This is a genomic window from Phenylobacterium sp. P4_E10 (assembly GCF_056401675.1).
The window spans coordinates 110701-163894 of record NZ_JBFUIW010000010.1 but is presented as its reverse complement, the minus strand read 5'-3'; the positions used below and the strand labels follow the sequence as shown (position 1 = coordinate 163894).

Here is a 53194-nt window from a genome sequence, read left to right as displayed (position 1 = left end):
ACTTTCCTTGGCGAGGTCGGCGTCCACCAGGTTACCGACACCAGCGTCCAGGGTGTCCTGGAGCTTCATGACGTTGGTCAGGTGGGTGTCGAGCGCCTTGGCGCCCGTACCGATCTTCGACAGCGACGAAGACACGCTCTGGATCGCGGTTTCCAGGTCGGACACGTCACCGGCCGAGACCGTACCGGTGAGGGCGGTCAGGGTGCCGGCGATGGCCGTATTGGTCAGCGACAGGTCGACGTGGTCGATGTCGATGGTGGCGGTGGCGTCGGCGTTGGCGATCGACTTCACGTCGGAGCTGTTGACCGAGACGCCGGAGATCAGGTTCACGCCATCGAAGTTGGCGTTGTTGGCGATGGTGGCGATCTGATTGCGCAGCGCGGTGTATTCGTCGCTGAGCGCCTGCTTCGAAGCGGTGGTCAGACCAGCTTCGGTCGCCGCCAGCACCTTTTCCTTCATCTGCACGAGAATGTCGGAAATGGCGGTGCCGGCCGACATCGCCACGTCAGCCACGGATTGACCGCGCTGCAGCGACGAGACGACGGAGTTGAGCGAGCTCGATTCAGCGCGTTGGTTCTGGGCGATGGCCCAGATGGCGCCGTTGTCCTTGGCCGACGAAATCTTCAGACCGGTGTTGATGCGGTTCTGAACGGTGCCGAGGTCTTTGTTGGTGGAGTTCAGGTTTTGCAGCGCGACCATCGCGCCTTGGTTCGTGTTGACGGAATTCATCGCCATAGCACTTAGGTCCTTTTCTCGGAGACCGACGTCATTTTGACTGCCGGAGGCGTTTTGCCTGAGGGTGTCCCCAGCAATCGGCGGGCCAGCTTTTGTGGTTAAAGCTTAACCATTGATCCATTTGAATAATTTCGGGAGACCGTTGTTTTCCAACGGATTCCGACGACTCCGGCCGGAGTCCATAAGGTAAATTCTGCCGAGCTCGGCGGGCAAAACTTGCTGGGCTGGGTGGGCAGGAAGTGCCGGTCGGCAGGCTTGGCGCCTGGGTCCGAGCATTCAGCTTTTCTAAGGGCGGAAAAAGCTCAAACCGTTGGCTATGCGGGATTGTTGCGACCATGCTCCCGCCGAATTTGAGTAGGAGTTGTCATGGCGCAGGCGAAGCGGGGCGGAATTTTCGGCTCCTTCGGTTTCCAGGTGCTGGCGGGGATGGCTTTGGGCCTGGCCCTGGGCCTGGTCGCGCGCCGACTCGGCGCCGAGGAAGGCCAGGCTGGACACGGCTTGTCTGAAGCCCTGCGACTGGCTGGATCGACCTTTGTCCAGCTCCTGCGGGTGCTGGTGCCGCCGCTGGTGTTCACGGCCATCGTGGCGAGCATCGCCAACCTGCGTGAACTTCAGAACGCCGCCGCCCTGGTGTGGCGCACCTTGCTATGGTTCGCAGTCACGGCGCTGATCGCTGTCAGCATTGGCATCGCGCTTGGATTGATCCTGCAGCCGGGGGTCAATACGACGGTCGCCGCCACGGCGGCGGAGGCGCCCCATACTAGCGGGTCGTGGCTCGACTTCCTGACCAGCCTGATCCCGTCGAACATGCTGGGCCTCTCGGCCTCAACCAAGCTGACCGACGACGGGGCGACGACATCGCTGTCGTTCAATGTACTGCAGATCGTGGTGATCTCGCTGGTCACAGGCGTGGCGGCGCTGAAGGCGGGAGCGGCCGCCGAGCCGTTCCTGGCCTTCAACGCATCGGCGCTGGCCATCGTGCGGAAGATCCTCTGGTGGGTCATCCGACTGACGCCGATCGGAACCATCGGCCTGTTCGGCAACGCCGTGGGCCACTACGGGTGGGACGCCCTGGCTCAGCTCGGAGCGTTCACTGTCGCGGTCTATGTCGGCCTGGGCCTGGTGATGTTTGTCGTCTACCCGACATTGCTGGCTTTCAACGGCCTCAATCCGCTCAAGTTCTTCGCCGGGGCGTGGCCGGCGATCCAGCTGGGCTTCGTCTCCCGCTCCTCGATCGGGACGCTGCCGGTCACTCAGACTGTGACGGAAAGCGCCCTGGGCGTACCGCGCCCATACGCCGCCTTCGCTGTACCCCTGGGGGCGACGACCAAGATGGACGGTTGCGCAGCGATCTATCCGGCCGTGGCCGCGATCTTCGTCGCACAGTTCTACCATGTGCCCCTGGCGCTGACGGACTACCTCCTGATCGTGTTCGTCTCGGTGATCGGATCGGCCGCGACGGCCGGGCTGACCGGAGCGGTGGTGATGCTAACCCTAACGCTCTCGACGCTTGGGCTGCCGCTGGAAGGCGTGGGCCTGCTCCTGGCCATCGATCCCATCCTCGATATGGGCCGCACCGCGACCAACGTCGCCGGCCAGGCGCTGGTCCCCACCTTGGTGGCCAAGCAGCAGGGCATGCTTGACCTGGACATCTACAACGCCGCTTCCGGCGATCTGGAGACCGAGGTCGCGAACTCGGCCGGGTCGACGACCTGACTGAGCCATTGTCCAGCTGGGACGGGCGGGCCTAGGATTGGCGCTCAACCGGGCGGAGGGCAGATGGCCGACGATGAGCAGGAACGCCGCTGGCGCAGCGCCGGTCGTGGCGGCGAGGCGCTCCTTGAGGTGATGCTCGAAGTCTCCGACGTCCTGGCGGGCGTCGTGGAGATCGTCGATGACGACTATCGCTTCATCATGGCCAATCGGGTGGCCTGCGAATTCTACGGCCGGCCGCTCGGCGGATTAGATGGCCGCACGGCCCGGGACATCGGGCTCGAGGATGAGCAAATCGCCGGGCGCATCAGGGTACTGGCCCGGGTGCTTGAGTCCGGCCAGACCGAGACGATCGAGTATTCGTTCCTGTTTCCGGGCGGACGCCAGGGATGGTTCCTCGGGACGTTCTCGCCCTTGCCGGGCGAGCAGCCGCAGATCGCCTTCCTGATCATCGACATCACCCGCCGCCACCAGGCCCAGGTGGAGGCCGAACGCCAGGGCGCGCGCCTGAGTCTGGCGCTGCAGGCCACGGATCTTGGGCTCTGGGAGTACGACGTCGCGGCCGACCGCGTGGCCTGGGACGCGCGCACACGGCGGATGTTCGGGCTGCCGCCCGTGGGGGAGATCGACTACGCGGCCTACGCCGCGCAGGTGCATCCGGACGACTTTTCCGCCACCCGCGTGGCCTATGACGCGGCCATGGCGGGGGAGAACGACGGGCACTATGTGGTCGAGCATCGGACCACTGCAGCCGGCGCGCGGGGGTCGGCTACCTGGGTGCGCGGCGCGGCCCGCGTGATTTTCGACACGCAGGGCAAGCCGGTGCGGGTCATCGGAACGTCGCAGGACATCTCCGCCCAAGTGGCGGCGCGCGAGCGTCAGGACCTGCTGCTGGCCGAGTTGAACCACAGGGTGAAGAACAACCTGGCGACCGTCCAAGCCATCGCAGCCCAGACCTTGCGCAGTGTCTCCGATGAGCCGGCCGCGTTCCGGGTTGCGTTCGACGGCCGGATCCAGTCGCTGGCCAGGGGCCACGACCTGTTGACCCGCAACGCCTGGGAAGCTGCGGACCTGCGCGATGTCATCGACGCCGCCCTGGCGCCGTTCGCCGCCGAGGGATTCGATGTCAGCGGCGTCAACAATCCAGCGCCTCTGACGCCGGAAATGGCGGTGAATCTGGTGATGGTGCTGAACGAACTGGCCACCAACGCCGCGAAGTACGGGGCCTTGTCCGGCTCGGGGCGGGTGTCGATCGCCTGGTCGGTCGCAGGCGGCAAGCTCAGCCTGGAGTGGCGCGAACGCGGCGGGCCGATCGTGACCACACCGGTTCGCAACGGCTTTGGCACGCGCCTGACGATGAACGCCCTGCAGGCCTTTGGCGGCGCCGTCGAGCTCAGCTTCCCGCCCGAGGGCGTGGAGTGCCGAATGACCGCGCCGCTCGCCGGGCGCTAGGAAATCAGCGTCGCGTCCAGAGTGATCTCGGCGTTCAGGAGCCGCGAAACCGGGCAGTTCTTCTCGGCGGTTCGGGCCAGTTCGTCGAACTTGGCCTGATCCATGCCTGGCACCTTGGCGCGCAGTGTGAGAGCGGACTTGTCAATCTTGAAGCCTTCGCCGTCGGGCGCCAGGGAGACCGCGGCCTCAGTGTTGAGCTCTTCGGCCGCAGCGCCGGCGCGTTGGATAAGGAATGCGAGCTGCATGGTGAAGCAGCCCGCATGGGCTGCGGCGATCAGCTCTTCCGGATTGGTCCCAGGCTCTCTCTCGAAGCGGGTCTTGAAGCTGTAGGGGGTCGACGACAGCACGCCGGAATCGGTGGTGAGATCGCCGTCTCCGTCGCGGCCGGTTCCGCGCCAGACGGCGCGCGCTTTACGGATCATTGTCGTCTCCTGAAAGAGGAAGGCTCCCCGTGGAGACTATCCAACGCCGATGACGGAGGATTGGATCATCTTCCCGTGCGGCCGTTCATTGCGTCACCTGCATCGCGGGGGAGCGGAATGAAGAAGGCCAGTGAGATCAGGGTCACCAATCCCGTCACCACGAAGGCCGGGGAAATGGCTCCAGCGGTCAGGTGATCCTCGCCGCGCATGACCATGAAGGCGTGCATCAGGTTCGCGGCCAGACCGATCCCAACCGACTGCACCAGCTGCTGGACCATGGACGAGGTGGTCGAGGCGCGGCTCATCTTGTCCTGGCCGATGTCGGCGTAGGCCAGGCCGTTGAGGCTGGTAAAATGCAGGGATCGGAAGAAACCGCCGACGGCGAGGATGCTCATGATCACCCAGTGCGGGGTGGTCGGCTGGAACAGGCCATATGACACGAAGCTGACGGCCACGATGAGGGCGTTGACCACCAGCACCGTGCGGAAGCCGAAGCGGCGCAGGATCGGCGGAGCGGTGGTCTTCATCACCAAGGCGCCGGCCGCGGAAATGAAGGTCATCAGGCCGGCCTGCAGGGCCGAGAGGCCAAAACCGACCTGCAGCAGCATGGCCAGCATGAAGGGCGTCGCGCCCATGGCGATGCGCATGAAGCCCCCGCCGACCACCGAGGCGAAGAAGGTCTGGATGCGGAACACCGAGAGATCGAGGATAGCGTGCGGATTGCCGCGCGCATGGCGCCAGTAGAGGAAGAGGGCGAACAGGCCGAACAGGAAGAGGCCGGCGACCAGCGGCGCAGCCATGGAGCCGCGTCCGAGGTTCTCAAATCCGAAGATCAGACCGGCAAGGCCAAGGCCGGTCAGTAGCGCGCCCTTCCAGTCCACCGGGGAAACCTGCTGTTCGCGGACATTGGGCACGAAGCGCAGGACCAGCAGCACGCCGACGACTGCTACCGGAATGCTCAGGAAGAAGATCCAGCGCCAGTCGGCGAAGGTGACGATAGCGCCGCCGACGATGGGACCGATCACCGGCCCGAGCAGGGCCGGCATGGTCATGACCGACATGGCGCCGACAAGCTCTTCCTTGGGCGTCGTGCGCAGCAGGACCAGACGCCCGACGGGGGCCATCATCGCACCGGCCATGCCCTGGAAAACCCGAGCGATTACAAGCTGAGTCAGGTCCTGGGCGAAGCCGCAGGCGGCCGAGGACAGGGCAAACAGCACCATCGAGACCATGAAGATCTTCTTGGCCCCGAACTTGTCGGCTACCCAGCCGCTGATCGGCAGGAAAACTGCCGAAGCCAGCAGGAACATGGTGATGGCGAGGTTGAGCCGCAGGGGCGGGACGTCGAGGGCGACGGCCATGGTCGGCAGGGCGTTGGCGATGACCGTAGCGTTCATCGTCTGCATCAGCATGGCCGAGCCGATGATCGCCGGAACGACCCAGCCTCGGGTGGTCGCGCCGGCGGCGGAAGGGGCGGGCTGATCGACCGGACTCATGGCTCGAGGCTCAACAACTGGAGGAGGGGCTCCTGGGCGGCCGCCAGCGCGGCGCGCGCCTCCGGGTCCAGGCGGGCGAGCCGGGCGGCCAGCCAGTCGTTGCGGCGCTGGCGCACCGCGTCGAGCTGGGCCTCGCCAGCGGGGGTGATCTGTAGGCCGCAGCGGCGAGCGTCCTGCGCATCGGCGGCGCGGTCGACCCAGCCGGCCGCTTCGAGACGTTTGACGTGGCCGCTCATGCTGGGCCGCGACATCTGCTCGGCGTCGGCCAACTCGCTGACGCCGATGCCGGGGCGTCGGCGGATCTGGCCGAGCACCAGGGCGTCCAGGGCCGAGGAGCCTGCGCGCTGAGCTTCCTGTCGCAAGCGCCGGGAGACGCGCAGCAGCGGCGCACGGAGGCTGTCGGCGAGGACGGTGGGGTCGAGCTGTTCGGGCATGGCCATATAGTTAGGTTGCCGAACTATCTATTCGCGACACGCCGGGGCGTCAACACACGTCTAGCGGGAACTGCGCGCGCAGTTCCTCGTTTAGGCGATTGGGCGGCTCATCGAAGGCAGAAGGCCATGAGATCAGACCAAGGCTTGTCGAGACCCCAAATGGCGCGGCTCACCGCCGAGGTGCGCGGCGCGACACGCTGGCTGACGTCCGAGCAGATGCTCGACCTGGCCGACATACTGCACGATGCAATCCGCGCACGCCGTGATCCCCTCAAGGGCGCAGAGCGCGGCGCGCCAAACGCAGTCCATCGCTGAGAGCGGCGGCCTGAGCGGCAACCTCGGCGAGGGCCTGGGCGCGCCAGTCTGCCGGTTCGCCGCGCGCAACCCCAGCGCGGGCGCGTTCGGCGGCCGCATAGGCGTCGCGAGCGGCTGACTGGCAGGCGGACAGCGCTGTGAGGAATGCGCCGTCCGGCCCCGCCCGCCATGCCTCGCGCGCCGCCAGCCGGGCGGCGACCCTGGCTTGTAGGTCGCATTCGGTTCGGCCGGATTCGGCGTCGGGCTCCAACCCCGACCAGGCGACGCCGCGATGGCGATCGAATTGGCGGCGGCGGATCTCTGCGCGGGCGGCGTCGGCCGCGATCTCCGCGACGGCCAATTGCTCGGTTTCGCTAAGCGACATCGCAGAAAATGTATATTATCTACACGGCGCGTCGAGCGAAAGCCGCCGAAATCGCGATCAAGCCTCGCTGAGGATGATCCGGCGCGCCTGGAAGGGCGGGATGATCGCCGTGATGTGGGCGGCCCAGCGCAGCCGCGCGTCGTGGCGGGTCGGACCGGCGACGCTCTCGAGGTCGTAAAGGCCCGGCCGCGATCCGCGCAGCAGCCGCTTGACCAGCACCTCGTCAGTGTCGGTCTCGACCACCACCACCTGGCCCAGCATGTCCGGGCTGGGCGAGCTGCGCTGGTCCTCAAAATAAATCAGCGCGCCGTCGTCTGCGAGGCCACGCATGCTGTGGGCGCACCTAAGCTTCGCACCTCCCAACCGGCGGCAGGTGCTGAGCAAGATCTCAAAGGGATATGTATGGGGGTTGCGGTGAGCCTGTGCCCTGTTGGCCGCTGGAGACTTGGCACGTTCGCTTGGGGTTTGTCGCCGAAGGGGAACGCTAGGTCTGTGACAAGGTCTGCAAGCCCTCGACGTGTTCGCGAACGTAGCTGCGGACATCGTCTGGCCAGCTTTCGGATATCCGGGTGAACCGAACAAACTCGTTCGCGAAGAAGGCGCGGCTGGCTTCCTCGAAGTGGGGAAGGTCGCCGGCGAGAGCGAGCATCACCCTGTAGGCCGCTTCCCGCGCCTGACGAACCTCATCGCCTCCGGCCTTCCGGGCCTGCTCGACCAATCGCCGCAGCGTTGCCGACGCACCGCCCGACTGTGACGCCAGCCACTCCCAGTGACTAGGGAGCAGGGTGACCTCTCGTGCGGTGACCCCCAACTTCGGTCGACCACGTGTTGTGGAACGAGGCGGGGCGGCGTCCTTCAGGCGAGCGACCATTTCGTCCAGCGAGCCGCGAAGATCCATCTCAATCAACTGCCCGGTCGTGTCGTCGAAGACGAGCAAGGAAGCGGCCCCGGCGTCGTAGGCCGCCCTGACCGCGGGGGCGATCTCAGCGGGGGAACCGCGAGCTATACAGCGTCCGTTCGCGAAGGCGGTGCAAGCATCGGGCATGGGCGATCCTGACTCCTAGGCCGCTATTATGGCCCGGATGAAAAGGGCGCGCTAACTCGCCGCGAGATTTATTTGCTTCGTCGCAAACGAGCCGCGCCTCGCGATCGTGGCTGGCAAAGCAGCGCTTTGCATCAGCCGATCAGGATAGCCCCATGCGCCGCGTCTTATCCCTAATAATCGTTGCAGGTCTCGCCGGATGCGGCGAACGGCAAGCCCAGCAGGAAGGAGGTTCAGCCGCGACGCCTCCAGCGGAGGTCGCTGACAAGCTTCGCCTCGATACAAAGGGTATCCCTCAGTTTCGCCCCGGTCTTTGGGACGTAGTGAGTACCGACTCGACTATACCCGATAAGATCGATCACGAGCGCCACTGCCTCGGCGAGACCGCTAGCGAAGAGCTCGCCAAGGCGCTCGCCGCCCCGAGTCCGGACTGTAAGGCAGAACGTTCGGGAGACGCTCGCTCTATCAAAGTCACGTCAAACTGCGAGCAGAACGGGGTGAAAATACGGTCGGAACTTGCCCTCGCCGGCGGCGAGGCGAAGTACGAGATGCGCCTGAAGATGGGGGTCGTTATGCCCGACGGCACGACCGATGGCGGCGAGATCGTGGCCAAGGCCCACTGGATTGGCGCCTGCCCAGCCGGAATGGCGCCTGGAGACACCGTCGACGTCGAGTAACCGCGGCCGCGGTCAGGGCGCCGATGGCGGCGCCCTGACAACGGATCAGCAGGGGCGAGCGCGAAAGATCGAAGTGATGTGGCTCAGCCGTTGCTGCTGCGGGGTAATCTGCGCTGGCTGAGCCGTTGCTGGATCCGGAGCGGCTGCCGTGCCGGACGCCACTTCTTGGGCCACGCTGGCCGCCACGTTTGAAACGAGCATGCTGGCCAAGGCGTCAGACGACGAAGAGCCACCGTATCCCATCATCGAAGCGCTACGCGCGAGCCCTGAGAACACTCCCTTGCCAAGGGCAAGCCCGGCGCGGCCGGCCTTCGCCTGGCGTTCGGCCTTCTGGTTCAAGGCCAGGACTTCTGCGTTAAGTGCATTGATCTCTTTGGAGAGAACCTCGCATGCGGCGTCGTTGTCGCCTGGACGAAGTACTTGGTAAGGTTCAGCGGCCACTGCGGCGCTTGAGATTAGCACCGAAGTAACGATCGGGAGGGCGAAATGAATTCTCATGGGTATCCTTCGCCTGCACAGCCGAGCAGGTCGTGATTGATGTCATCGTATTGATTTTCAAAGATGAACCGGTGCGGTCCATTTCAATGCGACGAACCCCGCGAGAAGCGCGACTGACTAACAGGCGGCCCTAGCGGCGGCGGAGTCCAACCTCAGTGCGGAGGCGACCCGCTTTGAATAGCTGGCGCCAACATCGATCACTGCGCCGTCCTCAGCGTGCAGGCGCATCAGATTGCGGCCGTTCCGCTCAACCCTTCGGATCGTGTCCAGTCGCACGAACGCTGAACGATGGACCCGGAGCAGCTGAGACGGGTCTAGCCGACGTTCGAGATCGCCCATGGTCGCGCGGAGGATGTGGGTCTTTGTGGCAGTGTGGATCAATGCGTAGTCGCGGGCAGCTTCGACGCGCTTAATCTGCTCGACGTCGATACGGGCGAAACCGTCCCGCTGCTTGATCCAAATCTCGGACTCGTAGCCGGCCGACGGCTGGGTAGTGGGACCTTTGACGGCTCGGAGCGCCGATTGGAGGTCCGCGAGGCCGACAGCCTGGTTCGTCTGGAGACGCCTCAACGCCCGGTGGATCGCCTCTTGGACCCGATCAAAGCGAATGGGCTTGAGAAGATAGTCCGCCGCTTCCAGGTCAAACGCCTCGGGCGCAAACTCCGCGAACGCGGTGACGAATACGACTTCGGGGCGATCGTTGGCGGCCAGCGCTCGGGCGACGGCGACGCCGCTTCGGCCCGGCATCTGGATGTCCAACAAAACCAGATCAGGCTGGAGCGCAGCGATGCATTCCATGGCGCTGTCCCCGTCCGTGGCTTCACCGACGAGTTCAACCTCGGGGGTTTGGCGGAGGCACAGCCTGAGCCGTTCAAGCGCAAGGGGTTCGTCATCGACAATAACTACGCGGATACTCATGCAGCGGCCTGTCCCATGTCGCCTTCGAGTTTGAGCGGCATTACAATCTCTGCGGTGAAGGTCTGGCCGTGCGTGAATGTTCTCAGTTCTCCCGCTACGCCGAAGAGCGCCTGCAGGCGCTGGGAGACGTTCGATAGGCCCACGCCCGTTCCGTTGGCTGCAGGCTCCAGGAGGGTCCCTCCGCCAGCGTCATTGCTCACCGAGAGATGCAGCTGCTTGTCGCGGACCTGAGCCCGTATTGAGACGGTGACCGGGTGCTTTGACCGAGCGACACCATGCTTGACCGCGTTTTCAGCGAGCGGCTGGAGCAAGAAGTGCGGCGTAAGGGCGGTGCGCAGGCCGTCGGGTAGATCGATGTCGACGATCATGCGGTCGCCGAAGCGGGCGGCCTCGATGTCCAGATAAGAGCCTATGACATCGAACTCCTCTTCAAGCACCACGAGATCCCCGGGGGCGGATGTGAGGGAAGCGCGAAAGAAGTCGGACAGACGCATCACGACCGTCTCCGCTTCCACATTGCGGCCCGATCCTATGAGAGAGGTGACCGCGTTCAAGCTGTTGAAGAGGAAGTGCGGATTGATCTGGAAACGGAGCGCCGTGAGCTGAGCTTCCTGCGCGGCGGCGGTCGCCGCGGCGAGGCGCCGTTCCTGCTCATGTACCAGATTGGTCGTGATGATTAGGCCGACCACCGTGACGTAGAGGCCATAAACCCAAATATAGATCAGGATGTTGAAGATGAACCCGGTCAGCAGGGGCGGAATTTGAGCGGGGATGTCGAACAGCGTCGCGAAGGCGACAAACGTCAAGTGGTCGATGATTGAGTGCGCGACGGCCGCGGCCACCGCACCGACCGCGATGCAGCCGATCCTGGTGCGCAGGTCGAAGCGCTGAGACCAGCGGATCAGACCATAGAGAATTATCGAGAAAGCGACGCCGATCGAAACAATGACGGCGAAGCCCGTCGTCTCCCAGACCGTAAGCCTTCCGGTCTTGAGCGCGGGCGCTTGAAAGACGACAAAGGTGAAGGCCCAAAACGCTAGGGTCAGCCGAAACGCCTGGCGTAGGTCGAGCTTCGAAGAGGGCCAGGTCGCGCGGATCATTCTGAGTTCGCAATCAAAACTTGTTCGTCGCCACTGTAATGCAAGGCGATCGGCGCCGCGGCGTTGTTCGTCGTGGAATTTCGTCGATTCATCGCATTCTCCATGCGCAATGGAAGCGGCGAGGGGGCCGTAAAGGCAAGATTTGCCAGCCGTCGGCGCTACGATGCCGCCGACTCGCGGCCGCATGCCGACGAGGCTTGTTTTCTCGGTGGGGCGTTCTTCGATGCGCGTTGTTTTGCGAGCCTTTCTTCTGGCCTCGGCGCTTTCTGCCGCGAGCATTGCGAACGCCGCGCCTCTGCCGGTGGCGCCCATCCTGACCACCTCTGAAGCGAGGGATCTGAGGTCGTTCGCACATCCACAGATCGCAAGGGTTACGCACGTCGATCTTGACCTCATCGCGGACTTCGCCGAGCAGACGATGAGGGGAACCGCCGCGCTGGACCTGCTCGCCGCGAATGGGGCCGATGAGATCATCCTCGACACCCTGGGACTGCAAATCTCGAAGATCACGAACGCTGATGGTAACGAGCTGCCGTGGACCCTCGGTGCGGGCGACAAGGTTCTCGGCGCGCCACTGACGGTGCATCTCCGCGGGGCAAAACGGATCGTCGTTCACTACAGCACGGGGCCAGGGGCTCGCGCGCTCCAATGGCTTCCCGCGTCCCTGACGTCAGGGAAGGCCAAGCCCTACCTGTTCAGCCAGGGACAGGACATCAACAACCGCAGCTGGATTCCGACTCAGGACAGCCCTGGCATCCGCCAAACCTGGTCGGCGCGGATCGCTGCTCCTGCGGACCTGACCGTGGTCATGAGTGGTGAGCGTCTCACGCCCGAGGGCGAGAAGACCGTCGATGGCAAGCGGGTCTTCCGCTTCAAAATGGACCGGCCCGTGCCGCCCTATCTGATCGCCCTGGCCGTCGGAGACCTGACGTTCAAGCCGCTCGGACCGCGGACGGGCGTCTACACCGAGCCGTCGATGATGGACCGCGCTGCCAGCGAACTCGTTGATACCGAGAAGATGGTGACGACGGCCGAGGCGCTGTACGGACCGTATCGCTGGGGGCGGTACGATGTCCTCGTCCTTCCGCCGTCGTTCCCGTTCGGGGGTATGGAAAACCCGACTCTGACTTTCCTGACGCCGACCTTCATCACCGGCGATCGGGCCAATGTGAGCCTGGTCGCCCACGAGTTGGCGCATAGCTGGTCGGGCAATCTGGTGACGAACGCTACCTGGCCAGACAGCTGGCTCAACGAGGGCTTCACCACCTATTTCGAGAACCGGATCATGGAAGCGCTGTACGGCGCGCCCCGGGCTCAAATCGAATCCGACCTCGACTGGGATGGCATGCAGGCCGACATCAAGGCCGCAGGCGGACCTACGGCCGAGGCCACAAAGCTCCACGGCGACAGCGCCGGGCAGTTGGCCTACTTCAAGGGCGCGACCTTCCTGCGGACCGTTGAAAAGACAGTCGGCCGCGAACGCTGGGACGCATACCTCCGGTCCTACTTCGATCGACACGCGTTTCAACCCCAGACCACCGCGGGCTTCCTGGCCGATCTAAGGGCCAACCTCATCAAGGGCGACAAGGCGCTGGAGGAGACGCTGCGGCTGGACAGCTGGGCCTATGGCGCGGGACTGCCTGACAACGCCGTGCACGTGAAGTCGGCCGCGCTGGCGCTGGTTGACGAGCAGGTCGCCGCATTCGTCGCTGGCAGGCCGGCGGCGCAGGTCGCCGCCTCGGCGTGGAGCACGCAGGAGTGGCTGCGCTTCCTGAACAGCCTGCCCCGCGAACTGACGAAGGCTCAGCTCGACGACCTGGACGCTGCGTTCCAGCTCTCGGCCTCATCAAACAGCTATGTGCGATCGGCGTGGCTGGAACTCACCATCGCCAATCGCTACGAGCCGGCGCTCCCCTCGCTGGAGGAGTTCCTTGGCACGGTCGGGCGCGGCCTGTTCATCCGCCCGCTCTATGCGGGACTTATGCGCCAGGGGGACTGGGGCGTTCCGATCGCCAAGAGGTTGCTCGCGCAGTCCAAACCCTCCTATCACCCGACTGTGGCCGCCTCGCTTGAGCGGATGGTCAACGGCGGCTGAGGTACTGTAATGGGGATGGCGGGGACGTCATGAGGACTGCGATCGGTTTGATCCTTGCTCTAGCGCTTGGCACGCCGGCGCTTGCGCAGGACGCGAGCGCTGCCTTCTTCGCAGACAACGCGAAGGCTGCGGGTGTCCACACGATCCCGGGCATTCAGTACAGGGTGCTGAAATCAGGGCCGGCCGACGGGTCTAAGCCGCGCCGTACCTCCACGATCAAAGTCCGCTACGAGGGCAAGTTCCTGAATGGTCAGGTCTTCGATTCCTCAAAGGACGGTCCAGAGGGCACGGCGACGTTTCCGTTGAACCGGCTCATCTCGGGATGGACGACGATGCTTCCCATGATGCGCCCGGGTGATGAATGGATCATCTGGCTGCCGCCCGAGTATGCCTATGGCGCGGCCGGCAAGGACATCATTCCGCCGAGCACACCGCTGGAGTTCCGGATCGAGCTGGTTGAAGTCCTTCCCGATTAGGCCCGCGCGAGTTCGATGACAAAGAAGGGGCCAGGGCCGAGCTGAAGCCGTTCGTTTGTGCCTGCAAGCGCCAGATCTTCGCTATGAAGCTGATGGCCGTTGATCTCGGTCGCCTCCATTGCGAGGGCGGCCAAGACCTCACAGGAATACGTGAGTTCGAGCGGGCCATCGGCGCGTCGGACCACCGCCCGAAATACGCCGCGGCGGACCATCACATTCAGATCCCGGATCGGCGCTCCCGCCAAGTCCGCTGTGCAAGCGGCGTCACCGGGGAAGGCTAATGGCGGAGAGGATTGGCTCAAAACCACGGAGTCTTCGCCCGCGATCTGCAGGTGCAGCCCGTCGCCCCTGATGACCGTCAGCACGCGATCGACGTCCGGGAACAACGAGAATGGCCCGCCTGACGCCACTTCCGCGATGCTCAGCCTCCAATCGAAGCCGTCGAACATCGCGCTGTCGGGCGAGACGGCGATTTCCCAGGTGACGCCGCCGCCGTTCTTCCAGGGCGAGGCCGTTCGATCGGCGGCGCGCAAGATCTGCATCAGTCGAGGATACCCGGCAGATCGAGGCCCTTTTTACGGGCGACATCCAGGGCGATCTCATAGCCGGCGTCGGCGTGGCGCATAACCCCGCTTGCCGGATCGTTCCAGAGCACGCGCTCGATACGCTTGGCCGCGGCTTGCGTACCGTCACACACGATCACCATTCCGGCGTGCTGGGAGAACCCCATGCCGACGCCGCCGCCGTGATGCAGCGACACCCAGGTCGCCCCTGACGCGGTGTTGAGCAGCGCGTTCAGCAGCGGCCAGTCGGAGACTGCGTCGGAGCCGTCGCGCATGGCCTCGGTCTCGCGATTGGGTGAGGCGACCGACCCCGAATCCAGATGGTCGCGGCCAATGACCACCGGCGCCTTCAGCTCACCCTTGGCCACCATCTCGTTGAAGGCCAGGCCGAGGCGATGGCGATCTCCTAGTCCGACCCAGCAAATCCGCGCCGGAAGGCCCTGGAACTTGATCTTCTTGCCGGCCATGTCGAGCCAGTTGTGCAGGTGCGCGTTGTCGGGGATCAACTCCTTCACCTTGGCGTCGGTCTTGGCGATGTCTTCCGGATCGCCGGAGAGCGCGACCCAGCGGAAAGGTCCGATGCCGCGGCAGAAGAGCGGCCGGATATAGGCCGGCACGAAACCTGGAAAATCGAAGGCGTTGGCGACCCCCTCTTCCTTGGCCATCTGGCGTATGTTGTTGCCGTAGTCGACGGTCGGCACTCCTGCCGCCTGGAAGTCCAGCATTGCCTGAACATGCTCAGCCATCGAGGCGCGGGCCGCTTCCTCGACCTGCTTCGGATCCTGATCGCGCATGGCGTACCAGCGCTCCAGGCTCCAGCCTCTCGGCAGGTAGCCGTTGATCGGATCGTGGGCCGAGGTCTGGTCCGTCAGCAGGTCGGGCCGGACACCACGCGTGAACAGCTCCGGCAGCAATTCGGCGGCGTTGCCGAGCAGGCCAACCGAAATCGGGGTCTTGTCGCGGCAAGACTGCTCGATCCAGGCGAGGGCCTCGTCAATATTGTCGGTCGAACGGTCGAGGTAGCCAGTGCGTAGCCGCATCTCGATGCTGGACGGCTGGCACTCGATGGCGAGGCACGATGCGCCGGCCATGACCGCCGCCAGCGGCTGAGCCCCGCCCATCCCGCCGAGGCCCGCAGTCAGCAGCCACTTGCCCGAGAGGTCGCCGTTGTAGTGCTGGCGGCCCATCTCCACGAAGGTCTCGTAGGTGCCCTGTACGATGCCCTGGGCGCCGATATAGATCCAAGAGCCCGCGGTCATCTGGCCATACATGGCCAGTCCCTTGCGATCGAGTTCGTTGAAGTGGTCCCAGGTCGCCCAGCGCGGGACCAGGTTCGAATTGGCGATCAGCACCCGAGGGGCGTCGGCGTGGGTGCGGAACACGCCGACCGGCTTGCCCGACTGGATCAGGAGAGTCTCGTCGTCCTCAAGGCGGCGCAAGGTCTTGACGATCTTGTCGAAGCTCTCCCAGTCGCGCGCGGCGCGACCAATCCCCCCATAGACCACCAACTCCTCAGGCCGCTCGGCCACGTCCGGATGCAGGTTGTTCATCAGCATCCGCAGCGGTGCTTCGGTCAGCCAGCTCTTGGCGGATAGTTCTGTACCGGTCGCTGGGCGGATCACGCGGGTCTTGTCGAGGCGGGTCATGGATTGTCTCAGGCTTGAGCGAAGACGAGGCACGCCTTCAGAACATCGGTAAGCGCCGCGCGCATCGGCGCGGCCTGGGTTTCGGAGTAGGGGGCGGGCCAGTTTTGCGGCGTCGGCGGCGCGGCCGGATCGTCCATGTAGCCGCGGCAAGCCAGCTCCATCTGGATGGCGTGGACGCCGTTCTGCGGTCGCCCGTAGTGGCGCGTGGTCCAGCCGCCCTTGAAGCGGCCGTTGGTCACCCGGCTGAACCGGCTCCCGTCGCAGGCCCGCTCCACGGCGTCCGTAAGCGCGGGCGCGCAACTGGCGCCGGAGTTGGTGCCGAGATTGAAGTTAGGCAACGCCCCCTCGAATAGCCGCGGGATCAGCGAGCGGATCGAATGCGCCTCATAGAGAACGACCGTGCCGTGGAGCTCACGCAGGCGGGCGACCTCGGCCTCAAGCGCGGCGTGATACGGCGCGAACCAGGTGGCGCGACGTCGGGCGATTTCGGACTCACCAGGCCCCGCGCCTCGATAGAGCGGTTCGCCGTCGAACGTCATTGTGGGGCAGAGCTCGGTGGTAGCCTGGCCCGGATAGAGCGACGCGCCTGAGGGATCGCGATTCACGTCGATGACCGTGCGGCTGATCGCGGTGCGGACAGTGGTGGCGCCCAGTTCCGTGGCGAAACTGTAGAGCCGATGAATCCACCAATCCGCGTCCTTGCGCGCCAACCATGGAGAGACTAGCTGCGCTTCGATGTCCGCAGGAATCTCGGTCCCCGTGTGTGGGAAGCTCACGATCAGCGGCGCCTCTCCACGATGAACCTCCAGCCAGCCCATCAGGCGATGTCCGGCAGCAGGGCGCCCGCCGCGGCCGCGATGGCCTGCCCGCTCCGCACCAGGGCGTTGGCCGCTTCGAGATCCGGATGGAAGTGACGGTCGTCGTCGAGGTGCGGGACATGGGCCCGCACGCAGGCGCGCACCGCCTCCAGCGCTAAGCTTGAGGTCAGCGGCGCGTGGAAATCACAGCCTTGGGCGGCGGCCAGCAGTTCGATCCCCAGCACGGCCGAGGCGTTCTCCACCATCGGCAGCAGGCGGCGCGCGCCGTGAGCGGCCATGGAGACGTGATCCTCCTGGTTGGCCGAGGTCGGAATCGAGTCGACGCTGGCGGGATAGGCCCGTTGCTTGTTCTCCGAGACCAGCGCCGCAGCCGTGACCTGGGGGATCATGAAACCCGAGTTCAGGCCGGGCTTTGGGGTGAGGAAGGCCGGCAGGCCGGACAACGCAGGGTCCACCAGCATGGCGATGCGGCGTTCCGACAGCGAGCCGATCTCGCAGACCGCCAGGGCGATCATGTCGGCGGCGAAGGCCACTGGCTCAGCGTGGAAGTTGCCGCCCGACAACGCTTCGTCGGTGTCCGGGAAGATCAGAGGATTGTCCGAGACGCCGTTGGCTTCGGTGGCCAGCGTCGTCGCCGCCTGCCGCAGCACATCGAGGGCGGCGCCCATCACCTGCGGCTGGCAGCGCAGGCAGTATGGGTCCTGCACCCGCTCGTCGTCCTTGAGATGCGAGGCGCGGATCGCCGAGCCCGCCATCAGGCCGCGCAGGGCGTCGGCGGTTTCGATCTGGCCGACGTGACGGCGCAGCGCGTGAATTCGATGGTCGAACGGCGTGTCTGAGCCCTTCGCCGCCTCCGTAGACAGCGCGCCGGTCACCAGCGCCGTCTGGAACAGACGCTCGGCCTCGAACAGGCCTGCCAGGGCGTTAGCGGTCGAGAACTGGGTTCCGTTCAGCAGGGCGAGGCCTTCCTTGGGGCCGAGCGTGAGCGGTGCGAGGCCGGCTTGCGCAAGCGCTTCCGCCGCCGGAAGGCGTGCGCCGCCCGCGAAGATTTCCCCGACACCGATCATTGTCGCCGCCATATGCGCCAGCGGCGCGAGGTCGCCTGACGCGCCGACCGAGCCTTGCGCCGGCACCACGGGCGTCAGCTCCATGGCGATCATGGCTTCCAGCAAGGCGGTGGTGGCCGGCTTAACGCCGGACGCGCCCTGCGCCAGGCTCGCCAGCTTCAAGGCCAGCATCAGCCGGATCACTGGAATGGGCGAGGGCTCGCCCACGCCTGCGGCGTGCGAAAGCACGATGTTGCGCTGCAGGGTTTCGAGGTCCGCCGCCTCGATGCGGACGCTGGCCAGCTTCCCGAAGCCGGTATTGATCCCGTAGATCGGCTCGCCCCTGGCCAGGATGCGCTCCACCGCTGCGGCGCTCTCGGCGATCACAGGCGCGGACGACGGATCAAGCTTCGCGCGGGCGCCGCGATAAATCGCGCGCCACTCGGCCAGGGTCACCGCGCCGGGGCGCATCACGACGTCGCTCATATTCCACTCCACACGCGCGCATGTAGCGGATTGAACCCCATGCGATAAACAAGTTCGGCTGGGCGCTCGATGTCCCAGATTGCCAGGTCGCAGGCCTTGCCGGTCTCCAGGGTTCCGGTCTCGGCCAGCAGGCCAAGAGCGCGGGCGGCTTCGCGCGTCACGCCTGCCAGGCACTCCTCGACGGTCAGCCGGAACAGGGTCGCGCCCATGTTCATGGTCAGCAGCAGCGAGGTGAGGGGCGAGGTGCCGGGATTGCAGTCAGTGGCCAGGGCGATAGGCACCCCCGCGGCGCGCAGTGCCGCGATCGGCGGCAGCTTGGACTCGCGCACGAAGTAATAGGCGCCGGGCAGCAAGGTGGCGACGACGCTGGCCCGCGCCATCGCGGCGACGCCTTCCGCGTCCAGGTGCTCGAGATGGTCGGCCGAAAGCGCGCCGAACTCCGCCGCCAGCCGCGCGCCGTGCAAGTTGGATAGCTGTTCGGCGTGCAACTTCACAGGCAGTCCGTGACTGCGAGCGGCCTCGAATACCCGCCGCGTTTGCTCGCGCGAAAACCCGATCCCCTCGCAGAATGCATCGACCGCGTCGGCCAGTCCCTCGGCGGCGACGGCTGGGATCATGTCGTGGCAGACGACATCGACGTAACCTTCCGGATTATCAGAATATTCCGGCGGTAGCGCATGCGCACCGAGGAAGGTCGTCCGGATACGCACGCCGCGCTGCGCAGCCAATTGGCGGGCGGCGCGAAGCGACTTGAGCTCGTGCTCAAGTGACAGCCCATAGCCCGACTTCACCTCGACGGTGGTGGCGCCCTCGGCGATCAGCGCATCCAGGCGCGGCAGGGCGCCGGCGACCAGTGCGTCCTCGCTCGCCGCACGGGTAGCTTTCATGGTCGAGACGATGCCGCCGCCGGCCTTCGCAATCTCCTCATAGGAGGCGCCGGCCAGCCGGAGTTCAAATTCGTGGGCTCGGTCGCCGCCGAAAATGAGATGAGTATGCGGATCGATCAGGCCGGGCGTGATCCAACGCCCCTGGCAATCGACGGTCTCCATGGCGTCCAGGGTGCGGGCCTCGTCGGCCGCTCCCGCATAGAGGATCCGGCCGTCACGCGCGGCCACGACGCCGTCTTCGACCTCGCCCAGTCCAGGGCCTGCCAGGGTCGCGAGCCGGGCGTTCCGCCAGATCCGATCGCATCGCATCGCCGCCTCCTTCCCTGTGCGCCCCATTATGTATAGACATATGACCGAGCAAGGAGGCTTGTCCAGTGGTCGAGAAGACGATCTGGTTTGAAAGCGCGCTGCTGGCGACTGGCTGGGCGCGTGAAGTCCGGCTCACCGTCAGGGACGGGGCGATCCTCGCCATTGATGTGGGCGCCCGGCGAGCGGCGTATGAAGCGGCCAATGGCCCAGCCTTGCCCGGTCTGCCCAACCTGCACAGCCACGCCTTCCAACGCGGAATGGCTGGTCTGGCCGAGCATCGCGGCCCCTCCGCCGACAGCTTCTGGACGTGGCGCGAAGTGATGTACCGCTTCCTCGAGCGGCTGGGGCCGGACGAGGTCCAGGCCATCGCCGCCCAGGCCTATGCCGAGATGCTGGAAGCCGGTTTCACCCGGGTCGGCGAGTTCCACTATCTGCACCACGACCTCGATGGCCACTCCTACGCCGACCCGGCCGAGATGGCGGTCCGCATCGCCGAGGCCGCTGATGAGGCCGGCCTCGGACTGACCTTGCTGCCGGTGTTCTACGCGCACTCTGGGTTCGGCGGTCTGGCGCCTACTGCTGGCCAGGCGCGCTTCATCCACGACATCGACGGTTTCGCTCGCCTGATCGAGGCCAGCCGCGCCGCTGTCGTGGGTCTCGAAGGCGCGATCGTCGGCTTGGCGCCCCACAGCCTGCGCGCCGTCACGCCCGAGCAACTCCACGCCCTCGTCGATCTGGCTGGCGACGCCCCGATCCACATCCACATCGCCGAACAAACCGAAGAGGTCGCAGGCTGTCAGGCCTGGTCGGGCGCACGGCCGGTGGAATGGCTGCTGGCGAACCTCGACGTCGGCCCCAAGTGGTGCCTGGTGCACGCGACTCACATCACGCCTGAGGAGACCGAACGCATTGCTCTCAGTCGCGCGGTCGCGGGGCTCTGCCCGATCACCGAGGCCAACCTCGGCGATGGACTGTTCCCGGCCATGGAGTTCCAGGCGCAGGGCGGCCGGCTCGGTGTCGGTTCGGATTCCAACGTCCTGATCGACGCGGCCGAGGAACTGCGGCTGCTGGAGTACGGCCAGCGCCTGTCGCGCCGAAGCCGCAACGTTTTGGCCGCCGAGACCGGCGGCTCCACGGGGGCGGCGCTCTATCGGATGGCGCTGGCCGGAGGCGGCCAGGCTATGGGCGTCGAAGCTGGACTGAAGGTCGGGGCGAGCGCCGACATCGTCAGCCTGGCGAGCGACCATCCCGCCATCGCCGGCCGCGTGGGCGATGCGGTCCTCGACAGCTACATCTTCGCCGGCCGGCGCGACCTGATCGATGGCGTCTGGCGGGCTGGCGCGAAGCTGGTCACAAATGGTCGTCACCATCGCCGGGAGGAGATTTCCGCGCGCTACCGGCAGGTCCTAGTGAAGGTGCTTTCGTGAACAAGCCGACACCGGTCGCGGAGGTCGACGCGCCCGCCGCTCTTCATCAGCGGATCCGCACCGACATCGAGGCCAAGATTCTCTCAGGCGAATGGGGCCCGGGCCACCGCATCCCGTTTGAGCACGAACTCACCGAGCAATACGGCTGCTCGCGGATGACCGTTTCCAAGGCGATTACCGCCCTGGCCGAGGCCGGCCTGATCGAGCGCCGTCGCAGGGCCGGCTCATTCGTGGCCCGGCCGCGGGTCCATTCGGCGGTTCTCGACATCCCCGACCTTCGATCCGAGATCGAGGGGAGGGGGGAGGCCTATCGCTTTGAGCTGGTCTCCTGCGTCCGGCGCGCCGCCCAAGGCTCCGATGAGGTGGAGCTTGCGGGAGGCCGCACCCTCCTGGCGCTTCGCGGGGTCCATTTCGCGGGGGGACAGCCCTTTGCGTTGGAGGATCGCGTGATCAGCCTACGAACCGCGCCGGAGGCCGCGCGGATGGATTTCTCTGAGATATCACCGGGGGCCTGGCTGCTTGAGCACATTCCCTGGACCGAGGCGGAGAACCGCATCAGCGCCCTGCCGGCGGATGCGGAAACCGCCAAGCTGCTGGCCATTCCCGCCCGCAGCGCCTGCCTGGCGGTTGAGCGCCGGACATGGCGCTCGGGAGAGGGGGTCACTCGAGTGCGCCAGCTCTTCCCCGGCGAGGCTTACGATCTGGTGGCGCGGTTCGGACCTTCGCGCAGCTGACGCCGGGTGTAGGATGCGCCAGACTCAAGTGGGCGGAGGCGTCCGTGCTGCGCGTGATCGAGGCTCTGAGCGAACCTGGAACGACGCTTAATGAAGACTGCTGGGGCCACGCCGAGGGCGCGGTCTGGGTGATGGACGGCGCGACTGGCGTCTGGCCGCGGCAGCGCTTGTCTCCGACCTCCGACGCCGCATGGCTGGTCCAGCAGGTGGATCATGCTCTACGGACCCTGCACGATCCCCTGCATGAGGCGGCGGTGGTGCTGCGCCGAGCGCTGGCGGAAGTTGGCGCACGGGCCCGCGCGCTCTGCGACCTCGACGCGGTCGCCCCCGTCGAGCTCCCGTCGGCGAGCTTCGTCGCCGCCCGTCGGCGGGGCGAGACGTTGGAGCTGGCCAATCTCGGCGACTGCACGATCCTCTGGCGTTCGGGCGCGTCCGGCGCGCGCCGCTTCGGGAGCTCCGGCGTCGCACAGCTCGATGCCGCCCTGGCCGAGGCGTTGGCGTCACACCGCGCCAATGGGCTTTCGCTCGCGCAGGCGCGGGAGGCGGTCGTGGATCTGGTGCGCAGCCACCGGGCGATGATGAACCACCCGGAGGGCTACTGGATCCTCGATCTGTCCGGCGCAGGCGTGCCGCATCTGCAGACAACGTATGTCGACGCCTCCTCGACCATCGAGGTGCTTCTGATGTCCGACGGCTTCTACCGCCTGGTCGATGTGTTCGGGCGCTATGACGACGACAGCCTGATGAGCGCGGCCATCGCCAGCGGGCTGACGCCGCTCCTGGCCGAGCTGCGTGGACTGGAAGCGATGGACGAGAGCTGCGACGCCTACTCCCGCGGCAAGACCTGCGACGACGCCACCGCGGTGCTGCTGCACTTCGACTAACGGACGGAGAAGCCCATGCGCAGCGTCGTTGCGGTCTTGCTCGGCGCAGTGCTGCTGGCGGGCTGCATGCGACCGGCTTCGCTGGAGGCGCCCAAGGCGGTCACGCTGACGCCGCTCCGCTCGATCTCGACCCTGGAGGCGCGCCTGCTACTGGCGCTATCCGGCGTGAAGGGCGTCGGCGTCCACCATGCTGTCGATATTTACCGGATGGAGTATCCCGGCCTTGCCCCCGACGGACGGCCCGTACGGCTGACCGGGCTCTTCGCCGTGCCGCGCGGCGCGCCCGCGCGGCGGCTGGCCAGCTTCCAGCACGGTACGGCGACCACCCGTGATGCGGCGCCGTCCAAACCCGACGGGACCGGCCTGGCCGCCGCCATCCTGTTCGCCGGCAATGGCTATGCGCTGGTTGCGCCGGACTACCCGGGCATGGGCGGGTCTCCCGGACGGCATCCCTACTATGTGGCGGACGCCATCGGCCCGGCGGTGGTCGGCATGATCACGGCCGCCCAGCAGATCTCGAGCGTCCCGGACGCCCCGGTGTTCCTTTCCGGCTTCTCTGAGGGCGGTTGGGCCAGCCTGGCGGCGATGCGGCTGCTCGAGGCGCAGGGCAGGTCGGTCCTGGCCGCGGCCCCGGTCGCCGCTCCGGTCGATCTGCGCGGGGTTTCGCTGCCGGCCGCGATGAAGGGCGGCTCGAAGTCCCACTCGCTCTATCTCGCCTATGCGGCCTGGGGGCAGTCGGCCTACTACGGCCACCGTCTCGACAGCGTGCTGACGCCGCAATACGCCGCCCTGGTCGGACGCCTGTTCGCTGGCGCCAAACCCGATGAGATCGTCGAGGCCCTTCCGGCCGAGCCGCGGCGGATGTTCAACCCGCAGTTTCTCGACGCCTACGACCATGGTGGAACGCATTGGTTCCTGGAGAGCTTCGCCGCCAACGGGCTGACGAAGTTCACGCCCAAAGCTCCAGTCCGGCTCTACTACGGCTCCGAGGATGCCGATGTGGTCCCGCAAGAGGCGCTCACGGCCGCGGCGGCCATGCGCGCCCGAGGCGCCGACGCCGCCGCGGTCGATGTCGGTCCGGTCGGCCACGATCCGTCGATGCTCGCCGCGGCCCCGCTGATCCTGGCCTGGCTGAAGGAGCTGGATGCGGCCCGTTAGAGGTCCAGTCCGTCCTCGCGGCGCATCAGCGGATTGCCGATCGGCTCTGCGATCTTGGTGAGGGTGTTGCGGTCGCGGTGCTGGAACAGGCCCTCCTGGCCGCGCACCGCCAGCATGGTGTCAGACACGTAGCTCCAGTCGCCGTCCTCGTGGAAGGTGATCTCCAGCCGGTAGGAGTCGGTGCGGAAGGCGTGCTCCAGGAACGCCGTCGAGACGATCCCGTGCTGGGTGTCGCCGCGTTGCGCGCTGACCACGATGCCGGTTTCGGTCGCCGCGCCACCGGCTAGCGCCGCCTGTCCGCGGGGAATGGCTAGCGATTGCAGGATCAGTCCCGTCGCCGGCTCGTACAGCCAGTAGCCAACCTGGTCGTGGAAGGTGGTCTCCTCGCCAACCGCAACGACGCGCACGTGGTAGCGCAGGCCATAGAACAGCTGCGGGCCATTGGCCTGCGGATCGATCGGCCGCATGACGATGCGCTCGACATATTCGCGCCGCTCCGGACCGTCCGCCTTGGGGTTCACGTCAAACCCCTTGCGCCCCTCCCAGACTCCGGCCAGCCGCCGCAGTGGACCCAGATTGGCCAGCCCGTCCGGATCGACGTCCTCCGGTTCAGTGAAGATGTCGTCGGGGAAGGGATTCACGGGCGGCCTCGCTGCTGATCTTCAGGTGCAGCTTTGGCGGGCGAGGACCGTAGTGGTCAAGGCGCGGAAGGCTATACCGGCATCGCCGTCGTGTACTTGACCTGGTTCAGGGCGAAGTGCGAGGCCGCCGTCGCCACGTTCGGGTGGTTTAACACGACGCCCATCAGGAAGCGCTCGTAGCCGGCCACGTCCGACACCACCACGCGCATCAGGTAGTCCCACTCTCCCGACATCGAGTGGCACTCCATGATCTCCGGCCGTGACCTGAGGAAGGCCTCGAACTCCTGCCGCGGTCCTGCTGCGTGCGATTTCATGCGCAGCTGGCACATGACGTTGACGCCCCGGCCGACCTTCTCGGCGTCGACCAGTCGCACGGACTCGCGCAGCACCCCGGCGTTCTCCAGCGCCTTGATCCGCCGCCAGCAGGAGGCCGGCGAGGCTCCCACCTGATCAGCCAGGGCAGCGTGACTCAGCGAGGCGTCCGCCTGCAGGGCGCGAAGCAATTTCCGGTCGATCTCGTCAAGTTGAAGGTCGTCTTTCATGAACCGGCCATCGCGTGAAACGTTTCACCAGAAGATTGCCAAATCGCCGTGAGATTGAAAGCCGCATATCGCGCTCCTCGCATAAAATCCTTCCGAGATTGAGGAGGTTGGTGAAATGACTGAGGTGCTCGCCCCCGTGCGGTCGCTGTTTGCGGGTCTGAAAGCCCAGGCGCCCGACCCGCTGCTCTCCCTGATCGCGCTCTATAAGAACGACCCGCGCGCGGAGAAGCTCGACCTCGGCGTCGGCGTTTATCGCGACGCTGCGGGCGACACGCCGGTGTTCGCCTCGATCAAGGCCGCTGAGCAGATCCTGCTGCAGACCCAGCCGACCAAGGCCTATCTCGGGCCGGAAGGCGACTTCGGCTTCTTGGAGGCCATTGCGCCGGTGGTGTTCGGCCAAGGTGCAGCCGGCGCCGACCTGTTCGCTGTCCAGACCCCCGGCGGCACCGGCGCTCTGCGCCTGGCGGCCGAGCTGGCAAACGCGGGCACGCCCGGCGCGCGCATCTGGATGGGCACGCCCTCGTGGCCGATCCACGCGCCGATCTTCCGCCAGGCCGGCCTCGTCGTTGAGACCTTCCGCTACTTCGACGCCGCCACCCAGCGGCTCTGCTTCGACGAGATGATGGCCGCCCTGGCCAAGGTCGAGGCCGGCGACCTCGTGCTGCTTCACGGCGCCTGCCACAACCCGACCGGCGCGGACCTTTCGCTGGAGCAGTGGGCGCAGGTCGCGGCCCTGCTGTCGGCGCGCGGCGCTGTCCCACTGATTGACCTGGCCTATCAAGGCCTCGGCGCTGGCCTCGACGAGGACGCCGCCGGCATGCGCCTGATCATGGAGGCCAGCGACGCCGCCATCGTCGCCTATTCCTGCGACAAGAACTTCGGCCTCTATCGTGAGCGCACCGGCGCCTTGTTCGTCCGCGCTCGTGGCCATCAAGACATCGTCCGCTCCAACATCCTCCAGCTCGCCCGCTGCGCCTGGTCGATGCCGCCGGACCACGGCGCTGCGGCCGCGCGGGTGATCCTGGAATCCGAAGCGCTGACCGCCCAATGGCGCGCCGAACTTGGCGCCATGCGCGAGCGCCTCAACGGCGTGCGCGCCGCCCTGGCCGAGGCTGATCCGCGCCTTGAACCGCTGCGCGATCAGTACGGCCTCTTCGCCCTGCTGCCGCTCAGCCCCGAGCAGGTCGAGGCCATGCGCCGCGATCACGCCGTCTACATGGCCGGTTCCGGCCGCATCAACATCGCCGGCCTGACCGCCGACACCGTCCAGCCATTTGTGCAGGCGCTCGGCGCCTGCCTGCAGGGAGACGCCTGACATGACCGTGACCCCGGAAAACCCAATCGGCCTCGACGGCTTCGAATTTGTCGAGTTCACTAGCCCCGATCCGGCGCGCATGACCCAGCTGATTGAGCAGTTGGGCTTCACCGCCTATTCGAAGCATCCGACCAAGGCGATCACCCGCTACAAGCAGGGCCGCATCAACCTGCTGGTCAATCTGGAGCCGACTGGCCAAGTGGCGGATTTCCGCACCGCCCACGGTCCTTCGGCCAACGGCATGGCTTTCCGCGTCGCCGACGCCAAGGCCGCCTATGAGCTGGCCCTCTCGCGCGGCGCCAAGCCGGCCGACGCCTCGGCCTCGGCCCTGCCGGACGCCTATGTGCTGGAAGGCATTGGCGGCTCGCTGCTCTATCTGATCGACCGCTTCGGCGACAAAGGCACGATCTACGACGCCTGGGAGCAGATCCCCGGCGCCGCCATGGCCGAGCTCAAGAACAGCGTTGGCCTCGACCTGCTCGACCACCTGACCCACAACGTCAAGCGTGGCCAGATGCGCACCTGGTCGAGCTTCTACAACCAGATCTTCGGCTTCGAAGAGCAGAAGTACTTCGACATCAAGGGCCAGGCGACCGGTTTGTTCAGCCAGGCAATGATCGCGCCCGACAAGGCCATCCGCATCCCGCTGAATGAGAGCCAGGACGACAAGTCCCAGATCGAAGAGTTCATCCGTGAGTACAACGGCGAGGGCATCCAGCACCTGGCCTTCACCACCGCCAGCATCTTCGAGACGGTCGAGGCCCTGCGCGCCCGCGGCGTGAACCTGCAGGACACCATCGAGACCTACTACGAGCTGGTCGACAAGCGCGTCCCCGGTCATGGCGAGGATCTCGACCGCCTGCGCAAGAACCGCATCCTGATCGACGGCAATGTCGGCGACGAAGGCATCCTGCTGCAGATCTTCACCGAGAACCTGTTCGGCCCGATTTTCTTCGAGATCATCCAGCGCAAGGGCAACGAAGGCTTCGGCAATGGCAACTTCCAGGCCCTCTTCGAGTCCATTGAGCTCGATCAGATCCGTCGCGGCGTCATCAAGGTCGATGCGGCCCAGTAGGAGCCGCAGGGCCCCTCAGTCAGCCTATGGCTGACAGCTCCCCCGGCGGGGGAGCATCTTGAGGGACCAGTTCCTCCCCCACCGGGGGAGGTGGCGCGCGCAGCGCGACGGAGGGGGAAACCGGCCGTGGAGAAGACCATGCCGCTGAACTACATGTCCGGCTTCGGCAACAGCTTCGCGACCGAGGCGGTCGCCGGGGCTTTGCCTGTTGGCCAGAACTCGCCGCAGAAGACGCCGTTCGGCCTGTTCGCCGAGCAACTATCGGGCAGCGCCTTCACCGCGCCGCGCCATGAGAACAAGCGCTCCTGGCTGTACCGCCTGCGCCCGACCGCAAGCCATTCGCCGTTCGCCCCCTTCATTGGCGGCAAACTGCTGCGCTCAGGCCCGTTCGACGAGGTCCCGCCCAGCCCCAATCGCCTGCGTTGGGACCCGCTGCCGCTGCCGACCGAGCCCACGGATTTCGTCGACGGCCTGACCACCTACGCCGGCAACGGCGACGTCTCGGCCCAGGCCGGCATCGCCATCCACCTCTACGCCGCCAACCGCTCGATGCAGAGCCGGGTGTTCTGCGACGCCGACGGCGAGCTGCTGATTGTCCCGCAGGAGGGCGGCTTGCTACTGGCCACCGAGCTCGGCCGCATCGAGCTGTCGCCTGGCGAGATCGCGCTGATCCCGCGCGGGGTGCGCTTCCGTGTTGAGCTGACCGGTCCGGCCGCCCGCGGCTATGTCTGCGAAAACTATGGCGAGAGCTTCCGTCTGCCGGAACTCGGCCCCATCGGCGCCAACGGCCTAGCCAACTCCCGCGACTTCCAGACCCCCGCCGCCTGGTTTGAAGATCGCGACGAACCTACGGAAGTCGTTCAGAAATTCCAGGGTGGCCTGTGGGCTACGACGCTGGATCACAGTCCGCTGGACGTCGTCGCCTGGCATGGGACGCTCGCGCCCTGCAAGTACGACCTCGACCGCTTCAACACCATCAATACGGTCAGCTACGACCACCCGGACCCGTCGATCTTCACCGTTCTGACCTCGCCGTCCGAGATCCCCGGCACGGCCAACTGCGACTTCGTGATCTTCCCGCCGCGCTGGATGGTGGCCGAGCACACGTTCCGCCCGCCGTGGTTCCACCGCAACGTGATGAGCGAGTTCATGGGCCTTATCCATGGGGCCTATGACGCCAAGGCCGGCGGCTTCGCCCCGGGCGGCGCCTCGCTGCACAATTGCATGAGCGGCCATGGTCCAGACCGCGAGAGCTACGAGAAGGCCGTCGCCTCCAACCTCGCGCCGCACAAGATCGAGAACACCATGGCCTTCATGTTCGAAAGCCGCTGGGTGATCCGAGCCACGAAGTTTGCCGTCGAAACCCCGCTTCATCAGCTCGACTACGACGACTGCTGGGCCGGCTTCGCCAAGGCCCAAGTTCCCTCTTCCTGAGTTAAGCGGCACATGATTGACGAGACCCACGACCCGGCCCTGACCAGCTGGGTCGCGAGCGCCAACGGCCACCCCGATTTTCCGATCCAGAACCTCCCGCTCGGCGTCTTCTCGCCAAACGCCGGCGCGCCGCGCGGCGGCGTGGCGATCGGCGACCTGATCCTTGATCTTTCCCTGGCGGCGCGCTCGCCGCTGCTGACCGGCGAGGCCAAGGCCGCGGCCGAGGCCGGGGCGGGTGCGACGCTCAACCCGCTGCTGGGCCTGGCCCCGACCGCCCGGCGCGCGCTGCGCCGGCGGCTGTCGGAACTGCTGGCCATGGGCGCGCCCGACCGCCCAGAGGTCGAGACCTGGCTCTACCCGGCCGAGGCCTGCGCCCTGCACCTGCCGGTCGCCATTGGCGACTACACCGACTTCTACGCCGGCATCCATCACGCCCTGAACGTCGGCCGCCAATTCCGGCCCGACAACCCACTGCTGCCGAACTACAAGCACGTGCCGATCGGTTATCACGGCCGCGCCTCGTCGATCCGCGCCTCCGGTGCGGCGGTGCGCCGGCCCAGCGGTCAGAAGAAGGCGCCGGACGCCGAGGCGCCGACCTTCGGCCCATCGGCCCGCCTGGACCTGGAGCTCGAACTCGGCGTCTGGATCGGCCAGGGCAATGAGCTCGGCCAGCCGATCCCGATCGGCGAGGCCGGTTCGCACATCGCCGGCCTCTGCCTGCTCAACGACTGGTCGGCCCGGGACCTGCAGGCATGGGAATACCAGCCGCTCGGGCCGTTCCTGGCCAAGAACTTCATGACCACCATCTCGCCATGGATCGTCACGGCCGAGGCGCTGGCTCCGTTCCGTATCGCCCAGGCCCCGCGGCCCGACGGCGACCCGTCCCCGATGGGCTACCTGTGGGACGAGGCTGACCAGGCGTCGGGCGCCTACGCCGTGGAGCTCGAGGTGTTCCTCGCCAGCCGCCAGATGCGCGAGCAGGGCGCCTCGCCGCTCCGCGTCTCCCAGAGCGCGGCCAGCCACCTCTACTGGACCGCCGCCCAGATGGTCGCCCATCACACGGTCGGCGGTTGCGACCTCAATCCCGGCGACCTGCTCGGCACCGGCACCATCTCGACCCCGGACGATGCCGGCCTCGGCAGCCTGTTGGAGCTGACCCGCGGCGGGGCGCAATCGATCGTCTTGCCCGGCGGGGAGAGCCGCACTTTCCTGCAGGACGGCGACGAGCTGTCCATCTCGGGCCGCGCCCACGCCGAGGGCTTCGTCTCCATCGGCTTTGGCCCCTGCAGCGGCGTCGTCCAGGGGTGAGTGAGGAATCGCCTCATCTCGCGGCGCGGCTCTTCAAGACGCCAGCCGGCGTGCGGCTCGGCCCGCTGGAACTGATCGCCGACGGCGCCGCCCGCAATTTCGTGCTGCAGATCGGCGAGGCCTACTTCCACGGCTTCGCCGTCCGCCGGGGCGGGCAGGTGAGGGGCTATGTCGACCGCTGCCCGCACGCCGGCCTGCCGCTGGCCCAGAAGCTCGACGACTATCTGGCGCCGTCCGGCGAACTGATCGTCTGTTCCTGGCACGGCGCGCTGTTCGACATTGACAGCGGCGAGTGTGTCGGCGGCCCCTGCGCCGGTGCGCGGCTGACGCCTTGGCCGCTCACCCTTGAGGACGGGTTCATTCGTACGGCCTGATCTGCGGCGAATGAAATTGCTTCCAGCGCCGCTCACGCGAGGCCGAATTGCGCCGCGCCCCGCGTGTCGGCACGATGCGTCCTCCGATTTCCATGTGTGCGGCAAGACTTGCCAGCGGTGATGCTTCCCGCTACCCAGCATCCAACTAGCATCAAGAGTTTGAGCTGACGCTCAAACGCCAACCTGCTCCCGAGCAAGGTGGCGCCTCCACAAGGAGGGATGTGGCCGGTCCGGCAACCGAACGGGACCTCAAGCCTCATGCGTCGGATCGGCTCCCATTCGAGAGACGAGGGGCGCATGTCCAACATCCAGCAGTTCGCCAGCGACAACTACGCCGGCATTTGTCCGCAAGCCTGGGCGGCCATGGACCAGGCCAACCGGGGCCACGCCCCGGCCTATGGCGAGGACCCGTGGACTCAGGCGGCCGCCGACGGCTTCCGCGCCCTGTTCGGCGCCGATTGCGAGGTGTTCTTCGCCTTCAACGGGACGGCGGCCAACTCGATGGCCTTGGCCGCGCTCTGCCAGTCCTACCACAGCGTGATCTGCGCGGAATCGGCCCACGTCGAGACCGACGAATGCGGCGCGCCGGAATTCTTCTCCAACGGCTCCAAGCTGCTGGTCGCGCCCAGCCCGGACGGCAAGCTGACCCCGGTTGCGATCCGCGAGATCGCCGGCAAACGCAGCGACATCCACTATCCGAAGCCCCGGGTGGTCACGATCACCCAGCCGACCGAGACCGGTCAGGTCTATTCGCCGGAGGAGGTGCGGGCGATCTCCGCCGTCTGCCGCGAACTGGGCTTGCGCCTGCACATGGACGGCGCCCGTTTCGCCAACGCCTGCGCGCACCTGGGCTGCGACCCTGCCGAGATCACCTGGAAGGCCGGGGTCGACGTGCTCTGCTTCGGCGGCACCAAGAATGGCATGGCCGTCGGCGAGGCGATCCTGTTCTTCGACCGCGCCCTTGCGGAGGACTTCGACTACCGATGCAAGCAGGCCGGCCAGTTGGCCTCGAAGATGCGGTTCCTGGCCGCGCCTTGGACCGGTATGCTGGAAGGCGGAGCCTGGCTCTCCAACGCGGCCCACGCCAACGCCTGCGCCGCGCGGCTCGTGGCTCAGATCGAGGGCTTGCCGGGCGCCAGCCTGATGTTCCCGGTCCAGGCCAACGCTGTGTTCGTCGCCGCGCCTGAGGCGGCGCTCGAGCGGTTGCGGGAAAAGGGCTGGCGTTTCTACACCTTCATCGGTGGCGGAGCGCGGTTCATGTTCTCCTGGGACGCCGACCCCGGCCGGGTCGACGCCCTGGCAGACGACATGCGCGCGGCGTTCGCAGGGTAGTCGTTCTCCCCGCGCGATCCTGCTATCCCTGGTCGCATCGCCTCCCGGGAAGACCGCCCCTTGCTACGCGTCCGCGAGTTCTCAGCCGTCGGCTATCGATCGCTAAGGAAGATCGTCTGCCCGGTCAGCGATCTTGAGGTGTTCGTCGGTGGCAACGGCGTCGGCAAGACCAACCTCTATCGCGCCCTGGAGCTGATCCGGGCGGCGGCGAACAATACGCTCGGCCTTGAGTTGGCTCAGGAAGGCATGGCCTCGGCCTTCTGGGCCGGGGTGCGGCGCGGGACCGGCCCGGCGCGGATCGAACTGGAGGTCAGCCTCTCCGATCCTGGCGCGCGCGGAGTCTATCGCTATCACGTCGAGATCGGCTTCCCCCCGCGCGAGGCCGCGCCGGCCTTCGAGCTCGAGCCGCAGATCAAGCTGGAATGGCTCTCCTATGACGGGGGCGGGCGCCAGGTGCGTCTGATCGATCGTCGCGGCCCGTCCGTGATGGCCCGCGACGAGGTCGGTCGCCCGGTGGAGATCGACATCGACCTGCTGGCCTCCGAGACCATCCTCGGGCGGCTGGAGGATCCCAGCCGCTACCCCATGCTCGATATGGTCCGCCGCACCTTGCTGGAGTGGCGCTTCTATCACGACCTGCGCACCGACGCCGGCTCGCCCCTGCGTCGGCCGTGCCCGGCGGTGGCGACGCCGACCCTCGCCTCCGACGGCTCCAACCTGGCGGCGGTGTTCGCGACCCTGGCCCACATCCGCCAGGACACCTACGACCTCGATACGGCGATCGCCGAGGCCTTTCCCGGCGCCCGGCTGATCGTCCCGCCCCCGGAACGCAGCGCCTCGTTCGGCATGTTGTTCAGGGAGTTCCCCAACCGGCTGTTCGAGCCGGAGGAATTGTCCGACGGCACCTTGCGGTTCCTAGGCTTGGCCGGAGCGTTGCTGGCCTATCGCCTGCCGCCGTTCATCGCGCTCAATGAGCCGGAAGCCAGCCTGCACCCGGACCTGATGCGGCCACTGGCCCGGCTGGTCACCCGCGCGGCCGAGCGTTCGCAGATCTGGCTGGTGACCCATTCCCAGGCGCTCGCCGAAGCTATCGCCGAGGCGGGGACCGGCAAGGTGCGCACGGTCCAGAAGCGTGACGGCGCGACCTGGATCGAGGGGCTAAGCCTCACCGGCCGCTTCATCGACGAGGACGACTAGGTCAGCGCCTCTCGCAATCTATGCCCTGGCGATTCTACCCGCGAAGCTCGTGACGTGGCGGCGGTGATGGCCTCAGGGCGATCCGGCGCCTGGAGGTGCGGCGCCAACCTAGGGAGCGGGTGGGGTGAGGCCGTGACCGCAGGGAAAATTCCCAGTCCGACCACGGCGCGACGGGTCCGCCTCGGGGCAAGCGCCTGATGGCTGGCGTCGCCGCCCCATGGGAGAGGGTGACCGGGCAAGGCGCGATCCGGCCAACGGTAAGCGCGCCTTGCCATCGCGGCGGGTGGCTGGTCGCCACGACGTCGAGGGCGCCTCGTCCTCGGCTGTGCTGCCGTGCGCGACATCCTCTCAGGGTTTGACCTGATGCCCGAGGCCCCTGAAAACGGGCCCCTCGGCTCATGTGGTCGAGCCTACGAGGGGCGCGGCCGCTACCGCTGGGGTCTCGATGCGAGCGCGTCGCAAGAGTTGATCCCAATTGGAGCGTAATTACGGGTTGTATCGCCGTAGCTGGCGCGGTTCCGGTCGGCCGCGACGCGCCGCCCCGTTGGGGTCGCCGTTGGCGTTCCTCAAATAGAAGTTGTGAGGGTGCTGCGGCGGCGCGCGCTGGGCGCAGCGAGCTCCGCCAATCTGCGGAATATCGGCCTGGCTAGGAGAAGTGTTCGTGCGCGAAGGCTTGCTTCTCAGTATTCACCCCTAAGGACATTGTGGGTGGCCTGTGTAGTATTGGCGCAGGAGACCCAAACATGATCACCATGAAATCGCGGATTGGCGCCCGAAGATTGGGCGTCGTGCTTGTGGATGACCACGAAGTGGTGCGCAAAGGCGTCCGGGCTCTGATCGAGACGATGCCAGATTGGGTGATCTGCGGCGAAGCGGCCGACGGGCTTGCGGCCCTGGAACTGGCCAAGGAAGTCCGGCCGGATCTGGTCGTCCTCGACATCTCCATGCCGAAGATGAGCGGTCTGGATGTGATCGTGGAGCTCCGGAAAGCACTCCCCGCCACTGAAATTCTCGCCATGACCATGCACGATAGCGAGCGGATCGTGGCCCAGGCGCTGATGGCCGGCGCGCGTGGGTACATCCTGAAGAGCGAGAGCGGCGAGAAACTGCTCGAGGCCATGACCGCCTTGTCGCGCCATCAGACCTATTTCTCCTCGACGGTCTCCGAGGCCCTGCTGCAGTCGTACCTGAGCGCGCACATGGCGCAGCAGCACGTCAGCCTGACCCCGCGGGAACGGCAGATCGTCAAGCTCGTGGCCGAAGGAAGCAGCAACAAGCAGATCGCCCACGCCCTGCAGGTCAGCATGAAGACGGTGGAAACCCATCGGGCCGCGGCAATGCGAAAGGTCGGCGCCAGGTCATCGGCCGATCTCGCGCTCTACGCCGCGCGGAACGAACTTGTTCAGCTCTAGGCCGGCGTCATACCCGTCAGGATTGAAAGCAGCGCCCACAAGCCGGCGACCAGCAGCGAGATCGCCAGCACGAAGCTCGGCGCTGCGCTGTATCCGTGCAGGCGATCCTCCACATTGCCGAGGCCGATGTCGGGATAGCGGGCTCTGATCCTCAGGCGCAGCCTGGCCTGATTGTAGATCCCCATGGCCAGGAAGAGCAGGCCCAGGCAGAGCAGCACTAGGCCAAGGCGCCGGGCCGTTCGGCTGGAGTCCGCGACATCGTTGAAGAAGGCGTTGATCGTAAATCCGAAGCCGATCAGCGAGATCGAAGTCTGGACCATCTGCATCATCAGGCGGTCGGCGTCGATGAGCTCGCGATCCCGTTCCTGGGCACGTGGGTTCACCGGGGGCGGGACTTCCCTAGGTTCTGGTCGTGCGACTGGCGGTTTCATGCCGCGCCCCTAGTCCATGGATGTGCGGATCGCACAGGCGGGCAACGTCACGGGGTTCCTGGTGAAAGGGATATCAGGTGAAATCCGGGCTTCCGGCAGCGAAGCCTTGTAGGCGGCTGCCTCAATAGGCCTCAAGTCCGGCGGCCCGGAACTGATCGATCGCACGGGCGATTTCAGCCGGCGAGGGCGGTGGCGTCTCCGCGAGCTTGTAGTCGAGCCCGAGCCGCTCCCACTTGAAGCGACCCATCTGGTGGAACGGCAGGATCTCGACCCGTTCGACCACGCCAAGCCCGGCCGCGAACCCGGCGACCTTGGCGATCTCTTCCGGATCGTCGGTGAGTCCGGGAACGAGCACGTAGCGCAGCCACATCGGCCGCTTCAGTGCCGCGAGGCGGCGGCAGAACTCGAGCACCTTGGCGTTGTCGGTCCCGGTGACCCGCCGGTGCTGCTCGGGGGTGAAGGCCTTCATGTCGAGAATGACCAGATCGATGGTCCGGATCTCGTCGTCCGACAGGCGCTCGCCGTAGAGGCCGTTCGTCTCGATGGCGGTGTGGACGCCCATCTCCTTGCAGGCGCGAAACAGCCGGGTGGCGAACCGGTGCTGCATCAGTGGCTCGCCGCCGGAGAGGGTGAAGCCCCCGCCCATCACCTTCAGCGCGTTTGCATACTTGCGCAGTTCCTCCACGGCCTGCTCGACGGTGACCGCCATGCCGTTCGAGAGGGTCCAGGTGTCCGGGTTGTGGCAGTATTGGCAGCGAAACATGCAGGAGGTGGTCCAGGCGATCACCCGCACGCCCGGCCCATCCACGGCCGAGCCGGTGGTGAAGGAGTGGACAAAGCCGATGTCGCCGGACTTCAGGGCGGATCGGACGTCGACTTCCGGAACCTCCTTACTGAGGTCGACCCTGAGTTCGAACGGGCTATCGGCCTCAAGCGGCGGGGGTTCGGGCAATTCACCCTCCGTGGAAGGTTCGATTGATGACGTCCATCTGCTGTTCGCGAGTCAGCCGGATGAAGTTGACCGCATAGCCGGACACCCGGATCGTGAGGTTCGGGTAGCTCTCGGGATGGTCCATCGCGTCCAGCAAGGTCTCGCGGTTCAGGACGTTGACGTTCATGTGGTAGCCGGTCGCGCCGAAGAAGGCGTCGAGGATGCCGGTCAGGTTGGTGATACGGTCCTGTTCGGTCCCGCCCAGGCCGCTTGGCACCAGTGTGGTGGTCAGCGAAATTCCGTCGGCGGCGTCGCGATAGGGTATCTTGGCGACCGAGGCGGCCGAGGCGTGGATGCCGTGGCTGTCGCGACCGTGCATTGGATTCGCGCCGGGTGCGAAGGGCTCGCCCAGGCGGCGCCCGTCCGGCGTGTTGCCGGTCGCCTTGCCGTAGACGACGTTGGACGTGATCGTCAGGACCGACTGGGTGTGCAAGGCGTTTCGGTAGGTCGGGTACTTCCGCAGCTTGGACATGAAGGTCGACACCAGCCACGAGGCCAGGTGATCGACGCGGTTGTCGTTGTTGCCGAAGGTCGGGAAATCGCCCTCGGTCTCGTAGTCGACGATCAGCCCGGTCTCGTCGCGAACGACCTTCACCTTCGCGTACTTCATAGCCGACAGGCTGTCGGACACGACCGACATGCCGGCGATGCCGAAGGCCATGGTCCGCACCGGCGCATAGTCATGCAGCGCCATCTCGATGCGCTCGTAGGCGTACTTGTCGTGCATGTAGTGGATGACGTTCATGGCGCTGACATAGACGCCCGCCAGCCAGTCCATCATGCGCTCGTAGCGCTCGAGCACGTCGTCGAAGTCGAGGTAGTCGCCGGTGACCGCCTCGAAGGCCGGCGCGATCTGCTTGCCCGAGACCTCGTCCCGGCCGCCGTTGATCGCGTAAAGCAGGCACTTGGCGAGGTTGGCGCGGGCCCCGAAGAACTGCATCTGCTTGCCCATCAGCATCGGCGACACGCAGCAGGCGATGGCGCCGTCGTCACCCCAGGCGCGGCGCATGGTCTCGTCGCTTTCGAACTGGATCGAGCTGGTGTCGATGGCCACCTTGCTGGAGAAGCGCCGGAAGGGCTCGGGCAGCTTGGGCGAGTACCAGATGGTCAGGTTGGGCTCTGGGGCCGGCCCCAGATTGTAGAGCGTCTGCAGGAAGCGGAAGCTGGTCTTGGTCACCAGCGGGCGTCCATCGTCGCCCATCCCGCCTATCGACTCGGTGACCCAGGTCGGGTCGCCGGCGAACAGGTCGTCGTACTCCGGCGTGCGAAGGAAGCGCACGATCCTGAGCTTGATGACGAAGTCGTCGATGATCTCCTGCGCCTGTTCCTCGGTCAGGACGCCGCTCGCCAGGTCGCGCTCGAAGTAGATGTCGAGGAAGGTCGAGGTGCGGCCGAGCGACATGGCCGCCCCGTTCTGCTCCTTCACGCCGGCCAGATAGCCGAAGTAGAGCCACTGGACGGCCTCCTTGGCCGAGCTCGCCGGGCCGGAGATGTCGAAGCCGTACTTGCCGGCCATCTCCTTGAGCTCGTCCAGCGAGCGGAGTTGCTCGGCGAGTTCCTCGCGATCGCGGATGATCTCGTCGGTGGACCAGGCGCTGTCGAGCGCCGCCTTTTCGGCCTGCTTGTGCTCGATCAGCCGATCGACGCCGTAGAGCGCGACCCGGCGGTAGTCGCCGATGATCCGCCCGCGGCCGTAGGCGTCCGGAAGCCCGGTCAGGATGTGCGAGCTGCGGCACCGGCGGATGTCGGCCGTATAGGCGTCGAACACCGCATCGTTGTGGGTCTTGCGGTACTTGGTGAAGGTCTCGACCACGGCGGGGTCGGGCGTGTAGCCGTAGGTTTCCAGGGCCGTGAGCACCAGGCGGAACCCGCCGTTGGGCATGATCGCGCGCTTGAGCGGCGCGTCGGTCTGAAGACCGACGATGATCTCGCTCTCCTTGTCGATGTAGCCCGCGTCGTGCGCAGTGATCGTGCTCGGCGTCTGCGAGACGTCGAGCACGCTGGTCTTCCGCTCCTCCACGAAGAGCGCCTGAAGCGTCGCCCAGATCGCCAGTGTTCGTTCGGTCGGTCCGGCGAGGAAGGCCTCGTCGCCATAGTACGGCGTCACGTTCTGCTGGATGAAGTCGCGGACATTGATCTCCTTGGTCCAGAGGCCAGGGATCAATCCGGAGGCAGGCGCGCGCTGCGTTTTCGGCGCTGCTATGGTCTCGCTTCCCATCCTGTCCTCCATGTCGCGCCGCGCGAACGCAATCCGCCGCCGGCCTAGGATCTCAGTCGTCTCAGCTCGCGTCGGGCCGGCCTGTCAAAGAGCGGCGCTTTGCGCAGGGCTCAGCGAAACCGCGAGGCGAAGTTGTCCAGCCGTCGCAGCATCCTCGATCGCTTCTCGAGTGGCAGCTAAGCTAGCGCTGCGCGGCTCTGAGGGTCATCGGGCGGTGGCCCTACAACACCACCAACAAGACCCTAGATTCCTGGGTTCAATGCCCCCGGTGAGGCGGGCCATAGCCGTGCGGGGCGAAGAACGCAGGCCTTCAATAACGCTCGCGGACCATGCGGCGATCCTTCAGTGCGTCGTCGTATTTTCCCTTATCGGACCGCTTCGGCAGCTGGATCGGCGGGCGGTCGATCTTCTCGTACGGGATCAACGACAGGATGTGGGCGATCCCGTTCAGACGCGCGCGTTTCTTGTCGTCTGAAGGCAGGACGTACCAGGGCGAATTCTTGTGATCCGTGGCGTCGAGCATCTCGTCCCGGGCCTTGGAATAGGCGTACCAGCGTCCGTACGACTCCAGGTCCATCGGGCTGAGCTTCCATTGCCGCAGCGGGTCATTGACGCGGGCCTCAAAGCGCTGGTCTTGCTCTTCCATACCGACTTCAAGCCAGATCTTGATGAGCAGGATTCCCGATTTGACGATCCACTTCTCGACGATCGGGCAGAGGTCCAGGAACTGGTCGCGCTCCTTCTTGGAGCAGAAGCCCATCACGTACTCGACCCCGGCCCGATTGTACCAACTGCGGTCGAAAATCACGATTTCGCCGCCGGCCGGGAAGTGGGGAATGTAGCGCTGCATGAACAGCTGGGTCTTTTCCCGCTCGGTCGGTGCGCTGAGCGCGACAACCCTGAAGGTCCGAGGGCTCACTCGTTCCTTGATGACCTTGATCAGCCCGCCCTTGCCGGCGGCGTCGCGGCCCTCGAACAACAGGATGACGCGCGCGCCGGTGGCCTTCACCCAGTCCTGAAGGTAGCACAGTTCGACCTGTAGCTTCTGAAGCTGCTCCTCGTACTCTTTGGTCTTCATCGTTGCTCTCCTGAGCATGTGACGGAGCTGTGCTACGGCCCCGCGCGTTCGCCGACCAACGCCGCGGTGTGCTGGGCGATCATGGCTTCTTCGTCCGTCGGCACGACCCAGGCGGACACGCTGGAGGCTTCGGTGCTGATGCGCCCGGCTCCGCCGGCGTTGCGCGCGCTGTCCAGCTCCAGGCCAAGCCAGGCGCAGCCGGTGGCGATCTGCGCGCGGACCGCCGCGTCGTTCTCGCCAATCCCGCCGGTGAACACCAAGCCGTCCAACCCACCAAGCGCCGCCGCGAGCGAGCCGATCTCGCGGACGATCCGGTAGACGAACAGGTCGATGGCTTCGCGGGCCGCCGGCTCGGCGGACGCTCGCAAGGTGCGCATGTCCGCCGAGATGCCCGAGACGCCGAGCAGGCCGGACTGGCGATAGACCAGGTCCTCGATGGCGCGCGCGTCCATGCCGTAGGCGTCCATCAGGTAGATCAGCACGCCGGGGTCGAGCGAGCCGGAGCGGGTGCCCATCACCAGCCCGTCGACCGCGGTGAAGCCCATGGTGTTGGCGACGCTGCGGCCGCCGCGCACGGCGCATAGGCTCGCGCCATTGCCGAGGTGAGCGATGACGACGCGTGAGGCGGCGAGGTCCGGCGCGATCTCCACCAGGCGCGAGCTCACATACTCGTACGAGAGCCCGTGGAATCCGTACCGCCTGACCCCAGCGTCGGTGAATTTCCGCGGCAGGGCGAGCAACTGCGCCAGGTGCGGCTGGCTGCGATGGAAGGCGGTGTCGAAGCAGGCCACCTGCGGGACCCGAGGGGCCAACTCCGCGATCGCGCGAATGGGGGCCAGATTGTGCGGCTGATGCAGCGGCGCCAGCGGGGCCAGCGTGTCGAGCGCCGCCAGTATGGTTGGGCTGACCACGACGGGAGCGGCGAAGTTGGTCCCGCCGTGCACCACCCGGTGTCCAACGGCGGTTATCGAGCTGCCTTCCACCAAGCCGCGGACAGTTGCGAAGAGCTCCCGCGTGGCTCCGTGGTGGTCTAGCTCGCGATCGGGCAATTCGCGTTCGACGACCCGCTCGCCGTCGGCTCTTGCGACCGTGAGGCGGGGCATGACGCCGATCTGGGAAATCTGGCCGCGGTACATCGCCTTGCCGCTCGCCCCAGCCTCATAGAGCGCGAACTTGATGCTCGACGAGCCGGCGTTGAGGACCGCGATGCATCCGCTCATAGCCCGTCCTCCTCAGGCGATCGCCGTGGCGGGCTTGGCCCGGCGGTCGGCCGCCAGCAGGACGGCGACCGCGCAGGACGCCAGCCGGGTCAGCAAGGCGTCGGCGCGGCTCGTCAGGATGACCGGCACCCGCGCGCCCAGGACGATCCCGGCCGCGTCTGCGCCACTGAGGAAAGAGAGGCTCTTGGCCAGCATGTTGCCGGCCTCCAGGTCAGGCACCACGAGGACATTGGCGCGGCCGGCGACCGGCGAGACGATCTTCTTGATCGCCGCGGCCTCGGGGCTGATGGCGTTGTCGAGCGCCAGCGGGCCGTCCAGAAACGCTCCGGTGATCTGACCGCGGTCGGCCATCTTGCAGAGGGCGGCGGCCTCCACGGTGGAGGGCACTTTCGGATTGACGGTCTCCATGGCGCTCAGAATTGCGACGCGCACCTCGGCGACCCCCAGGGCATGGGCCAGGTCGATGGCGTTCTGAACGATGTCGATCTTGCCTTCGAGATCCGGGGCGATGTTCACCGCCGCGTCGGTGATGATCAGCGCATGCGGGTGCCCCGGGACATCCATGACGAAGCAGTGGCTGATCCGCCGGGCGGTGCGCAGTCCCGCTTCGCGCGACACGACCGCCGCCATGAGCTCGTCGGTGTGGAGGCTTCCTTTCATAAGCGCCTCGGCGCGACCGGTCCGCACCAGTTCAACCGCCTTTTCGGCGGACTCATGACTGTGGGCGGCGTCGATGATCTCGAAGGGGCTGATGTCGAGTGAATTGGCGACGGCCACGTCCCGTATGCGAGCCGACGGGCCGACCAGGATCGGCGTGATGAGCCTGAGCTTGGCCCCCTCGATCGCACCGGTGAGGGAAGCCTCGTCGCAGGGATGGGCGATCGCGGTCACGACGGGCGCGTGGCGCTGTGCGGACGCGACCAATCGCTCGAACTTGTCGTGGCCGGCGCCTGTGGCCGGCGTCGCAACGTCTGACATTGGCTTCGTCCGTTTCTGTCGGCTGCCAAGGGCGTGTGTCCGAGGCGCCTTAGGTCTGTTCCTCAGTCCATTCCGCCCGTTGGTGATTCCGGTCGCGCGGTCGCGTCCTTCCAGCCGCCGCCCAGGGCCTTATAGAGATTGACCATGGCCAGGAGCTGGTCGCGCTGGGTCTGCGCCAGGGCGTCCTCGGCCGGGAACAGCTGCTGCTGGGCCTCCAGCACTTCGAAGTAGCTTGCCCGGCCTGCGTCGTAGCGGATCAGCGCCAGGCTGGACGACTCCTTCAGCGCCGCGACCTGGCCCTCCAGGGCGGTGCGCCTGGTTCCCAAGGTCTGTTGGGCGATCAGCGCGTCCGAGGTCTCCTGGAACGCGACGAGCACGGTCTTGCGGTAATCGGCGACGGTTTCGTCCCAGAACGCTTGCCGCGAGTTGTAGACCTCCTTCAGCCGCCCGCCGGTGAAGATCGGGCCGGTGACGCTCAGCGCCAGCTTGCCCACCGTGAAGGTGTCGAAGTCGTCGGAGATATCGACCCCAAGGCCGCCGATAAGCGCGCCCAGTCCGATCTTGGGGAAGTAGTTGGCGACGGCCACGCCGATCTCGGCGTTGGCGCGGACCATGGTCTGTTCGGCCTCCCGGATGTCGGGCCGGCGCTGGAGGAGGGCGGTGGTGGGGCCGACCTGGATCACCGGCGTCTGTTGAGCGATCAGCGCCCGGCCGCGCGGGATGGCCCGCGGGTAGCCGCCGAGCAGCACGCTGAGGGCGTTCTCCTGCTGGGTGATTGCGCGCTTGAGGTCCTCAATCTTCGCAAGGCTGGCGGAATGGGCCGCCTGCGCGCGCTGAACGGGCAGCTTGTTGTCGCGTCCGGCTTCGTAGCGCATCGAAAACAGATCGCGGGTCTCGCGATAGACCCGTGCGCTCTCCTGGGCGATCTGCAGCTCGCGATCCAATTCGAGCAGCTTGAAGTACCCGCCCGCGATGTCGCCGACCAAGGTCAGCAGCACGCCGTTGCGCACTTCTTCCTGGGCGAACAGGTTGGCCTGGGCCGCTTCCGTCGAACGCCGGATCCGGCCCCAGATGTCGAACTCCCAGGCCACGTCGATCACGCCGCCGAAGCTGGCGAACTCCGCCGTGCCGGCCCCGCCGTTGAGGCCGGGCACGAAGGTTTCCTCGCCGCCGCCCGCGACCTGATAGCCGACCTGCGGCTTGCCCTGGGATCCGACGATCCCGACCAGGGCGCGCGCCTGCTCGATCCGGGCGGCGGCGATCTGGATGTCCTGGTTGTTGGCCAAGCCCTCGGAGATCAAGCTCTGCAACGCAGGGTCCTCGAAGGCGCTCCACCACGGCAGGTCGGCGAACGACGCCGCTTCGGCCGGCGTGACCTGCGAGCGGAACTCGGCCGGCACAGGGGTTTCGGGCTTCTGGTAGTCGGGCCCGGCCGTCATGCAACCGGCGGCCAGCAGCGCCAAAGGCCACGCCGCAAGGCGTCCGCGCCGGGAGAAGATCATTGCAGGGTCTGCTGTCATGGTGCGCCCCTTCACTGAACGGCCGCGAGCATTTTTCTGAACCTAAACAGCGTGAAGACTGAGTAGACCGCGCCGATCGCGAACATCTTCGCCATGTCCGGCCAGGCGATTGCGAAGTTCGCGCCCCGGAACAGCACCGCCTGCGAGAAGGCGACGAAGTGGGTCGAGGGCACGAACTGCATGGCGTGCTGCAGCCAGATCGGCATGCTCTCGAGCGCCGTCTGTCCGCCCGAGCACAGGCTCATGACGATGAAGATCGGAAAGGCCAGCAGCCCGAACTGCGGCATCGAGCGCACGATGGTCGCCAGCAGCACGCCGAGCGCCGTCACCGAGAACAGGTAGATACCCAATCCCGCTGCGAACAGCAGCGTCGAGCCGACGATCGGCACGCCGAGCGCGCCTTTCACGACGATGAACAGCGAGGCCATAGCGGCCACCATGACGACCAGCCCATTGGCCCAGACCTTGGCGAACATGAGCTCGAAGGGGCGCAGCGGCATGACCAGCAGGTGCTCGATGTTCCCGTGCTCGCGTTCGCGCAGCACGGCCGCGCCGGTCAGGAAGATCGCCAGGATCGAGACGTTGTTGATCACCTGGTTGATGGCGACGAACCAGCCTTGCTCCATGTTCTGGTTGAACCGAGCCCGGGTCTCAAGCCGGACCAGCGGGGCGTTGGCCGGGTCGCCGCGTCCGCTCCAGAACGGCGCGACGGCGTTGTTCACGATCTTGCGGATGTAGGACGGGCCGCGGCCGGCCTGGCTCATGGCCGTTGCGTCGGTGATGATGTTCAGCTCGGGCTTGGCGTCCTTCTCCAGATCCGCCTGAAACTTGGGAGGGACGTTGATGACGAAGGTGAACCGGCCTGAATCCATGGCGCGGTTGATCTCGCTGAACGGAATGGCCTTCGCCGATAGGAATAGCGGCGGCAGCATGGCCTGGCGGATGGTGCGGGCGGCCTCGGAGTTGTCCTCGTCGACGATGGCGATCGACGCGTTGGCGACCTCCATCACCGCGCTCTTCGAGGGGGTGTAGACCGAGAAGGTGAGGCTGTAGAGGATCAGGAACAGCAGCACCGGGTCGCGGGAGAGGCTGATCAGCTCCTTCACGCCGAGCCGGTAGATGTGAAGCACGGACTTCATGGCCTATGCCTCCTGCTTCTTGAGCAAGATTGCCGAGAGCGTGAAGTAGGCGAGCGAGATGATTAGCAGGGCGAGGATGTTGGGCCACAGCGAAACCATGCCCAGCGCCTTGGTGAAGGTGCCGACGCTGATCGCCTGGAAGTAGGTGCTGGGGAAGATCTTGCCGGCGAACCAGGCCGCGCCGGTCAGCGACGAGACCGGCACGAACATTCCCGAGAACTGCACGACCGGCAGGATGCTGATGATCGCCGCAGCGAAGATCGCCGCCGTCTGGGTCGCCGCGAAAACCGAGACCAGCAGGCCGAACCCCGTGCTCGCCAACACGTAGAGCAGGCCGCCGAGCGCGAGCGTGGCGATGCTGCCCTTGATGGGCACTTGGAACAGGAAGACGGCGATCGCGACCAGGGCGACGAACTGCAGCAGCGAGACCGCGACATACGGCAACTGCTTGCCGAGCAGGAATTCTGTTCGCGTCGCGGGCGCGGCGTAGAAGTTGGCGATCGAGCCCAGCTCTTTCTCCCGCACCACGCTCAGCGCCGTCAGCATGCTGGGGATCAACATCAGCAGCAGCATGATGTTGCCGGGCACCATGGCGTAGATGCTCTTGAACGACTGGTTGTAGAGCGCCCGCGGGACAATGTTCACCGGCTCGGCCGCCGGGGCCATGCCTTTGCGCTCGCGCAGAGCGGCCTGGTACTCGGCGTGCGTGCCTTCGATGTAGTCGCGGGTGGTTTCGGCGCGGAACGGCATCGCGGCGTCGATATAGGCGCTGACGGTCGGCTGCTGGCCGCGCTCCAGATCCTTCTGGAAGCCCGACGGGATCTCCATCACGAACCGGAGGTCGCCCTCCTTCAGCCGGTAGTCGCGGTCGGCGTAGGTAAAGACCGGCTTGGTCTCGTCGTAATAGACCGAGCCGCGATAGCTGTCGGCGTACTCGCGGCTCTCCCGGGAGCCGTCATAGTCAAGGATCGAGAACGTCAGGTGCTCGACGTCCATCGAGATCGCGTAGCCGAACAGGACCATCAGCAGCACTGGCCCCATCAGCGAGAAGGCCAGCCGCACGGAATCGTGCCGGAGCTCGATCGCTTCCCGCCGCGCGAACGCCCAGACGCGTCCGAGGCTGAATTTCCGGTTGGTCGCGTCGGCGTGCGATGTCGCCGGGGCCGGCGGCGGCGCGGGCGCTTCGGTCGTGGTCGTCGGAGCCTGCTGTTCGGCGGCCTCCTCGAGGTAGCCGATGAAGGCCTCCTCGAGCGTCTTCGCTTTGCGCTCGACCACCAGATCGGCGGGCTTGCCCTGGGCCAGCACCTTGCCGCGGTGCATCATCGACATGCGATCGCAGCGCTCGGCCTCGTTCATGAAGTGCGTGGACAGGAAGATCGTGACCCCGTTCTCGCGCGAAAGCCGGATCAGCAGTTCCCAGAAGCCGTCGCGCGCCACCGGGTCCACCCCGGACGTCGGCTCGTCGAGGATGAGCACCTTCGGTTCGTGGAGCACGGCGACCGCCAGGGAGAGGCGTTGCCGGATCCCCAGCGGCAGGCTCTCGGCTAGGGTGTCGGCGACGTTCTCCAGGCCGAAGTCGTCCAGCAGCTGGTCGACCCGCGCGCGGCCTTCGTTCTCCGGAAGATCGAACAGGCGGGCGTGCAGCATCAGGTTCTGCCGCACGGTCAGTTCCGTGTAGAGCGAGAAGGCCTGGGACATGAACCCGACCTGGCGCCGGGACTCGATGTCGCCACCCTTGACCGGTTCGCCGAACAGCAGGGCCTCGCCCTCGGTCGGCGGCAGCAGACCGGTCAGCATCTTCATCGTGGTGGTCTTGCCGCAGCCGTTGGAGCCGAGGAATCCGAAGATCTCGCCGGCCTCGATGCGGAACTCCACATGGTCTACGGCCGTGAAGTCGCCGAACCGCTGCGTCAGTCCGTGCGACTCGATCGCCGGCGCGCCCCCGGTCGGCACGCGCGGATAGATCACCGGCTCCTTGTGGCCCTGCCGCACTTCCTCCGGCAACAGGCTGATGAACGCCCGCTCCAAGGTGTCGGTGTTGGTGACCTGCTTGAGCTCGTCCGGCGTCCCGGTGGACATCACCTTGCCGGCGTTCATCGCCACCAGCCAGGCGAAGCGCTCGGCCTCGTCCATATAGGCCGTCGCCACCAGCACGCTCATGTTCGGGCGGCGCAGTCGAATGCGGTCGATCAGCTCCCAGAACTGCCGGCGCGCCAGCGGATCGACGCCGGTCGTCGGTTCATCGAGGATCAACAGGTCGGGGTCGTGGATCAGCGAGCAGCAAAGCCCGAGCTTCTGCTTCATCCCGCCTGAGAGCTTCCCGGCCGGACGATTGCGGAACGGCTCCAGGTCGGTGCTGGCCAACAGGTCGTCGATCCGCCAGTCCCGCTCCTCGCGCGACTGCCCGAACAGCCGGCCGAAGAAGTCGATGTTCTCGAACACCGACAGGGTCGGATAAAGGTTCTTCCCCAGCCCCTGTGGGAGGTAGGCGATCCGCGCGGCGATCGAATTGCGAAAGCGGGTGTCGGCGATGTCTCCGCCCAGCACGTCCACTTGCCCGGCCTGGATCTTCTTCACCCCGGCGATCATCGCCAACAGCGTCGACTTGCCGACGCCGTCAGGCCCGATGATGCCGATCATTTTGTTCGCCGGGATGTCCAGGCTCACGTCGTCGAGCGCCACGGCCTTCCCATAATGCTGGGTGACGCCTCTGACGCTGACGACCCGATCCTCGCCGGCGGCGTCCATCAGTTGGAGCCCCCTGCATCAGTCGCGCCCCACAGGTTCGCGGGAACCGGCTTGCTCTGGAGGTTCGCGGGCCACGAGACGCGCTTGTCGTAACGGACGAAGCCCATGCCGGGGATGCCGGTCTTCACGAGCGGGGCGAACTGGCGCAGCCGCTCCTTGTCGATCTGAAGCTTCACGCGGAAGGTGAGGTCGTGACGCTCTTCCTGGGTCTCGACGGATTTTGGCGTGAACTGCGCCGTCGGCGAGATGAACGAGACCACCGCCCTGATCGGGTATTCGGGCGCCGCGTCGAGGACGATGCGGGCTTCTGATCCCAACGCTACCTTGCCGGTCACCCGTTCCGGCAGGAACACGTACATGTAGACGTCGCTGAGATCGACGAGCGAGAAGACGCGACCGCCTGAGGGGACCACTTCGCCCGGTTCAGCCAGGCGCGACTCGATCCGACCACGGATCGGCGAGATCAGATCGCTGTCCTTGATCTCTTCACGCAGCCTGTCCGCGGTCGCCTGCGCGGCGGCGATCGACGACAGGGTCTGGCTCGCCTGCGCCTGGGAGCCGACCAGCTCGGCGCGAGAGGCCAGCATGCGGGCGTTGTCGATTTCGGCTTCCTGCTCGCTCACCGCCCCGCGGCTCACCAGTCCGCGGGACCGTTGGTACTGCTTGCGCGCGTAGTCGAATTCCGCCTCCTTGACGGACACCTGGGCGAGCGCCGCCTCGCGACCGCCCTGGGCTTCGACGATTTGCGCCTCGGCCTCGCGGAGTTGAGCCCTGAGCGGCTCCACGTCCATCCGAGCGACCACCTGGCCGGCGTCGACCGTATCGCCTTCGTTGAACAGGACCTCCGCGACCCGGCCCGGGTATTTTGCGGCGACATAGACCTCGGTGGCCTCAAGCCGGCCGTTTCCCCCAGCAAATCCCTCTGGGAGCTTCGGTCGAGAGAGATACCACCATGCCGCCCCCCCCACTGCGACAAGGACAAGCGCCGCCAATATAATCATGAGGCGTCGTGACATGCTGATATCCTTGAGAACGGCTGTCTATGACTAGGCAGCGATCCGGTATCGCCCTCAAATACCCGACGATGCGGCGGGTATGCTCAAGCGGCATCCGACAACGCTACCGCGCGCGTCGCCAAGCTTGATATCGGGTCATGCATGTAGAGCGGGGTGGGCTTTTGCCTAGTCGACCATCAGGACAATGCGGATAGGCGTGGGCCTATTTCACTCGCACTTCGCAGTCGGCGCAGACGAACTCGAAGCACGGCCCGGCCTCGAAATAGATCATGAGGTGGCGCAGAGGGGCGTCGAAGGCGGCGTCCAGGGTGCGGTTCGCGGCGACGATTTCCGCCTTCCAGGACGAAGCGGGGATCTCGACCAGCGCGCCAGGCGCGGCGTTGCGGGCTTCCGAAGCCAGCGCAGGCAGGAAGGTGCATTTGTAGCCCTCCACCTTCTCGAAGATCAGGATTGCCCCCTCGCTTCGTTCCGCGCTGCGAAACGACAGCTCCAACATGCACGTGCGGTTGGGCAGGACGGACAAGGCCGGCCCATTGATGCGGGGTGCGGCGGGCGCACTCCAGATCGTCTCGATCTCGGACACCGAATGCTCCTCGCACGGCCGACGCAGCTCGATGGTCGAGCCTAGCCGCCGGCACACGCCTTCGGCATCGGGGAAACACCTGAGCTGCCAGGGCGGCGGCCGCTCTGGACGTGGAAGGTGGCGCTTGCCCCTCGCGGGTCAGGGTCTAGTCTCCCCCAAGGGTATTGGATCAAAGCTATGAGCGACGCTGTCGGCCCTGGTGACCTGGTTCTGTGCGTCAACGCCGCCCCAAACCATGTCACGGGAAGGCCGGTCCCGCTCCGGGCCGGAGAGACCTACCGTGTCATCGCGGTCATGGACTTTGACTGCCCATGCGGTCGTTCCGACGCCTTGCTCGATGTCGGCGTTGACTTTGCGTGGTGCCAGTCGCGCTTCCGCCTCCTGCCAAAGCCCAAGGCCCAGACCAAGACGCGCCGCGTCTCGACTCCCAAGGAAACGGAAACGGTTGGGTGACTGGCGCCCGCTCTAGCTACGCGGGTTGCCTGGCGCCGAAGCGCTCGGCGGAACGGGCCCTGGCCTTGACGGCCTCTTCCTCGCGGTCCTTGGGCTTCGCGGTTGTTTCGAGGCTCTCGAACAGTCGGTGGGCGACGGCGGCGACCTCCTCGACGGCGGTGTCGAAGGCTTCGCGGTTCGCTTTCGAGGGGGAGTTGAAGCCGGACAGCTTGCGGACGAACTGGAGCGCGGCGTCGCGAATTTCCTCATCCGTAGCGGGGGGATCGAAGTTGAACAGTGTCTTGATGTTGCGGCACATGGGGGGCGTCTCCTTCTCCTCGGCCCTTTAAATAGGGGGCGGATGGTGCGCGCGACCTTGGCTCGCAGGCGAATGCGCGTCAGCCAGCGGCTGAAGCGGGCTCACGAGCCGAGATCTCCATTGCGCGACGATACTCGCGGGCCGCCTCCGCGACGGCGGGTTCGACATCCCGCGGCAACATCACGCCCGCTCTGACCGCTGCAGCGGCCGCCTGCTTGAACTTCGCAAGGTAGTTCGCTTCATCGCCATAGAGCGCGGTGAGCGCCGCGGCGTCGAAGGGCCTGTTTGAGCCTCGCAGGCGGCCGGCGAAGTCGTCGGTGACCGGCGTCGAGCTGTTCATGGCCACCGGGGCGTCGGCCTGGGGCAGCCGGATGCCGCCTGTGGCGATGCCGTTCGCGTCGCGCACGACCTGGCCGTCGCTGCTGAAGTCGATCAGCGGCTGGCTGGGAGGCGGGCCGCCGCCGCTCACCCAGCGGTTCAGATGATGAAGCGCGGCGTCATAGAAGGGTTGGAGGTAGATCCGGTTCATCTGTTCGGACGGCGGTGGCGGCGCCGTACTGAAGTCTCTCTGGAACTTCTCGTTGCGCAGCAGCTGGGCTTGGTAGGAGACGTGTGTGAGCGCCGCCGCTTCCCAGGTGCGGAAGCGTTCGGTGTCCGGCTGACGAACGTTCAGGCAAGCGATCGCCTCGAGTTCGGTGTTGACGATCATCACCGGCACGTCGAGGTCGTCGCGGATGAGAACCTGGCCCCGTGGCAGGGTGCGGGCGTTGGCGTTGGTGGCGCCGGCTGGAGGATCGCTGGCCTCGATGGGCGCGCCGCTGCCGAAGTAGATCTGCAGCATGTAGCCATCGAAGGCGTGGCCGCCTTGCTCCCGCGCCAGCGGATGCACAGCGTTGACGTAGGTCGCCAATCGGCCCGCCGACTGGGAGGCGCCCAAGCCGATGACCCTTTTCACCTCCAGCCCGCCCAGGGGGTCGACCGCGCGGTCGCGGTCTGGTCCGACGGCCTGGGCGACCTGGGAAAAAATGTCGTACGAGGCGTCGTCGGTGGGGATGCTGAGGTCGCCATAGCGTTCGCCGTCCCAGGCCACGAGCCCTTGTGGGTTCTCCTCGAAGCCGTGAACGCCCACCTTCTGCACCGTGGCGCAAACATAGGCGTAGCCCTCTTCCAGCACTTCCGGGCCTTCACCGAAGAATAGCTCGTAGCCGGCGGTGACGTTGTTCCAGCATACCACCACGGCGCCGTTGAACTTTGCGGGGTCGCTGGGCCGGTAGACCAGGAAGCGTGTCTTGAAAGAAACCTTGCCCTTAGGCTGAACCCGCCACTTCCCATCGCGGCCGAGTTCTGCGCCCGGCGCCAGCGCGTAGGTCGAGGCTTCGCCCGTTAGGAAGAATTCCGCCTCGACGAACCCGTTCTCGGCCAGGTCGAGGAGGGGCCGGTTGAAAGCCCAGCCGTGCCGCCCGCCCTTGATGGGACCCTCGATCATGTCTTGCTCCCTATCGGTCCAACCTTGTGGTCGGCTGCTCTGTTGCCGCGACCTTAGCGCCAAGGCTCTGGCCCTGGAACAACGCTCACCGCGCCGGTGGTGAAAGTTGTGGTGCGGCTTGGCTGCGGAGCGTCCGCTTCCTTGTCCGGAGCTAGGGTCTTGATGCTGCACAGACGCCTCCCACGGCGCCCCAGGGCGGTATCGGACCCTCGCGCGCGTCAGCGCTGGTCGGACCTGCCAGGGCGATGGGCGGTCCGGGCATCGCGACAAGGTTGGCCGCGTTAGAACTTCACCTTCGCAAGGTCAGCCTTTTGCTGAGCTGCCTTCGCATCCGCCGTGCACCGATCCGGCGCGACACGATGGGCGCGGTCCGTGAGCACCAACTCGACTGACCCCGAAAGGAAGGTTGCGACCAGTCCGTCGAGTTGTCCGTAGCCGGTCGTGCGCAGCAACGAGTTCGGATAGCGGGCTCCCCACACCATGATCTCGACCCCGTTTTTTGCCTTCAATGCGACGCTCGGTTCGCCGTACTTGTCTTTCAGCTTCTGGACGACAGCGTCGTGATTGGCGGACTCGAACCCCTGGCGAAGGCGCAGTTCGTAGATCTTGCTTCCCTGCGCTTCGCAGGCGATCTCAACCTCCAGCGACCGGTCATTGCCGCTCCAATTGGCGCCCATGCGCTGCGCGCCGACCGTTCGTCCCAGAGGTTTCCAGCCGCTGCCGGTTAGAGCGCCGGCGTTGCGAAGCTCCTGTTCCTGCAGCATCCCATTGATTTCCTGACGTTGGGCCTCACCGCGCAGGGGCGCGCCGCTCTCGCCAAGACGCCAGCCCTGGATGTCGTATTTTGTCGTGTCATAGTCTGAATAGACCCCAGGCGCGGCGTCCAGCCGCGCCTTCAGCCAGCCTGAAAACCTCGGTTTCAGCTCACGCTCAAGCTCATTCATATTGTTGATGAGCCACAGGTTGTCATTCCTGTGATTGGATTCCCTGCCGCAGCACTTGAGATATTGCGGCGCAGCTTCGAGCCTGTCTTCCGGAGACATTCGGGCCAGGGAAGCGGTGTTGGCGTAGAAGTCGACGTAGCGCTTCAGCTCGGCGAGGCGGCCGTTTTCGGCGAAGAACGCGATGATGAGCGCGATCGAGTCGCCATCGGTGCGAGACAGACGGCGCGCGCGAAATTCTGTGTCCAGCGCTCGATTGTAGGTCTCGAAGCCATAGGCTCCATATAGGTCAAGACCCGGCACGCCACGGTGGGCTGCGCGAGCATATTCGGACGCATCCAAGGTCAGGAGCGATAGGGGATAGCCGCGATAGTCCCGGTCGCGATCGATCGCCCAACTCTTCGGCAGGTCCGCAAGGGTAATGGCGGGGACCTTCCACTTCTCCTCCACCGCCTGCGCCTCGCTGCGCCGGCGCTCTTCATCGGCGACGCGCTGAGCCTCCATTCGCTCGACAAAGCTCATGGGGGGCGCCGCAGGGTCCGTCTGGAGCGGCGGAGCCTGCAGCCTTGAAAGGACCGGCTGGGGCTGCGACGGGGCCGCCGGCGCCGCCCGGGTCGCTTCAGCAGGGCGCGCGGCGGGCGGGGAGGCCGCTGAGCGGGCCAGGCTCGCCAGGACCGACGCCACCGGCGCAACAGGCAATGCGCTCTTGGCGTCGGGCGCGGCCCCTGACGCGGATGCGGCGCCGCGGACGACGTCGGCCAGAAGCGGGGCAACCTCCAAAGCGGTCTGCAGCATGGCCTTGGCTTGAGGCGCCTGTTGCTTCGCAGGCTTCTCATCCAGCGCGCCCGGGGTATCCGAACCGGGCGGACGCGGGTTGGTCGGCGCAGTCGGCCGGCCCTGAATCGAACTCGCAGCAGGGACGCTGCTCGCCTGCGATCCAACTTGCGGTCGCGGAGCTGGGATCTCTGCGCGCGCCTGCCTGTCCGACACGTTCGGCGCGGCCTGCGAAGCTGCGGTCACAAGGGGGGGTGCGGCCTTGGGCGCGATTTCGCCGGGAGGCGGAGCCGGGGCCACCGCGGGTTCGACGCGGTTTGCTCCAGCGTTGATCGTGCTGGCGGTGGCGAAGACCGGAACAGGAGGCTTCGGGCCGGGGATCGGCGGCGAAGCTGGTGGTGGCGGTGCATTGCGGTTGCTGGACAAGGCCGCGGTGCTGGCCGCCGGGGCCGCTCGTATCTCGGCGCCGTTCGCGGAGTTTCCGATCGGGGCGGGCTCAGACCACGTATCCGTCGCGGGGTCGAGAATCCGAGCGAGTTGGCAATCGCCAGCGGCCCCCTCGCAGCCCGCCAGGAGCGCGGGCCGTCCGTTCAGAACATTGAGCGAAGCGTCAAAACGCGTGGCGATCCGGTAGCCCAAGGGGTCGCTTACAACGAGTTTGGTGCGGCCGACTGCGGGATCCCCGCTAGCCTCGCAAGGCGATTGGAAGAGATAGTCAGGCCGCCCGTCCCGATTGTAGTCGGTCTGAAATAGGACGTGGATCTGCGATGTAAACTGCTTCTGCGTCCGGCCCAGGCAGGCGTACGGACTTGCTCGCGATTGGCGCCAGTGTCCGAGAACCGCCTGCTGGGCCTCCACCGGGAGCTGACCAAACCCGACGGGTTGAGCAATAGCCTGGGTGCTCACGCCTGCAAGCAGGGCTGCAAACAGCCACGCGCGCCTCAAGTGTCCGCCTTGGAACATGGCTGGAACCTGAGCCAGGCGACTTAACACAC

At 66.3% G+C, this 53194-nt stretch carries 48 protein-coding genes and 1 riboswitch; of the genes, 17 read left to right on the top strand and 31 right to left on the bottom strand.

Annotated elements, in window-relative coordinates; translation table 11 throughout:
- A partial coding sequence (locus tag AC1DQJ_RS13580) for a flagellin (protein ID WP_477604112.1) occupies positions 1-735 on the bottom strand: 735 nt, incomplete at its 3' end.
- Positions 736-1101: 366 nt separating this feature from the next.
- On the opposite strand from AC1DQJ_RS13580, the gene AC1DQJ_RS13575 reads away from it, so the two are divergent.
- Positions 1102-2451: a dicarboxylate/amino acid:cation symporter gene (locus AC1DQJ_RS13575; RefSeq protein ID WP_477604110.1), complete on the top strand. Its 1350-nt coding sequence runs from the start codon at positions 1102-1104 to the stop codon at positions 2449-2451.
- A gap of 63 nt (positions 2452-2514) precedes the next feature.
- Positions 2515-3900 (top strand): sensor histidine kinase, encoded by a 1386-nt coding sequence (locus tag AC1DQJ_RS13570; RefSeq protein ID WP_477604108.1) that lies wholly within the window; start codon positions 2515-2517, stop codon positions 3898-3900.
- Here the strand turns inward: AC1DQJ_RS13570 and AC1DQJ_RS13565 are convergent.
- From AC1DQJ_RS13565 to AC1DQJ_RS13540, 6 genes are all read right to left on the bottom strand, one after another.
- Positions 3897-4322, bottom strand: coding sequence for an OsmC family protein (locus AC1DQJ_RS13565; protein WP_477604107.1), 426 nt, complete (start codon positions 4320-4322; stop codon positions 3897-3899). The genes AC1DQJ_RS13570 and AC1DQJ_RS13565 overlap by 4 nt on opposite strands.
- Positions 4323-4387: 65 nt before the next feature.
- Positions 4388-5818, bottom strand: a complete 1431-nt coding sequence (locus tag AC1DQJ_RS13560; protein ID WP_477604105.1) for an MFS transporter — start codon at positions 5816-5818, stop codon at positions 4388-4390.
- The gene (locus AC1DQJ_RS13555) at positions 5815-6258 is read right to left on the bottom strand and encodes a MarR family winged helix-turn-helix transcriptional regulator (protein ID WP_477604103.1); all 444 of its coding nucleotides are present in this window, start codon (positions 6256-6258) and stop codon (positions 5815-5817) included. Before AC1DQJ_RS13555 ends, AC1DQJ_RS13560 begins: the two co-directional genes overlap by 4 nt.
- A 265-nt stretch (positions 6259-6523) precedes the next feature.
- Positions 6524-6931, bottom strand: coding sequence for a hypothetical protein (locus tag AC1DQJ_RS13550; protein WP_477604101.1), 408 nt, complete (start codon positions 6929-6931; stop codon positions 6524-6526).
- A 57-nt stretch (positions 6932-6988) separates the two neighbouring features.
- Entirely contained in the window at positions 6989-7261 is a 273-nt protein-coding gene (locus AC1DQJ_RS13545) for a S24/S26 family peptidase (RefSeq protein ID WP_477604099.1), read from the bottom strand.
- Between the two features lie 154 nt (positions 7262-7415).
- A complete protein-coding gene (locus AC1DQJ_RS13540; protein WP_477604097.1) occupies positions 7416-7976 on the bottom strand; it encodes a DUF2239 family protein in 561 nt (186 codons plus the stop codon).
- 152 nt (positions 7977-8128) lie between these two features.
- On the opposite strand from AC1DQJ_RS13540, the gene AC1DQJ_RS13535 reads away from it, so the two are divergent.
- Positions 8129-8650, top strand: a complete 522-nt coding sequence (locus AC1DQJ_RS13535) for a DUF3617 domain-containing protein (RefSeq protein ID WP_477604095.1) — start codon at positions 8129-8131, stop codon at positions 8648-8650.
- 45 nt (positions 8651-8695) lie between these two features.
- On the opposite strand, the gene AC1DQJ_RS13530 is transcribed toward AC1DQJ_RS13535, so the two are convergent.
- The 3 genes from AC1DQJ_RS13530 to AC1DQJ_RS13520 form a co-directional block, all read right to left on the bottom strand.
- Positions 8696-9148 (bottom strand): hypothetical protein, encoded by a 453-nt coding sequence (locus AC1DQJ_RS13530; protein WP_477604093.1) that lies wholly within the window; start codon positions 9146-9148, stop codon positions 8696-8698.
- A 117-nt stretch (positions 9149-9265) separates the two neighbouring features.
- Positions 9266-10066 carry a LytR/AlgR family response regulator transcription factor gene (locus AC1DQJ_RS13525; protein WP_477604091.1) on the bottom strand — a complete coding sequence of 267 codons (801 nt, stop codon included), beginning with the start codon at positions 10064-10066 and terminating at the stop codon, positions 9266-9268.
- The gene (locus AC1DQJ_RS13520) at positions 10063-11445 is read right to left on the bottom strand and encodes a sensor histidine kinase (RefSeq protein WP_477604089.1); all 1383 of its coding nucleotides are present in this window, start codon (positions 11443-11445) and stop codon (positions 10063-10065) included. The genes AC1DQJ_RS13525 and AC1DQJ_RS13520 overlap by 4 nt, the downstream gene beginning before the upstream one ends.
- Between AC1DQJ_RS13520 and AC1DQJ_RS13515 the strand changes: the two genes are divergently transcribed.
- Both AC1DQJ_RS13515 and AC1DQJ_RS13510 read left to right on the top strand, forming a co-directional pair.
- Positions 11390-13261 (top strand): M1 family metallopeptidase, encoded by a 1872-nt coding sequence (locus AC1DQJ_RS13515; protein WP_477604088.1) that lies wholly within the window; start codon positions 11390-11392, stop codon positions 13259-13261. The genes AC1DQJ_RS13520 and AC1DQJ_RS13515 overlap by 56 nt on opposite strands.
- Before the next feature lie 29 nt (positions 13262-13290).
- Positions 13291-13737: an FKBP-type peptidyl-prolyl cis-trans isomerase gene (locus AC1DQJ_RS13510; RefSeq protein ID WP_477604086.1), complete on the top strand. Its 447-nt coding sequence runs from the start codon at positions 13291-13293 to the stop codon at positions 13735-13737.
- Here the strand turns inward: AC1DQJ_RS13510 and AC1DQJ_RS13505 are convergent.
- Genes AC1DQJ_RS13505 through hutI form a run of 5 tightly spaced genes read right to left on the bottom strand, consistent with a single transcriptional unit; the run spans position 13734 to position 19492 of the window.
- A complete protein-coding gene (locus AC1DQJ_RS13505) occupies positions 13734-14279 on the bottom strand; it encodes a HutD/Ves family protein (protein ID WP_477604084.1) in 546 nt (181 codons plus the stop codon). The two genes, AC1DQJ_RS13510 and AC1DQJ_RS13505, sit on opposite strands and share 4 nt — an antisense overlap.
- Positions 14279-15946 (bottom strand): urocanate hydratase, encoded by a 1668-nt coding sequence (gene hutU, locus AC1DQJ_RS13500; protein ID WP_477604082.1) that lies wholly within the window; start codon positions 15944-15946, stop codon positions 14279-14281. The genes AC1DQJ_RS13505 and hutU overlap by 1 nt, the downstream gene beginning before the upstream one ends.
- An 8-nt stretch (positions 15947-15954) precedes the next feature.
- Positions 15955-16767 carry an N-formylglutamate deformylase gene (gene hutG / locus AC1DQJ_RS13495; protein WP_477604120.1) on the bottom strand — a complete coding sequence of 271 codons (813 nt, stop codon included), beginning with the start codon at positions 16765-16767 and terminating at the stop codon, positions 15955-15957.
- On the bottom strand, positions 16764-18296 hold the full coding sequence (gene hutH / locus AC1DQJ_RS13490) for a histidine ammonia-lyase (protein WP_477604080.1): 1533 nt from the start codon (positions 18294-18296) through the stop codon (positions 16764-16766). Before hutH ends, hutG begins: the two co-directional genes overlap by 4 nt.
- Positions 18293-19492 carry an imidazolonepropionase gene (hutI, locus tag AC1DQJ_RS13485; RefSeq protein ID WP_477604078.1) on the bottom strand — a complete coding sequence of 400 codons (1200 nt, stop codon included), beginning with the start codon at positions 19490-19492 and terminating at the stop codon, positions 18293-18295. Before hutI ends, hutH begins: the two co-directional genes overlap by 4 nt.
- Positions 19493-19557: 65 nt before the next feature.
- Between hutI and AC1DQJ_RS13480 the strand changes: the two genes are divergently transcribed.
- The 4 genes from AC1DQJ_RS13480 to AC1DQJ_RS13465 are packed head-to-tail and all read left to right on the top strand — an operon-like array spanning position 19558 to position 23695.
- Positions 19558-20919 carry a formimidoylglutamate deiminase gene (locus tag AC1DQJ_RS13480; RefSeq protein ID WP_477604076.1) on the top strand — a complete coding sequence of 454 codons (1362 nt, stop codon included), beginning with the start codon at positions 19558-19560 and terminating at the stop codon, positions 20917-20919.
- Positions 20916-21653: a histidine utilization repressor gene (gene hutC / locus AC1DQJ_RS13475; protein WP_477604074.1), complete on the top strand. Its 738-nt coding sequence runs from the start codon at positions 20916-20918 to the stop codon at positions 21651-21653. The genes AC1DQJ_RS13480 and hutC overlap by 4 nt, the downstream gene beginning before the upstream one ends.
- Positions 21654-21697: 44 nt before the next feature.
- On the top strand, positions 21698-22537 hold the full coding sequence (locus AC1DQJ_RS13470; protein ID WP_477604072.1) for a hypothetical protein: 840 nt from the start codon (positions 21698-21700) through the stop codon (positions 22535-22537).
- Between the two features lie 15 nt (positions 22538-22552).
- A complete protein-coding gene (locus tag AC1DQJ_RS13465; RefSeq protein WP_477604070.1) occupies positions 22553-23695 on the top strand; it encodes a lipase family protein in 1143 nt (380 codons plus the stop codon).
- Here AC1DQJ_RS13465 and AC1DQJ_RS13460 read toward each other — a convergent pair.
- Together AC1DQJ_RS13460 and AC1DQJ_RS13455 are read right to left on the bottom strand one after the other, a co-directional pair.
- Positions 23692-24336, bottom strand: a complete 645-nt coding sequence (locus AC1DQJ_RS13460; RefSeq protein ID WP_477604068.1) for a heme-binding beta-barrel domain-containing protein — start codon at positions 24334-24336, stop codon at positions 23692-23694. The two genes, AC1DQJ_RS13465 and AC1DQJ_RS13460, sit on opposite strands and share 4 nt — an antisense overlap.
- A 71-nt stretch (positions 24337-24407) precedes the next feature.
- Positions 24408-24878: an Lrp/AsnC family transcriptional regulator gene (locus AC1DQJ_RS13455; RefSeq protein ID WP_477604066.1), complete on the bottom strand. Its 471-nt coding sequence runs from the start codon at positions 24876-24878 to the stop codon at positions 24408-24410.
- A 115-nt stretch (positions 24879-24993) separates the two neighbouring features.
- Between AC1DQJ_RS13455 and AC1DQJ_RS13450 the strand changes: the two genes are divergently transcribed.
- The 8 genes from AC1DQJ_RS13450 (at position 24994) to AC1DQJ_RS13415 (ending at position 34325) form a co-directional block, all read left to right on the top strand.
- Entirely contained in the window at positions 24994-26193 is a 1200-nt protein-coding gene (locus AC1DQJ_RS13450; RefSeq protein ID WP_477604064.1) for an amino acid aminotransferase, read from the top strand.
- 1 nt (position 26194) lies between these two features.
- Positions 26195-27268, top strand: a complete 1074-nt coding sequence (gene hppD, locus AC1DQJ_RS13445; protein ID WP_477604062.1) for a 4-hydroxyphenylpyruvate dioxygenase — start codon at positions 26195-26197, stop codon at positions 27266-27268.
- Between the two features lie 138 nt (positions 27269-27406).
- Positions 27407-28702, top strand: a complete 1296-nt coding sequence (gene hmgA / locus AC1DQJ_RS13440) for a homogentisate 1,2-dioxygenase (protein ID WP_477604118.1) — start codon at positions 27407-27409, stop codon at positions 28700-28702.
- 12 nt (positions 28703-28714) lie between these two features.
- Positions 28715-30010 carry a fumarylacetoacetase gene (gene fahA, locus AC1DQJ_RS13435; RefSeq protein WP_477604060.1) on the top strand — a complete coding sequence of 432 codons (1296 nt, stop codon included), beginning with the start codon at positions 28715-28717 and terminating at the stop codon, positions 30008-30010.
- Positions 30007-30384 carry a Rieske (2Fe-2S) protein gene (locus AC1DQJ_RS13430; protein ID WP_477604059.1) on the top strand — a complete coding sequence of 126 codons (378 nt, stop codon included), beginning with the start codon at positions 30007-30009 and terminating at the stop codon, positions 30382-30384. The genes fahA and AC1DQJ_RS13430 overlap by 4 nt, the downstream gene beginning before the upstream one ends.
- 143 nt (positions 30385-30527) lie before the next feature.
- Positions 30528-30635: riboswitch (SAM-I-IV-variant riboswitch) on the top strand.
- Between the two features lie 46 nt (positions 30636-30681).
- Positions 30682-31716 carry a threonine aldolase family protein gene (locus AC1DQJ_RS13425; protein WP_477604057.1) on the top strand — a complete coding sequence of 345 codons (1035 nt, stop codon included), beginning with the start codon at positions 30682-30684 and terminating at the stop codon, positions 31714-31716.
- Positions 31717-31776: 60 nt separating this feature from the next.
- Positions 31777-32913 (top strand): AAA family ATPase, encoded by a 1137-nt coding sequence (locus tag AC1DQJ_RS13420; RefSeq protein ID WP_477604055.1) that lies wholly within the window; start codon positions 31777-31779, stop codon positions 32911-32913.
- A 743-nt stretch (positions 32914-33656) separates the two neighbouring features.
- On the top strand, positions 33657-34325 hold the full coding sequence (locus tag AC1DQJ_RS13415) for a response regulator (protein ID WP_477604054.1): 669 nt from the start codon (positions 33657-33659) through the stop codon (positions 34323-34325).
- Here the strand turns inward: AC1DQJ_RS13415 and AC1DQJ_RS13410 are convergent.
- The 14 genes from AC1DQJ_RS13410 to AC1DQJ_RS13345 form a co-directional block, all read right to left on the bottom strand.
- The gene (locus AC1DQJ_RS13410) at positions 34322-34708 is read right to left on the bottom strand and encodes a DUF202 domain-containing protein (RefSeq protein WP_477604052.1); all 387 of its coding nucleotides are present in this window, start codon (positions 34706-34708) and stop codon (positions 34322-34324) included. The genes AC1DQJ_RS13415 and AC1DQJ_RS13410 overlap by 4 nt on opposite strands.
- A gap of 169 nt (positions 34709-34877) precedes the next feature.
- Complete coding sequence (pflA, locus tag AC1DQJ_RS13405) at positions 34878-35708, bottom strand: pyruvate formate-lyase-activating protein (RefSeq protein ID WP_477604050.1); 831 nt, start codon at positions 35706-35708, stop codon at positions 34878-34880.
- A gap of 1 nt (position 35709) precedes the next feature.
- Entirely contained in the window at positions 35710-37965 is a 2256-nt protein-coding gene (gene pflB, locus AC1DQJ_RS13400; protein WP_477604049.1) for a formate C-acetyltransferase, read from the bottom strand.
- Positions 37966-38275: 310 nt separating this feature from the next.
- Positions 38276-39043: a polyphosphate kinase 2 gene (gene ppk2 / locus AC1DQJ_RS13395; protein ID WP_477604047.1), complete on the bottom strand. Its 768-nt coding sequence runs from the start codon at positions 39041-39043 to the stop codon at positions 38276-38278.
- Between the two features lie 32 nt (positions 39044-39075).
- On the bottom strand, positions 39076-40263 hold the full coding sequence (locus AC1DQJ_RS13390) for an acetate/propionate family kinase (RefSeq protein ID WP_477604046.1): 1188 nt from the start codon (positions 40261-40263) through the stop codon (positions 39076-39078).
- A 12-nt stretch (positions 40264-40275) separates the two neighbouring features.
- Complete coding sequence (locus AC1DQJ_RS13385; RefSeq protein WP_477604044.1) at positions 40276-41241, bottom strand: phosphate acetyltransferase; 966 nt, start codon at positions 41239-41241, stop codon at positions 40276-40278.
- Between the two features lie 62 nt (positions 41242-41303).
- A complete protein-coding gene (locus AC1DQJ_RS13380) occupies positions 41304-42761 on the bottom strand; it encodes an efflux transporter outer membrane subunit (protein ID WP_477604042.1) in 1458 nt (485 codons plus the stop codon).
- A gap of 11 nt (positions 42762-42772) precedes the next feature.
- Positions 42773-43900 (bottom strand): ABC transporter permease, encoded by a 1128-nt coding sequence (locus tag AC1DQJ_RS13375; RefSeq protein WP_477604040.1) that lies wholly within the window; start codon positions 43898-43900, stop codon positions 42773-42775.
- A gap of 3 nt (positions 43901-43903) precedes the next feature.
- A complete protein-coding gene (gene rbbA / locus AC1DQJ_RS13370) occupies positions 43904-46648 on the bottom strand; it encodes a ribosome-associated ATPase/putative transporter RbbA (protein ID WP_477604038.1) in 2745 nt (914 codons plus the stop codon).
- Positions 46648-47664, bottom strand: a complete 1017-nt coding sequence (locus tag AC1DQJ_RS13365; RefSeq protein WP_477604036.1) for an HlyD family secretion protein — start codon at positions 47662-47664, stop codon at positions 46648-46650. Before AC1DQJ_RS13365 ends, rbbA begins: the two co-directional genes overlap by 1 nt.
- A gap of 202 nt (positions 47665-47866) precedes the next feature.
- Entirely contained in the window at positions 47867-48247 is a 381-nt protein-coding gene (locus AC1DQJ_RS13360; protein ID WP_477604034.1) for a hypothetical protein, read from the bottom strand.
- A 469-nt stretch (positions 48248-48716) separates the two neighbouring features.
- Positions 48717-48998, bottom strand: a complete 282-nt coding sequence (locus AC1DQJ_RS13355) for a DUF2277 domain-containing protein (protein ID WP_477604032.1) — start codon at positions 48996-48998, stop codon at positions 48717-48719.
- A gap of 79 nt (positions 48999-49077) precedes the next feature.
- Positions 49078-50484, bottom strand: a complete 1407-nt coding sequence (locus AC1DQJ_RS13350) for an alpha/beta hydrolase domain-containing protein (RefSeq protein WP_477604030.1) — start codon at positions 50482-50484, stop codon at positions 49078-49080.
- A 281-nt stretch (positions 50485-50765) separates the two neighbouring features.
- Positions 50766-52838, bottom strand: coding sequence for a hypothetical protein (locus AC1DQJ_RS13345; protein ID WP_477604028.1), 2073 nt, complete (start codon positions 52836-52838; stop codon positions 50766-50768).
- Positions 52839-53194 lie beyond the last annotated feature (356 nt).

What these genes read in the sequence shown, in the direction of transcription:
- AC1DQJ_RS13465 (WP_477604070.1), top strand. Translation starts at nt 22,553, where the DNA reads ATGCGCAGCGTCGTTGCGGTCTTGCTCGGCGCAGTGCTGCTGGCGGGC.
- AC1DQJ_RS13505 (WP_477604084.1), bottom strand. Translation starts at nt 14,279, where the DNA reads ATGCAGATCTTGCGCGCCGCCGATCGAACGGCCTCGCCCTGGAAGAAC.
- AC1DQJ_RS13510 (WP_477604086.1), top strand. Translation starts at nt 13,291, where the DNA reads ATGAGGACTGCGATCGGTTTGATCCTTGCTCTAGCGCTTGGCACGCCG.
- AC1DQJ_RS13455 (WP_477604066.1), bottom strand. Translation starts at nt 24,878, where the DNA reads ATGAAAGACGACCTTCAACTTGACGAGATCGACCGGAAATTGCTTCGC.
- AC1DQJ_RS13525 (WP_477604091.1), bottom strand. Translation starts at nt 10,066, where the DNA reads ATGAGTATCCGCGTAGTTATTGTCGATGACGAACCCCTTGCGCTTGAA.
- AC1DQJ_RS13355 (WP_477604032.1), bottom strand. Translation starts at nt 48,998, where the DNA reads ATGTGCCGCAACATCAAGACACTGTTCAACTTCGATCCCCCCGCTACG.
- AC1DQJ_RS13380 (WP_477604042.1), bottom strand. Translation starts at nt 42,761, where the DNA reads ATGACAGCAGACCCTGCAATGATCTTCTCCCGGCGCGGACGCCTTGCG.
- hutU (WP_477604082.1), bottom strand. Translation starts at nt 15,946, where the DNA reads ATGACCCGCCTCGACAAGACCCGCGTGATCCGCCCAGCGACCGGTACA.
- AC1DQJ_RS13375 (WP_477604040.1), bottom strand. Translation starts at nt 43,900, where the DNA reads ATGAAGTCCGTGCTTCACATCTACCGGCTCGGCGTGAAGGAGCTGATC.
- AC1DQJ_RS13560 (WP_477604105.1), bottom strand. Translation starts at nt 5,818, where the DNA reads ATGAGTCCGGTCGATCAGCCCGCCCCTTCCGCCGCCGGCGCGACCACC.
- AC1DQJ_RS13350 (WP_477604030.1), bottom strand. Translation starts at nt 50,484, where the DNA reads ATGATCGAGGGTCCCATCAAGGGCGGGCGGCACGGCTGGGCTTTCAAC.
- AC1DQJ_RS13535 (WP_477604095.1), top strand. Translation starts at nt 8,129, where the DNA reads ATGCGCCGCGTCTTATCCCTAATAATCGTTGCAGGTCTCGCCGGATGC.
- hutH (WP_477604080.1), bottom strand. Translation starts at nt 18,296, where the DNA reads ATGAGCGACGTCGTGATGCGCCCCGGCGCGGTGACCCTGGCCGAGTGG.
- AC1DQJ_RS13545 (WP_477604099.1), bottom strand. Translation starts at nt 7,261, where the DNA reads ATGCGTGGCCTCGCAGACGACGGCGCGCTGATTTATTTTGAGGACCAG.
- AC1DQJ_RS13555 (WP_477604103.1), bottom strand. Translation starts at nt 6,258, where the DNA reads ATGGCCATGCCCGAACAGCTCGACCCCACCGTCCTCGCCGACAGCCTC.
- AC1DQJ_RS13520 (WP_477604089.1), bottom strand. Translation starts at nt 11,445, where the DNA reads ATGCTCGCGGCAGAAAGCGCCGAGGCCAGAAGAAAGGCTCGCAAAACA.
- AC1DQJ_RS13365 (WP_477604036.1), bottom strand. Translation starts at nt 47,664, where the DNA reads ATGTCACGACGCCTCATGATTATATTGGCGGCGCTTGTCCTTGTCGCA.
- AC1DQJ_RS13425 (WP_477604057.1), top strand. Translation starts at nt 30,682, where the DNA reads ATGTCCAACATCCAGCAGTTCGCCAGCGACAACTACGCCGGCATTTGT.
- AC1DQJ_RS13530 (WP_477604093.1), bottom strand. Translation starts at nt 9,148, where the DNA reads ATGAGAATTCATTTCGCCCTCCCGATCGTTACTTCGGTGCTAATCTCA.
- AC1DQJ_RS13550 (WP_477604101.1), bottom strand. Translation starts at nt 6,931, where the DNA reads ATGTCGCTTAGCGAAACCGAGCAATTGGCCGTCGCGGAGATCGCGGCC.
- AC1DQJ_RS13570 (WP_477604108.1), top strand. Translation starts at nt 2,515, where the DNA reads ATGGCCGACGATGAGCAGGAACGCCGCTGGCGCAGCGCCGGTCGTGGC.
- AC1DQJ_RS13540 (WP_477604097.1), bottom strand. Translation starts at nt 7,976, where the DNA reads ATGCCCGATGCTTGCACCGCCTTCGCGAACGGACGCTGTATAGCTCGC.
- AC1DQJ_RS13515 (WP_477604088.1), top strand. Translation starts at nt 11,390, where the DNA reads ATGCGCGTTGTTTTGCGAGCCTTTCTTCTGGCCTCGGCGCTTTCTGCC.
- hutI (WP_477604078.1), bottom strand. Translation starts at nt 19,492, where the DNA reads ATGCGATGCGATCGGATCTGGCGGAACGCCCGGCTCGCGACCCTGGCA.
- AC1DQJ_RS13415 (WP_477604054.1), top strand. Translation starts at nt 33,657, where the DNA reads ATGATCACCATGAAATCGCGGATTGGCGCCCGAAGATTGGGCGTCGTG.
- rbbA (WP_477604038.1), bottom strand. Translation starts at nt 46,648, where the DNA reads ATGGACGCCGCCGGCGAGGATCGGGTCGTCAGCGTCAGAGGCGTCACC.
- hmgA (WP_477604118.1), top strand. Translation starts at nt 27,407, where the DNA reads ATGCCGCTGAACTACATGTCCGGCTTCGGCAACAGCTTCGCGACCGAG.
- ppk2 (WP_477604047.1), bottom strand. Translation starts at nt 39,043, where the DNA reads ATGAAGACCAAAGAGTACGAGGAGCAGCTTCAGAAGCTACAGGTCGAA.
- AC1DQJ_RS13450 (WP_477604064.1), top strand. Translation starts at nt 24,994, where the DNA reads ATGACTGAGGTGCTCGCCCCCGTGCGGTCGCTGTTTGCGGGTCTGAAA.
- pflB (WP_477604049.1), bottom strand. Translation starts at nt 37,965, where the DNA reads ATGGGAAGCGAGACCATAGCAGCGCCGAAAACGCAGCGCGCGCCTGCC.
- fahA (WP_477604060.1), top strand. Translation starts at nt 28,715, where the DNA reads ATGATTGACGAGACCCACGACCCGGCCCTGACCAGCTGGGTCGCGAGC.
- AC1DQJ_RS13390 (WP_477604046.1), bottom strand. Translation starts at nt 40,263, where the DNA reads ATGAGCGGATGCATCGCGGTCCTCAACGCCGGCTCGTCGAGCATCAAG.
- AC1DQJ_RS13575 (WP_477604110.1), top strand. Translation starts at nt 1,102, where the DNA reads ATGGCGCAGGCGAAGCGGGGCGGAATTTTCGGCTCCTTCGGTTTCCAG.
- AC1DQJ_RS13565 (WP_477604107.1), bottom strand. Translation starts at nt 4,322, where the DNA reads ATGATCCGTAAAGCGCGCGCCGTCTGGCGCGGAACCGGCCGCGACGGA.
- AC1DQJ_RS13385 (WP_477604044.1), bottom strand. Translation starts at nt 41,241, where the DNA reads ATGTCAGACGTTGCGACGCCGGCCACAGGCGCCGGCCACGACAAGTTC.
- hppD (WP_477604062.1), top strand. Translation starts at nt 26,195, where the DNA reads ATGACCGTGACCCCGGAAAACCCAATCGGCCTCGACGGCTTCGAATTT.